Source organism: Janthinobacterium sp. SUN137, from assembly GCF_030587265.1.
Classification (GTDB): domain Bacteria; phylum Pseudomonadota; class Gammaproteobacteria; order Burkholderiales; family Burkholderiaceae_D; genus Janthinobacterium; species Janthinobacterium kumbetense.
In genome coordinates this window covers 1,109,274-1,163,958 of sequence record NZ_JAPWHZ010000003.1, presented here as the reverse complement: position 1 = coordinate 1,163,958, position 54,685 = coordinate 1,109,274, and the positions used below count along the sequence as shown (strand labels likewise).

Genomic DNA, 54,685 nt, shown 5'->3' with positions numbered 1-54,685 from the left:
GTCGCCGATCAGGGGGCTGGCGGCGATGGCCACGCCCTGGCCGCTGGCGGCCGCGTCCAGGCATAGATACGTGTGCGAAAAGCGCGCGCCGCTGTTGCCGCTATTGCCGCTGTAATGCACGCCGCAGCTGTGCAGCCAGCGCGTCCAGTCGATTTCGCCGGGCAGGTGCACTTCCGGTTCGTCGTGCAGCAGCGGGTAGCGCAACAGGTCGGCGGGCTGGCGCAAGCTGGCCGCGTTGGCGCGGAAATCGGGGCTGCAGACGGCGGAAAACCATTCTTCCATCAATAAATCCACTTTCAGGCCCGGATAGCGGCCCGGACCCAGGCGGATGGCCACGTCCACGCCATCGCGCGCCAGGTCGACCGGGTGCATCGAGGCCAGCACGCGCAGTTCGATCTGCGGATAGCGGTCGCGCAGGCGGCCCAGGCGCGGCATCAGCCAGCGCGAGACGAGCGAACTGGTGGCCGTCACCGTCACCACCTTGTCGTCGCCCTGGCGCCGCGCCTGCTCGGAGACGTCGGCCAGCTGGTTGAGGATCGGCCCCAGCGAAGCCGCATAGCGCTGCCCGGCGCTGGTGAGCACCACGCCGCGCGGCATGCGCTGGAACAGCACGATGCCCAGCCACGCTTCCAGCTGTTTTACGTGGTGGCCGATGGCGCCGGCCGAGACGTGCAATTCTTCGCCCGCGCGTTGGAAGCCTTCATGGCGGGCAGCCGCCTCGAAGGCGTGCAGGGCGGCGAGCGGGGGCAAGGGACGTGACATGGCACTCTTCAAGTGAATTGAGCCTCAGTAATATTCGGCCTATCCGTGAAGAATATTGGTTTGTTTCATTTTGCGCAAGCGAATATGATGCCGTCTATGCGTGAAGTGACCCGCAATAGGATTCACGCATGCATTTCACGCACGCATCACCTTCCAGCCTTGCTTGGCATTAATATTTACAACGCCTGGGAAAACCGTCGCGAGCGGCAGTGATTTGTGGCTGAGAAGCGCAACCGTACTTCAGTACGGTGAGCATCGCAGGCCGCAAAGCGCGACGCGCAGCAGGTTTGCCCTGGCGTACTCAAAGAGGTTTAGTCATGTCTGATCGCCGCGCTGTTGCGCTGGTGTTGCTGTCGGCCGCCGGTTTCGGCAGTTCCGCAGTGTTTGCCAAGGCGGCGTATGCGTCCGGGGTCAACCCGTCGACCATGCTGGCCTTGCGTTTCGTTATCGCCGCCATGCTGTTGCTGCCGCTCGTGTGGCTGGGCGGCTGGCGCTTGCCGCGCGGCCGCCTGCTGGCCGGCTACATGCTGATGGGCTTGATGTACACGGCCCAGTCGCAAGGCTATTTCAATGCCCTCATGTATGCCAGCAGCGGCCTGTGCGGCATGTTGCTGTATGTGTATCCCGTGCTGGTGACGATCCTGGCGCTGGCGCTGGGCTGGGAAAAGCTGGACCGCCGCATGCTGGTGCTGATGGCGCTGGCGATTGCCGGCATGGCCATCACCCTGGGCGGCAAGCTGCAGGGCCAGCCCATCGGCATCGCCCTGGCCTTGATGGCCGCCGGCGTGTACGCCGTGTACATTCTGTTTGGCAACAGCCTGTCGAAAAGCCGCGAGAATATCCACCCATTGGCCGCTTGCGTGGTGATCCTGGGAACGGCGGGCCTGTCGAACAGCGCGATTGCCTTGTGGCAAGGCGTGTCCTTGCCGGGCACGGCGACGGGCTGGCTGGCCGTCAGCGCCATCGCCCTGTTCTCGACGGCCATCGCGATTGCCGCCTTCTTTGCCGGCGTGGCGCAAATCGGCGCGGCCAAGGCATCCATCATTTCCACGTTCGAACCCGTCATCACGATGGCGTTCGGCGTGACCCTGCTGAAGGAATCCGTCAGCGGCACGCAATTGCTGGGCGGCGCCATGGTGCTGGCCGCCGTGGTATTGCTGGCGCAGCGCCCGGCGGCGAAACCGGCATCCATGCCGGCGGTACAGGCCAGCGCCTGAGTTCAACGCTGATATTTTCTCAACACTGATCAGTCGTATCGATCGGTCTCCTTTGCGCTGCGACGGGTTTCCTGTCGCGGCGCTTTTTTTTGCGCGTAATTTTTTTCACATAAATAAGCCTTGATTGCGAATGATTCTCATTTATAATTAACTTCAAGATTCCCCCACCACCAGCCAGCCCATGCCAGCCAGTGTTCGCCTTGAAAGGAGACACCGTGACGAGCATGCCCCCTATTTGCAACACCGAGCTGGTCGCCAGCGAATTTGCCCGCCTGCGCCGCGAGAAAAAAGCCCGCCACCGCGACATCGCCGAGGAACTGGCCATTTCCGAAGGCGAGTTGATCGCCGCGCATGCCGGCTTGTCGCTGGCCGATGGCGCCTTGCTGGGCGCCGAGCGCCTGCAGGCCGACTGGCCCGCCATCATCGCCGCGCTGGAACCGCTGGGCGAAGTCATGGCGCTGACGCGCAACGCTTCGTGCGTGCATGAAAAGACGGGTGTCTATCGAAAAGCCAGTCACAACAACCACGTGGGCCTGGTGCTCGGTGGCGACATCGATTTGCGCGTGTTTTACCGCCAGTGGGCGCATGGCTTTGCCGTGCGCGAGGTGAGCGAAAAAGGGGGCGGGAAGGAAGTGCAGCGCAGCCTGCAATTTTTCGATGCTGCCGGCCATGCCGTGCACAAGATTTTCATGAAGCCGCAAAGCGACCTGGCCGCCTACGACGCGCTGGTAGCGCATTTTGCCGACGCGGACCAGGCGGCAGGCATCGCCGTGACGGCGCCGGCTGCGCCGCCGGCCGAACTGCCCGACGCGCAGGTCGACGTGGCCGGCTTTCGCGCCGCCTGGGCCGATTTGCGCGACACGCATGAATTTTTCACCCTGCTGAAAAAATATTCGGTCTCGCGCCTGCAGGGCCTGCGCCTGGCCGAGGCGCGCTTCGTGCAGCAGCTCGACAAATCCTGCGTGCTCGACCTGCTCAACAGCGCCGCCCTCGAAAAAGTCGCCATCATGGCCTTCGTCGGCAATGCGGGCATGATCCAGATCCATTCGGGGCCCGTGCACAAGATCGCCGTGATGGGGCCGTGGATCAATGTCCTCGATGCGCGCTTCAACCTGCATTTGCGCGAAGACCATATCGCCAGCGCCTGGGTGGTCAAAAAGCCCACGGTCGACGGGCTGGTGACGTCGGTGGAACTGTTCGACGCCAAGGGCGACACCATCGTCATGTTCTTCGGCGAACGCAAGCCGGGCGTGCATGAACTGTGCGAATGGCGCAACGTCGTCGAGCGCGTGCTGCAGGAGGGCGAACTATGCGCCGCATGATCGCCGCCAGCGTGGCGCGCCGCATCGCGCTGAAAAAAATGGGGGCGGGAGCCCTGGCCCTGGCCGCGCCGATGCAGGTGCTGGCGGCCGTCAGCGACGCGGGCAAGCCGCTTGTCAAGGCGCGGCGTATCGTCAGCGTGGGCGGCGCCCTGACGGAAATCGTCTACGCGCTCGAGGCGCAGGGCGAACTGGTGGGCGTCGATACCACTTCGCTGTATCCGGCCGTGGCGCAGCAGCTGCCGCAGGTCGGTTATGCGCGCACCTTGTCGGCCGAGGGCGTGCTGTCGCTGGCGCCCACGCAGCTGATCGCCACCGAAGAGGCGGGGCCGCAAACGGTGCTGCGCCAGGTGCGCGACGCGGGCGTGCCGGTGGCGGTACTGAATGCGAATAACAGATTCGAAGGCTTGCTCGAACGGGTAAAACAGGTGGGCCAGATCACGGGACGCGCCGACCCCGCCGCGCGCCTGGCGCAAGCCTTGCAACAGCAGTGGGATGGCGTCCTGGGCAAGGTGCGCCAGCGCAGCCAATCACCGGTACAATCAGCGGTGCGCGTGCTGTTCATCCTCGCCCATGCGCCGAACCAGGTGATGGTGGGCGGGCGCGAGACGGGCGCCGACGCCATGCTGGCGTATGCGGGCGCCGTCAACGTGATGGGCGGGCAGGGCGGATTTGCCGGCTACAAGCCGCTCACGCCGGAAGCCGTGATCGCCGCGCGGCCCGACCTGGTGCTCGTCACGGACCAGGGCTTGAAGGCCTCGGGTGGCGTGGACGGCATCTTGAAACTGCCAGGGCTGGCGCAGACGCCGGCCGGGCGCAAGCACCGCATCGTCTCGCTGGAAGCCATGCTGCTGCTGGGCTTTGGCCCGCGCATGCCGCAGGCGCTGGCCGAACTCGATGCAGCGTTTGCCAAAGCCATGGCCGCATGAACGTGGCCTCCCTGGCCTCCGTCGCTCCCTGGCGCTGGCCGCGCTGGGGCGCTGGCGGGCTGCTGGCCGCCGCCCTGGCGTGCGGCTTGCTCATCGCCGTGCAGGCGGGCGCCGTGCCGGTGGCGCTGGCCGACTGGCTCGCGCCCTTGCAGGCTGGCGATGAGGCGCTGTCCGGCGGCGCGTATGTACTGTGGCATATCCGCCTGCCGCGGGCCCTGTTTGCCATACTGATCGGCGCCGCGCTGGCGCTGGCCGGCGGCTTGACGCAAGGGCTGTTCCGCAATCCGCTGGCCGATCCGGGCCTGCTGGGCGTGAGCAGCGGCGCCGCCTGCGCGGGCGCGGCCACCATCGTCTTTGCCGCCAGCCTGCACGTGGCGCCCGAGCTGCGCGTGTGGCTGCTGCCGGCCGCCGCGTTCTCGGGCGCCATGCTCATTTGCGTGCTGCTCGACCGGGTCGCCCGCTGGGCCACGCCCGGCTCCATCGTCGGCCTGCTGCTGACGGGCGTGGCGCTGAACGCCATCACGGTGGCCGTCATGGGCCTGTGCATCTACCTGGCCAGCGACGACCAGCTGCGCACTCTGACTTTCTGGACATTGGGCTCGCTGTCGGCCGGCAGCTGGCGCCAGGTGGCGGCCTTGCTGGTGGTGCTGGCCGGCGCGCTGTGGGCCACGCGCTTCCTGATGCGCTCATTGAATGCGCTGGCGCTGGGCGAGGCGCAGGCCCTGCACGTGGGCATCGACGTGGGCCGGCTGCGCACGCAGGTGATCGTGCTGGTGGCCGTGCTGACGGGCTTTGCCGTCGCCTGGTGCGGCGGGATCGGCTTCATCGGCCTGATCGCGCCGCACCTGGTGCGCACTTGGCTGGGCGCCGACCAGCGCAAGGTATTGCCGCTGGCGATGCTGATGGGCGGCTTGCTGCTGCTGTTGGCCGACACCCTGGCGCGCACGGTGGCCATTCCGGCGGAAGTCCCCGTCGGCATTTTCACGGCCTTGCTGGGTGGGCCATTTTTCCTGATGCTGTTGCGGCGCTTCCGCCACGGCACCGCCTGAAAGGATGCGCATGACGCCCCTGCTGGAACTCTCCTTCGCCACCACGCAACTGGGCCAGCAGTATTTCGGCCCCTTCAATCTGCAGGTAGCGCCGGGTGAGCGCATCGCCATCCTCGGCCCCAGCGGCGCGGGCAAGTCGACCCTGCTCAAACTGATGGCGCGCGAACTGCATCCGCAGGCGGGCCAGGTGGCGTTCGCGGGCCGGCCGCTGGCGCAGTGGCCGCTGGCCGAACTGGCTCGGCGACGCGCCGTCCTGCCGCAAGGCTCGAACGTGGCGTTCGGACTGCAGTGCGAGCTGGTGATCGGCCTGGGGCGGGTGGCGCGCCTGGTCGACCCGCAATTGGGGCAGATCGTGCAGGACGCGGCCGCCCTGGCGCACGCCGCGCATTTGCTGGGGCGCCGCCTGGACACCCTGTCCGGCGGCGAGCAGGCGCGGGTGCAGCTGGCGCGCATCTTTGCGCAGATGTGGGATGTACACGATGGCTTGATACTCGTCGACGAACCGCTGGCGGCGCTCGATCCCGGCCTGCAGTTTGATTTGCTCGACAGCCTGCAGCAGTTTTGCGCCGCGCGCGGCCACGCCGTCGTCGCCATCCTGCACGACATCAATCACGCCTTGCTGGGCTTCGAGCGCCTGCTGCTGGTGCGTTCGGGGCAGCTGGTCGCCGATATCGCCAGCGATGCCGGCGCCGTGCCCGCCCTGGCCGCGCTGTACGGCATCGCCCTGACGACGGCGACCAGCAGCGATGGCGACGTGTGCGTCATCCCTGCCAGAAGCGCCGTGCGCAGGGCCGCCTGAGCGACTTACTCACTTACTCACTGAATCAATTCGTCACCACACATCCGTCGTGCGCGGCCGCGCCATCTGGCCGCTGCCCAGCAGCCACACCATCAGCGCATCGGCCTGTTCGCGCGTGGCCGCCACCTCCTGCAGGATGCCGAACGCCTTCATGGCGCCAGCCGCCATCGCCTGCAGGCGCGCGCGCTGTTGCGCGTCCGCCTCGACCGACACCAGGCCCCGGCACAGGGCGGCCAGCGCTGCCTTGTTGTGCTTGAGCCACAGGCCGCGCCGCTTGCGGTCGATGTGCGCTTCATCGCCGCGTTCCTCTTCGAACAGCATGACGAACGGTTCGCCATGGCGCAGCAGGGCGTCCATGTCGTTTTCCCACAGCGGGGCATAGCCGGTGACGGCCGTTTCGGGGCGAAAGCGCACGACGGGAAAATCGCTGACGTCGTGGATGGAGAAATGTGCGGGATTCGGTTTCATGGCGTGCTTCCTTGCGAGGTGGTTGAAAATGCCTGCCAGCCGCCGCCCAGCGCCTTGTAGACCTGGACCAGCGACAGCGAAGCGGTGGCGCGGCTGTCGACCAGCGCCGCTTCGTTGTTCAACAGCGTGTTTTGCACATGCAGCACGTTGATCAGGTCCGTGCCGCCCTGGCGGTACTGCAGTTCCGCGCTGGCCAGCGCCCGGCGTCCCTGTTTGACAGCTTCGTCGAGGCTGGCCTGGCGGCGGGCGTTGGCCTGGTAGCCAGATAGCGCGTCTTCCACCTCGTGCCAGGCGGCCAGCACCGTCTGGCGGTAGGCGATGGCCGCTTCCTGCTGCTGCGCTTCGCGCAATTGCAGCTTGCCGCGCAGGCGGCCGCCATCGAACAGGGGTACGCTGAAGCCGGGGCCGAAGGCAAAGCGCTTGGAGTCCCAGCCGATGTCGGACAGCTGCATCGCCTGCAGGCCGACGCTGCCCGACAAGGTGATGCGCGGATAAAAGTCGCCTTGCGCGACGCCGATGCTGGCCGTGGCCGCGTGCAGCTGCGCTTCGGCGCGGCGGATGTCGGGACGCCGCTCGGCCAGGCTGCTCGGCACGCCCAGCTGCACCTGCAGGGCCACGGCCGGAATGTCCTTGCCCGCCGCCAGTTCCGCCTGCAAGGCTTGCGGCGGCAGCGCCAGCAAGAGGGCGAGGGCATTGCCCAGGCGCGCTTCGCGCTGCTGCAGCGGCGGCAGGCGCGCTTCGATGGTGGCCACGTGGGCCGCCGCCTCGGCCTCGTCGAGTTGCGTCGCCGCGCCTTCGCGCAGGCGGATGCGCGTCAGGTCCAGGGTATGGCGGGCGATATCGAGCAGTTGCTGCGTGATGGTCAGGGTCTGCTGCGCGCCGCGCAACTCGATGTAGTCCCGCGCCGTTTCGGCCAGCACGGCCAGCAGCACGCCGCGCTGCGTTTCCACGGCCACGTCGACGCGCGCGTCGGCCGCTTCCACTTCGCGCCGCACGCGGCCCCACAAGTCCAGCTCCCAGGCCGCATCGAGATTGCCTTGCCACAGGCTGTAGGCGGACTGGCCGTTGTGGCGGGACGGGTCGCTCAAGCCTTGTTCGCTGTTGCGCGCGCGGCCATAGCTGCCATTCGCGCCCAGGGACGGGCCTTGCGCGGCGCCGGCCACGCCGCGCGCGGCGCGGCTCTGTTCCAGGCGGCTGCCTGCCGCCAGCACGTCGAGGTTGGCGCCGGCGGCGCGCTGCAGCAGGGAAGACAGGGTGGCGTCGCCAAAGCTGTCCCACCAGCGCTGTTCGATGGCGCCATCCAGGCTGGCGGCGAAACGGGCATCTTCCGCCTGGCGCCATTGCTGTCCCAAGTCGTTGCGCGGGCGCTGGAAGTCGCTGCCGACGCTGCCGCAGCCGGCCAGGCCAAGGGCCGTGAAGAGTATCAGTGCTTTCATCGCGCGCTCACCTGTTGCAGCTGTGGACGGCGCATGGCCGTATCGATGCGCACTTCGGCCGACATGCCCACGCGCAGGCGGGCGTCGCCATCCTGGCCGGGATCGAGCGCGATCCTGACGGGAATGCGCTGCACTACCTTGGTGAAGTTGCCGGTGGCGTTTTCCGGCGCGATGGCGGCGAACGTGACGCCCGTGGCGGGCGCGATGCTGTGCACCGTGCCGCGCAGGAGCATGCCCGGATAGGCATCGACGGCGATGCTGGCGCGCTGGCCCTGCCGCACGTGGGTCAGCTGGGTTTCCTGCAGGTTGGCGACGACGAAGCTGCGGTTCAATGGCACCACGGCCATCAGGCTGGCGCCAGGAGCCACCAGGGCGCCGACGCGCACGGCGCGGCGTCCGACGATGCCGTCGATGGGGGCGCGCAGCTGCGTATGCGACAGATCAAGTTCGGCCCGTTGCAGGCTGGCGCGGGCGCGCAGCAGGGCCGCTTCGGCCGCGCCTTGCTGCGCCTGCAGAATGTCCGTCTGCTTGCGGGTGGAGACGAGGGCGGCGCGGTTTTGCGCCAGGCGCGCGCGGCTCACGTCGAAGCGCGATTGCGCCTGTTGCGCATTCTGCACGCTGCCCGCGCCCTGGCTGGCCAGGTGCTGCGAGCGGGCCAGCTCCTGCTGCGCCAGTTTGTCTTCCGCCTGGTTGGCGTCGACCAGGGTCGTGGCTTGCTCGATCACCGATTGCTGGCGCTGCAGGGTGGCGCGGGCATAGTCCAGCTGCGCCTCGGCGCCGGCTACTTCGGCGCGGGCCGAGGAGGCGGCGGCCTGGTAGTCGCGGTCGTCGATGCGCGCCAGCAGCTGACCCGCCTTGACAGTCTGGTTGTCTTCCACCAGCACTTCCCGCACGATGCCGCCCACCTTGGGGGAAAGCACGGTGTAGTCGGCGCTGACGAAGGCGTCGTCGGTGGCTTGTTCGTCGCCACGGGCGAACAGCAGGTGCCAGGCGCAAAAGGCGAGGGCGCAGGCCAGCAAGGCCAGGCCGAGAAGAAATGCGCGTGAGCGCAGTATGGGTGTTTGCATGGTGAAGCTCTTTCGTAACAATGGAAATCAGGCTGCGCGCGGCGGATAGACGCGCGTCGGCAGGATGGGAATGATCAGGATCATGGCCAGCGCAATGGCGGCGACAATGAGGTACAGGTCGGACGAGGTCAGGGTGACGACTTGCGCATGCATGCGCGCACCCAGGCCCGCCACGTCCACGCCGGTCGGCAGGTTGCCCAGGCGTTCGCTGAGCACCGTCGAATGAAAGTGGTTGCGGCGCGTGATCAGCGCATCGAGCACGCCGGTGGCGACGACGGCCGACATGCCCTTGATGGTGTTGAACCAGGCGGAGGCGAAAGGACCATCCTGCGGCGCCAGGCCCGTCGTGGCCAGCAGCAGCAAGGGAATCACGGCCATCGGTTGCGCAAAGATCTGCACCGCCTGCAGCAGGTAGAAATGCGTGCGGATCCAGTCCGGTGACATGCGCGCGCCGAGCACGCAGGACAGGGCCAGCAGGGCCAGGCCGATGGCCAGCACCCAGCGGCAGTCGACGGCGCGGATATTGCACAGGGCAGCCACGAGCGGCAGGGCGATCAATTGCGGCAGCGCCACCATCAGCATCACGGGCGCCGTTTGCAGCGGACGGTAGGCGTGCACCTGCGCCAGGTAGGACGAGGGAATCAGGATCACGGCCAGCAGCACGAACAGCACGCCGCCCAGGGTCAGCAGGGCGTGGCTGAGGTTGCGCCGTGACAGCAGCTGCAGCTTGAAAAACGGCAGCGGATGCGACCATTCGTTGATGAAGAACAAGACGAGCAGCAGCAGGCCGCCGCCCAGCAGCACGCAGATCAGCGGCGAGGCGAACCACGCGAGGCGCTCGCCCTGCAGCAATCCCACCACCAGCATGCTGATGGCGGGCAAGCCCAGCAGCAGGCCGCGCCAGTCGAACTGGCGCAAGCGCTCCAGGCGCAGCGGGTCTTGCGGCAAGCCCCAGGACACCATCAGCAGGGCGACGATGCTGCCCGGGACGATTTGCCAGAACGCCCATTGCCAGCCCAGGTATTCCGTCCAGAAGGCGGCCAGCGGCGTGCCCAGGCTGGGACCGAAGGTGGCGCTCAGCGCATAGCCGCCCAGTCCATACAGCTTGATGTTCGGCGGCAGGAAGCGCAGCGCCACTGTCATCAGCATGGGCGGCAGGGCGCCGCCGGCCGCGCCCTGCACCACGCGCAGGAACATCAATACGGACAGGTTCGGCGCGAACGGACAGAGCACGCCGGCGGCCATGCAGACGAGGATGGCGGCGGCCGTCAGCCGGCGCAGCGAAAAGGTGACGGAGCACCACGGCGCGAACGCCATGGCCGATACCGAGGCGGCCGCATACAGGGCGACGAGCCAACTGGCGTCGTCGCGCGCGATGCCCATGGCGCCGCGGATGTCGGCCAGCGCGACCTTGGTGATGTTTTCATTCAGGCCGGACACCAGTACGGCCAGCAGCACGCCGGCCAGGCCCGTGGCCAGGCGCAGGCCAAAAACGGGGGGCGCGGGCGGTGAAGGGGGAGGCGGCGGCGTCGGGACGGCGCCGGGTAGCAGTACAGCGGACACAGGGAACTCCGTGGATGAGAATCAGTCCACGCAGTATAGGTAGCCGTTAATCTTGTGAAAATTGATAATTAATGAAGTCTGAATTGCGTCTGACGCAATGATTCAGGTGCCCGGCGGCGCGCTGCCGCACAGCTCCTTGATCATGCGGCGCAGCCAGCGGTGCGCATGGTCGTGGTCGAGGCGCGGGTGCCAGGCCTGGAAGACGTCCACGCTGTCGACGGGGATGGGCAGCTGGAAGGTGCGCAGCCTCAAGCCCAGGCGCTCGACGATGGCCAGCAGGGGCGTGGGCATCAGCGGCAGCAGCAGGCGCGAATCGGCCACGGCGAAGATGGCGGACTGGAAGTTGGGGCTGATCAGCGACACCCGGCGCATGTAGCCCCGCTCGGCCAGGGCCGTGTCGAAGGGGCCGCGCGCCAGGCCGCGCCGCGAGACGCTGATATGTTCGTATTCGGTAAAGCTGTCCAGGTTGACGGGGCCGTCGAAGATCGGGTGGTCGCTGCGGGCGATGCCGACAAAGCCGGTGGTAAACAGCTGCTGCAGCTTGATGTCGGGTGCAAAGGCGCGCCGCGCGCTGATGTACAGGTCGACGCGGCCCGCGTGCAGGGCGTCGTTTTCCGTGGCGCCGTCGCCTTCTGGCACGAAGCGCAACACCGTGTGCGGCGCATGGCTGGCCAGCAGGTCGCGCAGCTTGCCGCCGTAGGCGCCGACAAACACGTCGTTGGCGCACAGGCTGAAGGTGCGTTCCAGGGTGCGCAAGTCCACTTCGCGGCCGGACGTGAAGATGGCGTGCGCCTGCTCCACCACGCCGCGCACCTGTTCGCGCAATTCCAGCGCGCGCGGGGTGGGCGCCAGGCCGCGCCCGGAGCGCACGAAGACAGGGTCACCGATGGCGTCGCGGATGCGCGCCAGGGTGCGGCTCATGGCCGGCGCGCTCAAATTCATGCGCCGCGCCGCGGCCACGGCGCTGCCTTCCTCGAGCAGGATGTCGAGGGCGACGAGCAGGTTCAGGTCGGGGAGTTTCATGCGGCGATTATAGCCCGGGGGCCAACGTCGGCGCTGCGCCGGCAGGACGCCGGCGCATCAGGGGATGCTACTGCGGGATTACTCGGCTGCCGGCTCGGCGCCGCAGCATTTCTTGAACTTCTTGCCGCTGCCGCAAGGGCAGTCGTCGTTGCGGCCCACTTTCGGCTCTTCGCGCTTCATGGTTTGCACGGGGGCCTTGCGGCGGGGTACCCAGAAACGGTGGATGGCCGGCAGGTTCGCTTCCAGTTCCTGCGCCAGCTTGTGCGCCTTGACCGGGTCTTCCACCAGTTTCAGCTCTTCTTCCTTGATTTCGTCGGCGCCCAGCAGGTAGATCGGCTGCATCAGCTCGGCCACTTCGGAATCCCAGATCTCGTTCCACGAGCCAGGACGCAGTTCCATGCCGTCCCAGAAGCCCCAGCACCAGGCTTCGGCATCGATCAGGGTCTGGCCTTCGTAGTCGTGTTCGACGAACAGGGCTTCGAACTCCTTCGGCGCCACTTCAAACGTCACCAGCACTTCGTTCATGAAGCGCATGATCAGGTTGACGATGCGCTCTTCTTCCTTGCTGTTCTTGAATTTCGGCGCATCTTCGGCATCTTCGCCCCACACGCGCGGCAACCATTCGGCCGGCATGATCGGTTCCGGGCCGATGGCGACGGCAGTCAGATAGCCGTGCAGCATATCCATGGTCATCGCGTCTTCGGAGCAGCGCTCCGACAACAGGAATTGGTCTAATTCGTCGAATTCTTTTTCTGATAATGGCTGTTCGAGTTGCATGGCTTGCTCTTTGTATTGAATATAAGCCGCCAGTATACGCCTTGCGGCGCTTCATCACCGAAGTGTTTGCACCGGCGGCCCGCGCGCGCCTTACAATGTCGCTTATGCACAATGAAAACCAGCCGCACGAGGACGACCGGCCCGTCCATCCTTTTTCCGCCCTGAGCCCCGATTGCGTGCTCGACGCCCTCGACAGCGTGGGCTTGCGCGGCGATGGCCGTCTGCTGGCGCTGAACAGCTATGAAAACCGCGTCTACCAGGTCGGCATCGAAGACAGTGCCCCCCTGGTGGCCAAGTTTTACCGCCCCGCGCGCTGGAGCGATACGGCCATCCTGGAGGAGCACGCGTTCGTGTCCGAGCTGGTCGAGCGCGAAATCCAGGTAGTGCCGGCGCTGGAAATCAACGGCAGCACCCTGCACCAGTACCAGGGTTTCCGCTTTGCCGTCTTCCCCCGCCACGGCGGCCGCGCACCCGAGCTGGGCGACCCGGCGACCCTGGAATGGATAGGGCGCTTCATCGGCCGCATCCACGCCGTCGGCGCGCTGTCCACCTACAAGGAGCGGCCGGCGCTCGACCACCAGACGTTCGGCGTCGAGCCGCGCGAATTCTTGCTGGAAGGTAATTTCTTGCCGCCCGAATTACTGGCCGCGTATTCCAGCGTGGCGCAGCAGGCGCTCGACGGCGTCAAGCGCTGCTATGACCGCGCGGGCGACGTGGCCGTGCTGCGCACGCATGGCGATTGCCATGGCGGCAACGTGCTGTGGACGGATGCCGGCCCCCATTTCGTCGATTTCGACGACAGCCGCATGGGCCCGGCCATCCAGGACCTGTGGATGATGCTGTCGGGCGAGCGGGGCGACCAGGTGCGCCAGATGAGCGACATCCTGGCCGGTTACGAGGATTTTTGCGATTTCGACCCGCGCCAGCTGTACCTGGTCGAAGCGCTGCGCACCCTGCGCCTGATCCATTATTCGGCCTGGCTGGCGCGCCGTTGGGACGATCCCGCCTTCCCCGTCGCCTTCCCGTGGTTTAACACGCAGCGCTACTGGCAGGACCGTATCCTGGAACTCAGGGAGCAGGTTGCCTTGATGGATGAAGCGCCATTGTGGCCTGTGTGACCCTAAACGCGGGAAAAGGGCGGTAAACGCCCCTCTTCTTGCCGCGCTGATTTGTGCATGCCTGTTCGATAATGGTGGTAATAAATTCCCATAAGCAACGGAATTCACCCGAATAAGCGAGAAATCATGCAAGCACAGCAAAATCAGCGCCAGGCCGCCTCCCTCACCGTCGCGTATTCCGCAGACGACGAGTTCGACCAGGACAGCATGGTCTCGCTGCATGATTTCAAGGACCTGGAACGCAAGACCGAGGCGCCCGTGCCTGCTGCGCCAGTCGCCGCTGAGTTCCCTGCGCCCCAGCCGCCAGCCGAACCGGTAGCGGAAAACGACGCCAGGGCGCCCGCCGCCGAACGCCAGAAAATGGAATTGAAAGCCATCCACGAGGCGATTGCCCGCGTGGAAGCGGAAGCGAAGGCCACCTGCGCCGCCGAAAGCCGCGCGCTGGCCGAGGCGCGCGTGCGCTCGCTGGCCGAGGACCGCGCCGCCATCGACGCGGCCGCCGCCGCCGCCGCGCAGCAAAATGCGCAGGCGGCCGAAGAGGCGATTGCCGCCAACCGCGAACGTCTCGACACCATGCGCGCCGCCGCGCAAGCCAGCGTGGCCCGCCTGGAAGCCGTCAAGCAGGAAACGGCCGAATTGCGCGCCCGCGTGGAATCCGACAATGAAATCCGCCTGGCCGCCGAACAGCGTGCGCGCGCGGAACAGGAAAGCCGCTTGCGCGCCAGCGAGCAAGTGGCCGTGCAGTCGGAACTGGCCGAACAGGCCGCCCGCGCCGCCGAGGAATTGCAAGTGCAGACGGAGCAGGCGCGCCTGCAGGCCGTCGAGCGCGTCGCCGCCGTGCAGGCGGCCAAGGAAGAAATGGTGGGCATCGCCTCGGCCGACGCCAGAGTCGCCGTGCTGGCCCGCGAGCGCGAACGCCATGCGCACGGCGCGCGCCAGACGGCGCAGATGCTGGCCGAAGCGGAAAGCGAAGCGCTGGACTTGACGGTGCAGCGCGAGCGCGCCGACCAGATCGCGCTGGAATCGGCCTTCAACCGCGCCGCCGCCGAAGTGCGCGCCCTGGAAGAAGCGCGCGCGCTGGCGCACCTGGAGCAGGAACGCGAAGCCATCGCGCTGGCGCAGGCGGAATCGGAACGCCACGCGGCGCAATCCCTGCGTTTGCGCCTGCAGACAGAAAAGGAATTGCGCGACGCGGCCATCCACCGCGAGCGCCTGGAAATGGTCGCCGTGGCCAGCGCGCAGGCGCGCCGCGATGCCGACGTGCGCATCCTGGCCGCCACCGAGGCGCGCATCGAGGTGGACCGCCAGCTGCGCGCCGTGGCGCTGGCCCGCGTCACCGCCGAACAGGATGCGGAAATCGCCGGCCACGCCAAGCTGGAGGCGGAAACGGCCGCACTGGAACAGACCAAGGCACGCGAAGCGGCCGAGCAGGCAGCTGCCGTCGCGGCGGCCCGCGAACTGGAAGAACAGCAGCGCGCCGCCAGCCTGGCGCATGAGCGGGCCGAACTGGCGCGCCAGGCGGCGGAACTGGCCGCCAGCCGGAACGACGCCGAGCAGGCCGAGGTCGATGCTGGAAAAGCAACTTTAGCCGCGCAGGAACAGGCAGCGCAACTGGCGCAGGAAAAAGCCTTGCAGGCCGAGCAGCTGCTGCAGGCGGAACAGGAACGCCTGGCCGCCGAACAAGCCGCCATCGCGGCCTTGAAAGAAAAACTGGAAGCGGAAGCGCTGGCGTGCAACGCGGCGCAGGAACGCATCGCCGCCGAAGGCGCGCAAGCGGAACTGCTGCGCGGCCAACATGCGGCCGAACAGTCCTTGCAGGAAGCGGCGCAGAAGGAAGCCGACGCGATCCGCATCCTGATGGACCAGGCGCTGGTCGAAGGCGAGCAGAAAGCCGCCGCCGCGCAAGCCGTGCAGGCACAGGCGCGCCTGGCCGTGGAACTGGGGCAGGTGCACAGCGAGCGCGCCCGCGTGGAAGAAGACAAGGCGCAAGCCGCCGAAGCGCTGCTGGCGTCCGAGCGCGATTTCGTCGCGGCCGAACGCGAGTCGCTGGCGCTGATCGCGCAAAAACTGGTGCAGCAGCGCCAGACCAGCAGCGCCGAAGAGCGCGCCTCGCAAGCGATTGCCGGCCGCCTGGAAGCGGAAAAGCAGGCGACGGCGGCAGCCGACGCGCGCGCCGCGATGGAGCAGCAGGCGCTCGACGCCATGCGCCAGCGCGAGCAGCTGGAACTGGCCGCGCAGCAGGCCGCCAGCGAGAAGCTTGCCGCACAGCAAGCCTTGCTGGCCAGCGCCCAGGCCCACGCCGCCCTGCAGCGTAAGGCAGCCGAGACGACGCGCGCGATGGCCGAGGCCAAGCAGCAATTGCTGGAGATGGAAACGGCGCGCGCGCAGCAGCAGGAGCGCGAACTGGCCGCCCTGCGCGCCAGCCTGGAGCAGCCGCAAAGCGCGTTTTCCAGCTCCTTGAGCGCCGCCCGCGCGAAAGCCGAACAAGTCAGCTCGGCCAGCTTGACGCGCGAAGTGATCGAGCGCCTGACGCAGCCGAATGACGCGGGAGCCGTCTGGCGCTCACGTTGAAGGCCTGAAAACCCGATAACACCCGGGGTCGGACCTTAAGGTCCGACCCCAGTCCCAGGTTTGGGTTACGTCTGCATCTCGCTCAAAACTTCCGTCCCACCCCCACCAGCAGCACATCCGCATCGCGGTGGTAATCCGTCACCACCCGGTTCCACGCCACTTGCGCCACCCAGCGGCGGTTGACGTGGTAGCGGGCCACGGCCGACAGCAAGCCTGTCAGGCGCGTGCCGTGGCCCTGGCTGTCGCGCCCGTCCCACGCCACGTACGGACCGCCGCCCATGCCGAATTCCACCTTTTCATTGAGCGAGCGGATCAGCCACAGCTGGGCGGCCGCGCCGCGCCGGTGCGCCAGGTCGGTGTTGCCTTCATCGAGGGCGGTGACGGTCCAGTCCACGTATTTTCCCGCCGCGCGCCGGTATTCCAGGGTGAAGGGGCGCGAGGACTCGGAGCGCAGGCTGTTGACGATGGTGTGGCCTGTCGATAGGGTCAAGGTGTCGTCGTACGCCCAGTTCTGCAAGTGCAGCTTGGCGCCGGGCACGCCGTCATAGCGGTAGCCGGCGCCGATCAGCAGGTGCGTGGTGTTGTCCTTGCCGTCGGGTTTGATGCGGTTGAGCTGCGCTTGCGCATACCAGCGGTTGTCGAATTGCCAGCGCGCCTGCAGGCTGACGATGGAGCCCCAGCCGTGGTCATTGTCGAAGTTATGCAGGCCGTCGTCGGTCCTGGCCGTGTCGAAGAAGAAGTAGCGGCCCACGCCGGCCCCCAGCATCAGGCCTTGCTCCACTTTTTTCGTGCGCAGCCAGGCCTGGCCCGCCATGCCGTCGCGGTGATGGTCTTGCGGATGGCCCTCGTTGATGTAGGACAGGCTGACGGCATTGTAGTTGCCCACCGGCTGCGTGTAGCTGACGGCGGCCACAAAGGTGCGTTCACTGGTCGAGCTGACTTTCAGGGCGCCGGCCATGCCGGACAAGTCCTGTGCCTGGGCGGACAGGGGGTGCGAGGCGGCCAGCAGCGCCAGGGCGATGAATGGTATGCGCATGACGTTTCCAGTGACGGATGAATACACGCTAACGATCGGCTGGCGGAGCGACATGCGATGGCACAAGAATCTTGCACATTGACTACATTTGTAAACTGTTCAGCCAGAAATTGTCACAAGTGTACAAGAAAGTGGGATGTGTGAGGCGCCGGCCTGGTAAGGCTGGCCGGCGCGGGACTGCGAAATTACGGTATTACTGGCTCAATACGACTTTATCGGCAAAATATTCCGTCTCGCCGAAGCATTGCGTGGGCACGCCCTTGTGCTGGCTGTAGGTGACGAGGATGCGCTTGCCGGCCGCGGCCGTCAATTGCTTCGCCACTTCTTCATCGCGCACGCTGAACTGGAATTTTTCCGGGATGGTGCCCGGCAGCGCCGTCAGCAGCAATTCACCTTCCCATGTCTTGCAGATCCAGCCCCGCTTGGAGAACTTTTGCAGGTAGCCCGCCCGTTCGCCTTCCGAGTACGAGAAGCTGAGGGCCATCCACGTGTAGGCTGCCAGCAGCAGGAAGCCGGCCACGAGGAAGATGGCGAAGGCGAAGGTGACTTTTTTGGTCGTTGGGGTCATGTTGGGAGGTGAATTGTTTAATTGGAGAAAGAATTAATCTTTCCGTCCGGCTTTCCAGTTGAGACCAAAGTTGTAGCGCTCGTCCATCGCCTGGTGCGCCGTGATTTTACCTTGGCCGCCGAAGTATTCCACCAATTTTGTCACCTGCAGGTTGCCGCCGTGGTTTTCCAGCATGGCGATGGCGCACATGGCGTGCTGGCTGTCGCTGTCGAGGCGCACTTCCACGGTCGGCTGGCCGGGAATTTCGATCGTCACGACGCCATCCGTGGCGGCCCAGTTCGGCACGCCTTCGTAGATGAACGCGTACACGAGCACGCGCTTGATCTGGTCGAAATGGGTGCCGTTGATGAAGATGTTTTCGCCGCTGCTGACGCTGCCCGTGCGGTCGTCGCCTTCCAGGTGGATGTACGGCGGACGGTCGTATGCGCCCCAGCTGTTGCCCAGCGCCTGCACGGCGCTCTTGGCGCCGCCGCTCATTTCGAACAGGCAGCCGATGTCGAGGTCGATGCCGCCCGCACGGCCAGCCGGCTTGTTGAACAGCTTGCCGAGGAAGCCCGTGTCCAGTTTCGAGGTGGGCGCCTGGCCTTGCGACGCGTTCTGGTTCCAGTTCAGGTTGACGCGGATGCGGCCATAGCCGCCGCTGTCGCGCTTGTCGAGCGAAATCTTGTCGCCGCGCTTTTCCAGGCGGATCTTCGACAGCGAGATTTTATTCGCCGCCGGCGGGGCTGCCGGCGTGGGCACGGGAACGGGAGCCGGTGCCGGGGACGATTGCGCCGCCTCGCTGCCGCCGAAGTGCTTCAGCAGCGCCGCCAGGCCGCCCGCGAAACCCTGGCCCACGGCGCCGAAGCGCCAGCTGCCGTCGCGGCGATACAGTTCGCCGATGATGACGGCTTTCTCGTCCTGGAAGTCATTGCCCGTGAAGGCAAACGTGGCTGCCTGGCCCAGCGCCATGCTGGAATTGCCCAGCGCGCGCATGCTGCCCTGTTCCGTCGCCGCCGTGAAGACCAGCTTGTCGATCGAGGCAGGCAGGCGGGAAAGGTCGACCTGGAAGGTGGAGCGGGGGCCGTTCAGCTCCACCGTGATGGCGTTGTCCGGCGCGCTTTTCTGATTGAAGAACACCATGTAGCGGTCGTCCGACAGCTTGCCGGCCGCATCGACGCCGAAGCAGCTGACGTCCACTTCCATCGAACCCGATACGATATCGAGCGTGACGGCAAAGGGACCATTCAAGCCCAGGTCAGCCAGTTTGCCTTTTTGTCCGCGTGTGAAATTGGTCATGGTCGTGCAATCCCTTCGTCGCTTGAGAGTTGAGTCAATGAGGTAGTCGGTACGTGCGCCGGCGCCGTGTCGGCCGCGTGGCGGATGCCGAACAGGCGCGCCTGCTCGATGATGCGTTGCGCCCAGCTGCTGTGCGTGGCCACTTCGCACATCGATTCCTGCATGCGGAACACGGCCGGGCTGTCCGGATCGATGATGCGCAGCGCCAGTTCGATGTCCGACTGCGCCACCTGGTAGTGGCGTTCGATTTGCGGCACCTGGTCCGGGTGGATGGCCGTCTTGGCGATCATGCCGTGCGCCATGTCCTGCGCCACTTCCGCATCGAGCCAGCTGCCTTGCGACAGGTGCTCGAAGACGGGCGCCGTCAGCTGGAAGCCGTGCGGCTTGAAGATGGTCACCAGGCGGCCGATGACCTGTCCCAGCGGGGTTGAATAGATGGTGCCGCTGGTAGGGCGGCGCAGGCCCAGCAGGGCCAGCAGGTCGTTGCCGCCGATGCGCAGGGCCAGGATGCGGCGGCGCACTTCCGGCGCCGACAGGAGGAGGCGGAACTGCTTCATTTCCTCGTCGTCGAACACTTCCGCCGTTTCCAGGGTCGGCATCAGCAAATGGTGCGTGTGGCGCACCAGCTCGAAGTAGGCGGCGAAGTTGTGGCGCGTGGACTTGGGCAGCACGAAGCCGCTCAATTTGTCGGCGCCGGGCATGGACAGCACGCGCGCCAGCACTTCGAGATTACGCACGCGCACGAAGCGCAAGGTATCCGATTCGGCGCCCATGTTTTGCAGCGCCAGCGACAAATTGAACAGTGCGTAACTGAGGTCGCGTTCCGCGATGGCGTCTTCGGTGCAAAGTATGACCGAACGCAAATGGCTGAATTTGTCGCCATTGGCGATCGCCAGCAAATCCTTGTGCGTGGTCGGCACATACATGGAGGCGCCCAGCGCCGCCTTATGTTCGCTTTGCGGGTGTAGGGAGTTGTTATCCATCGACTGCGCTCCTGATAAGGGCGACCGCCTGGTAAGGCAGCGCCGGTTCTACTGTGACGGGTATGGCTTTTTCCTGCGCCAGAAGCAGCAAATGTGCCACGTCCGGCGCATTCGTGTCGCGCACGATCAGGCGCTCGGGCACGCGGCGCAGCAGCACGCGGGTCGCTTCTCCGATGCCTGGCTTGATCAGGTTGATGTCGCTGATGCCGTATTCCTGCTGCGCCGCGGCCATGTAGGCTTGCGAGCGGGCCGCCATGGCTGGCGCATCGCTCGCTTCGGCCAGCGGGATGCCGCTGCAGGCGGCAATCGCCATGGCGTCGGCCACGAGGCCGTCGGCGAAAGCGCGCGACTGGTCGTGCTGTTCGAACTGCGCGTAATACACGCAGCCGTGGAAGTCGTCCGGGCCGATGGCTTCATTCAACACGGAGCGACTGACCAGGCCCGAGACGGTGGCGTTCAGGATGCTCGACGGGATCAGGTAGTCGCTGGCCGAGGCGGCGCAGGCGGCCGTGCCTGCCAGGTCGGACAGCACGAACAGGCCGCCGTCGATCGCCGTGCCATGCGCCGCGTTGAAATCGTTGACCGTCTGGCGCAGTTCGCGCGAAATCACGCCCTTGCCCGTCCAGCCATCGACGAAGACGAGGGAGGCGTCACCATGGCCTTGCGCCAGGATGTGCTGCAAGGCTTTCGCATCGATGCCGCGGTCGCGGATGATGGAGACGGAATAGTGGCTGCATGCGCGCTGGAACACCTGGCGCAGCAAATGGCCCAGGATGACGCCCACGGGCGTGCCGGCGCGCGCCAGCGACACCAGCGTGACGGGCCCCGTGCGGCGCGCCGCGATCAGGGCCGCCAGGCGCAGGCAGTCGCGCGCCATCTGCAGGCGGTTGGCCGCAAATGCGCTCTGGAACAGGGCCAGGTAGGCGGGCGAGGGCAGGGATTCCGGCGACAGCATTTCGCTGTAATGGCGCTGGCCCGACTGGATCAGCCGCTCTTTTTCGGCCAGGTCGAGGATGGGTTCGAGCGCCATGGGCGTGAGCAGGAACTCCACGTCTTCCTGCCGGTAGCTGCCGCTGAAATGCTGCCTGGTCATAGTGCCGCCACCGTAAGTGCCGCCAGCTGGGTGCCGTTGGGGATGATGGCGTAGTCGCAGGCGGCCATGAAGCGGGCGTCCGAACGGCTGTCGCCCATGCCGAAGCTGACGATGGGGCCGTGTTCGGCTTCCAGTTCCGCGCGCAGGTAAGCCACGGCGCGCGCCTTGTTCAAGGTCTTCGGCAGCACGGCCAGGTTATTGCCGTTGCGGTGGATGAAGTAGTCGCTGCCTTCCGTGGCGATCCACTGCGCCAGCACCTGCTCTTCGATGTCGGCCAGGCGTTCGCCGCGCGCTTCATGGTCCTTGACGACGATATAGAACGGCGTGTTGTAGTCTTCGATCAGACGCGCGCGCGAGGGCATGCCCGTTTTGGCCTGGAAATCGTCGATGATGCGCATGGCGTCCCGCAGGCCGGGCAAGGCCGTCTGCATGTCGTCCTGCATCAGGGACAGCCAGCCCGCGTCGAGCGCGCCGCCCGGCTGCAGCACGATGCCGCCGTAATCGAGCACGCTGTAGCTGGTAAACGGCAGGTCGACCCGGCGGAAGGCGTCGCCATTTCTCGCCGTGGCGGGAATCAGGGTCATGCCGCTTTGCGCAAAGTCAAAGAAGGCGCGCTGACGCGCCGTCGTAAACGAGCAGGCGTCGCCATTTTTCAGATAGGCGGCTGGCTGCAGGTCGGTCTCGCCGGGGCATTTTTTCGGGGTCTGGAACAGTGTGTCGTCCAGATCAACAAACAGGAATTTCTTCAATTTTGGTCTCTGACTGAAAGTGGAACAGGCGGCCATTGAGCTGGCCGGCGAGTTGCATGAGGGCCGGGCTGGCCGGGGTTTCATGGCAGATGAAAACGTGCTGGTACTGGCCGGGCGCCACGTTGTACAGGTAATTGGCGATGCCTTCGCCGTAATTGTCGTCGCAGCGGACGATGTGGCCGACGGAACCCCACGACAGGATGGGGGAGCGCGTGGTCGATTGCACCACCACGTTCTTGCCCAGGCTTTCCAATTCGCGCGCGAGCAGGAACGATGGATGCATGAATTCGCCCGTGCCCAGCACCAGCACGGAGTCGCCGGCGCCGATTTCCTGCGCCAGCTGCACCGCCAGGCCTTGCGGCGGATTCAAGGCGCGTCCCACGCCGATGCGGCCGAACGCGGGGCTGGCGCCCCGTTCCGCATTCGCCTCGAAGCGCTGCGCGCTGGCCGCCACGGGTGCCGGCGCATCGCCTGCCTGGAATGCGTACTGGCCGGACAAGGCTGCGCTTATGCTGGTGGGCAGGCCGAAACGCTCACTCAAGCCCGCGTTGGCTGCCTGGCCCATGAAATTGGTGATCACCCCCAGGTGCAGTTTTTCCAGCTGCGGATAGCGCGCGCGGCACACTTGCACCAGGTTGGCGAAGGTGTTGCCGGTCGACGCTTCATCGTCGATCAGCACCAGGCTGCGCGCCGTGGAAAACAGGGCGCTGGCCGCGTCCGACAGGTGCAGGAACTGGCGCGGCGCGTGGCTGTGCGATTCCTCGAATTCGAAGAAGGGCACGCTGCCCACGCGGTAGCGCGAGCTGTGCAAGAACAGGGCCTTGCCATTCGGATTGGCGCGCAGCCACGCCTCGAACACGCCCTGGCCCAGGCCGACGGCCGTTTCCGCCATGGCGATGAAGACCACGGGGCCGGGCAGGCTGGGAGGAATCTGCGCGGCCAGGTCGTCGTGGATGGCTTCCATGGCGCGCGGCGTGACGGGCCAGTGCTTGCCCAGCACCTTGGACAGGAATAAAAAGCCCCGCTTGGCGTTGGCGCGCGCGGCAAAGCCGATCAGCCAGTCCAGCGGAAAGCGCGCCTCGTCCACCTCCAGGGTCAGTTCGCCCGTGGGCATCTGTTTCTTGACGAGGTTCATGGCAGCTCCACGGCGTACGCGGCTTCGCCCACGCGCATGCCTTCCTGGATGGCGGGCACGGTGAGCTTGTCGTAGCCCTGGTCGAAACCGGCCAGCGCCAGATAGGGCAGGTTCGGGCCTGCCGCGCAGGCCATGCCGATGCCGCCCGACATGCGCGGGTTGATTTCCAGCAGCGCCAGGCCATTCGCGCCTTCGCGGAACTGGATGTTGAACACGCCATTCAGGCGGTAGTCGCGCGCCAGTTTGTCGCAGGCCGCCAGCAAGTCGGCGCGCAGCTCGATCAGCTGGCCGCTGCCGCCCCCGTGCAGCTTCTTGCGCGGCACGGCGCAAATGAGCTTGCCCTGGTCGGCGACGCAGTCGGCGCTGTATTCGTGGCCATCGAGGTATTCCATCAGCAGCAGGGTCTTGAACGTTTCCATCTGCGCCAGGCCGTTGCGCAGCTCTTGCGCATTGATCTGGTAGGCGGCGCCGGCCAGCAACAGCTGGGCGCTGGTGCGCTCTTCATCGAGAATGGCAAAGCCCAGGGCATACACGGATTCGGACGGCTTGATGCACAGCTTGCGGTGCAGCGGGCGCAGTTCGGCGCAGGCGGCGTCGTATTCGGCGATGTTTGTGACGGCGCGGTAGTCGGCCGGGCGCGCCATGGGCAGATCGAGGCCGTCGCAGAAGCGCGCCTTGTCATGCATCAGGGTCAAGGTCTCTTCGCTGGCCACGCTGAGCACGCGCGTGCCGATGGCGGCGAAGCGCGCGCTGGCGCTGCCGATCAGGCCTGCTTCCTTGCCGGGCCAGAAAATCGTGATGCCCCGGTCGCGGCAAAATTCCAGGCACCACGCGACATAATCGAGACCCGTGAGGCCGGACGGTTCGACCGCGTATTCGTGGGCCGCCAGGAAGGCGGCCGCGTGCGCGTTCGTATTGCTGCATACGAGGTGATAGCGGGGCGCACCGTTTGTCGCGGCCATATCGGCCTCGCGGATCAGGCGCATGGCCGTGCCGACGGAGGAAAATGTTTTGTTGAACCAGACTCTTTGCATGTACGGGGACCGGGTGGAAATAGGGGGAAGCCGCGCGCAGGTGCGCGCGCGGGGATTCTAAGCGGCCAGACTTAACCTGGCCTTATAGAGGAGGGGGAATCAGCCGGCTTTGCCGCTGGCCGTCCACTTCAGGAAGGCGTCGCGGTTGCGCGAGCAGATGAACACCTTGCCCGAGCCGGAAAAGCGCAGCACGATGCCTTCGCCGCTGGTCACGCTGTTGACGATATTGCCGAGGAAGCCGCCGATGCCGCCGCCGCTGGCGCCGCCGCCCGTGGTCACGGAAATCTCGTATTTCAGGCTATTGTCCCAGCACACGACGTGGGAATTGTCGATCACGACATCCTTGCCCGGCTCGACGTCGAGCTGGAACATGGAGCCGAAGCCCGACACCACCACTTGCCCCGTGCCGGCCGTCTCCATGACGAAGAAGCCGCCCGACTGGGCGAACAATGCGTTGCCGATGCTTTGCGTGCGCACCTTCATTTCCGTGCCCGAGGTGGCGGCGACAAAGGCGCCGTCGTTGAGCAGGTACTGGCGCGCGCCCACGTCGACCACTTCGATGGCGCCCGGCAGGGTGGGCGAGAGCAGGCAATCGCCGCTGCCGCGCACCGCTTCGATGTGCTGCTGGAAGAACGATTCGCCGTTGGCGAAGCGGCGCATGATGGCGCTGCCCAGGCCGCCCGTCATCTTGCCTTTCAAGTCCAGCGCCGTCTCCATCATCACCATCGCATCGGATTCGCAATAGATGGTTTCGCCCTGTTTCATGCTGACGTGGAGGAAAGGATCGACGTCGCCCGTGACACTAAATACTGGCATGATAAATCTCCAAAAAAAAAGCCGCCTGAACTGTGCAGGCGGCAGTAATGATATGACACTAGTCCAATTCATCGCAGAAAGCCAGGCAGGCTTTCTGCGTGTGAATTTTAGGCATTGACGCCGAACGAGCGGGCCAGTGGGCCCAGGCCGCCGTTGAAGCCCTGGCCGATGGCCTTGAACTTCCATTCGCCGTTGTAGCGGTAGATTTCGCCAAAGATCATCGCCGTTTCCGTCGAGCTGTCTTCGGACAGGTCGTAGCGGGCGATTTCTTTTTCGCCTTCCGCGTTCAGGCAGCGGATGAAGGCTTTCGAGACCATGCCGAAGTTCTGGCGGCGCGCGTCGGCGTCGTGAATGGTGACGGTGATGCTGATGCGGTCGATGTCGTTTGGCACGCGGGTCAGGTCGATTTCGATGCGCTCATCGTCGCCTTCGCCTTCGCCCGTCTGGTTGTCGCCCGTGTGGACGACGGAACCGTCGGTCGACTTCAGGTTGTTGTAGAAAATGAAGTCAGAGTCGCCACGGACTTTGCCGTCGCTTTTCAGGAGGAAAGCGCTACCGTCAAGGTCGAAGGTGGCGCCGTCCGTCGAACGAGGATCCCAGCCGAGGCCGACGATGATCTTCTTCAGGTTCGGTGCTTCCTTGCTCAGGTTGACGTTGCCGCCTTTTTGCAAACTGATTGCCATGTGGTGCTCCTTTTCAGTAATTAACTCAAAACGCCAATCAAAACCTACTGCGCGTCGTAATTTGCGGCCTGCGATGCTCACTGTACCTTCGTACAGTTGCGCTTCTCTGCCACAACTTCCTTCCGCTCGCTACGGTTTTGTCAGGCGTTGTTAGACATGCCTTCATGGGATGAGCGCAAGGCGCTCGTGCCATTACTCTCTCAATTGGGGGCGGAACCCCCGATTTCAAGCTTGTGCCGCGTGCCGTTTGCGATAACGCAAGGATGACCACAGCGAGACCAGGATGAAGGCCACGCCCGACAGGCCCGTGAACCACTCCGGAATATGGTACTTGACGGACGCCAGCATGATCAAGGCAAGGATGCCGATCGCATAGTGGGCGCCGTGCTCCAGGTAGACGAATTCGTCCAGCGTGCCCTTGTGCACCAGGTATACCGTCATCGAGCGCACGAACATGGCGCCGATGGCCAGGCCCAGCATGATGATGACGACGTCGTTGGTGATGGCGAACGCGCCGATCACGCCGTCAAAGCTGAACGAGGCGTCCAGCACTTCCAGGTACAGGAAGCCGCCGATGCTGCCGCGCGCCACGGTTTTTACCAGGTCGCCATTGCCGTTCCTGGCCGGCGCGGCGCTTTCTTCTGCGTCATCCTGCAAGTCCGGTTCGCCTTCTTCCAGCAAGCCGCTGATCCAGTTCACGCCGATGTAGACGGCGATGCCGACGATGCCCGACGCGAGCACGCTGTATTTTTGTTCCACGGGGCCCATCGCCACGCAGGCAGCCACGGCGCCCATGGTGATCAGCACGGCCAGGCTTTCGGTGCCCAGCGCGTTGACTTTTTCCTCGGCCCAGCCCAGCCAGTGCAATTCCTTCTCGTCGTCGAACAGGAAGTTCAGGAACACCAGCAGCAGGAAGGCGCCGCCGAAGGCCGCCACTTGCGCATGGTTGTCCGTCAGGTGCTTGGCGTACACATCGGGCGTCGTGGTGGCCATGGTCCATACGTCGACGAGGCCCAGGCCCGTGGCGACGGAAACGATGACCAATGGAAACAGCAGCCGCATGCCGAAGACGGCCACGAGGATACCTACCGTCAAGAACAGTTTTTGCCAGAATTCATTCCAGTGACGCAAGACCGAGGCATTCACCACCGCATTGTCGAACGACAGCGACACTTCCATGATGCCCAGCACGCCCGTGATCCACAGCGCCTGGATCAGGCCCGGCATGCCACTATGGCTGTAACCCCACCAGCCTGATACTGCCATCAGGATAAAAGTGACTAAAAAGGAAATTCTGAAATGCCGCATGAGTACCCCGTTGCAAATATGAAGACGTTTGATTATCCGCGCCGCTGTACGCGCCGCACTCGGTGTTGATATACGTCAATTGTTGTATATGCCATGATTTTATATTAGTTGCCGCCGGGGGCGGCGTTTTATAGGCCGACGGAAGACAGTTCTGCTGGCGCGGATGTTCTGCGATAATTGCGGCGCGCCTGTCTCCCCTGACGCACCCTATACATATATAAGAAGGAATACCCCGTGGATATCGCTTACCTCGTCACGCCCCTGATCACCTGGATCCTGGTCGGACCGATCAAATTCCTGATCAACAGTGTCCGCACGCGGCAATGGGCGTTCGGCCTGGTCGGCAATGGCGGCTTTCCCAGCAACCATAGCGCTGTCGTGTCCAGCATGGCGACCCTGATCGCCTTGCGCGAAGGCATCGGCCATCCCGCCTTCGGCGTGGCAGTGACCTTGGCTTTCATCGTCATCATCGACGCCAACAGCCTGCGCCAGCACGTGGGCAAGCAGGCGGCCGCCATCAACCGCCTGGCCAAGGAAGCGGCCAGCCCCGCGCATACCTGGTTGCGCGAGCGCATGGGCCATACCCTGGTGGAAATCGCCGGCGGCCTGTGCACGGGCGTGGCCATCGGTTTCCTGATTAACACCATTTTCGGCCGCTAAGTTCGCTTCCCCTGAAACGCAAAACCCCGCTTCAAGGCGGGGTTTTGCGTTTCAGCGCGTAAAAACTACGTTTCATCCATTGATTAAAGCATTACAGGAAACCGCCGATTGACATGCCCGGATGCGCTCATGGATACTTTGGCGCTTGTGGTTTTAATAAAAATATTATGCTTGCTATCGCTCGCAGCCCTATCCGGGCCGCGGGAACGGTAGTGGTGCTATCTATCCGGAGAATTACCCATGTTGCGCAAAACCCTGTTTGTTCTGGCAATCGCTTCTGCCCTGGCCGCCTGCGGCAAAGAGTCCAAAGATCCCGGCAAGGGCGGCAAGAATGCCAAGGAACAGGCGGGCGCTGCCGCCAATTTGCTCGTGTCCCCGGAAGACTTGCTGACCATCCAGAGCAATGCGCTGGCGTCGGGGCCGGTCATCACCGGTTCCGTGCAGCCCGAGCGCAACGCGGACTTGCGCGCCGAAGTGTCGGCCGTGGTGATCCAGGTCATGAAGGAAAATGGTGAAATCGTCAAGCGGGGCGACGTGTTGGTGCGCCTGGACGAAACGTCCATCCGCGACGGCCTCAATTCGGCCGAGGAAGCCAGCCGCGCCGCCGGCCAGGTGCTGGAGCAGTCCGAACGCATGTTCCAGCGCATGAAAACCCTGCGCGCTTCGGGCATGACGTCGACGCAGGCGCTGGAAGACGCGGAAATCCGCCGCAACAATGCGCAAAGCGATCTGTCCGCCGCGAAAAGCCGCGCCGTGCAAGCGCGCCAGCAGTTGCAGCGCACCCTCGTGCGTGCGCCGTTCGACGGCATCGTGAGCGAGCGCAAGGTATCGAATGGCGATACGGCACAAATCGGCAAGGAATTGATCAAGGTCATCGATCCAACCAGCATGCGCCTGGAAGGCCTGGTGTCGGCCGACAAGATCGGCGTCGTCAAGGTGGGCCAGCCCGTATTGTTCCGCATCAATGGTTATCCAGGCCAGGATTTCGCGGGCAAGGTGCGACGCGTCGATCCGGCGGCCAACGCCGTCACGCGCCAGGTGGCCGTGCTGGTCGATTTCAATGACAAGGAACAACCGCGCGTGGCCGGCCTGTATGCGGAAGGCCGCATCGAGACGGAAACCGTCAGCGCGCTGATGATCCCCGACTCGGCCCTGGTGAAGGCGGGCGACGTCACGTACACGTGGAAAGTCAAGGACAAGGCTTTGCATAAAGTTAACTTGCGTATCGGCGCGCGCGACGTGCGCACGGGCCAGTGGGAAGTGCAAAGCGGCCTGGCCAGCGGCGACACCGTGCTGCGCACGCCGGGCTCGACCTTCAAGGATGGGCAGAAAGTGGAATTGACGGCCGCCAAGGCCGTGCCAGCCGCCGCCGTGGCCAGCAGCAGCACCGCCGTTGCCGGTAAAGGAAACTAAGCCATGTTCCTTTCTGATTTCAGTATCAAGCGGCCCACCGCCACCATCGTCCTGATCCTGGCCATGATGTGCGTCGGCTTGCTGGCGCTCAAGAAATTGCGCGTCAACCAGAACCCGGACGTCGAGGTACCGTTCATCGTCGTCAGCATTCCTTACCCTGGCGCGTCGCCCGACACGGTCGAGCGCGAAGTGGTGAACCGCCTGGAAAAGTCCTTGCAAAGCATTTCCGGCGTGACCGAAGTCAACAGCGATTCGAATGAAGGTTCGGCCAGCATCTTCCTGAAGTTTTCCTTCAATACCAATTTGATCGAAGCGTCCGACAATATCCGCAATGCGATTGCCGCCGTGCGCTACAAGTTGCCGACGGAAATGCGCGAACCTATCTTGCAGCGCATCGATCCGGCTGCCGAGCCCATCATGCAACTGGCCCTGTCGTCGAATACGCAAAGCCATGCGGAAATTTCGCGCCTGGCCGAGGACGTGCTGTCGGACCGCTTCCGCACCGTCGATGGCGTGGCGCTGGTCAACGTGGGCGGTTCGCTCAAGCGCGAACTGTCCGTGCTGCTGCGGGCTGAAAAGTTGCGTGAATACAATGTTTCCGTCAGCGACGTCGTCACCGCCTTGCGCAACCAGAACACGAATGCGCCCGTGGGCAAGGTGCGCGGCACCCTGGACGAGAAAAGCATCCGCCTCGTGGGCCGCATCGAGTCGCCAAGCGACTTCGAGAAAGTGGTGATCAAGCGCCGCGGCGAGGAAATCGTGCGCCTGGCGCAAGTGGCCACCATCGAAGATGGCTTTGCCGAAGTCAACAGCCTGAGCATGCGCAGCGGCAAGCCCAACGTGGGCATTTCGATCACCCGCGTGCGCGACGCTTCCACCGTCAGCGTGGCCAACAAGATCCGCGACATGGTGGCGGAAATCAACAAGACCTTGCCGAAAGGCACGATCCTGCAAGTGACGCGCGACGGCGGCGAAAACGCCCAGCATAGCTTGAACAATGTGATCGAATCGCTGGTACTGGGCGCCGTGCTGACGATTTTCGTCGTCTACGCCTTCCTGAACTCGTGGCGTTCGACCCTGATCACGGCGCTGAGCTTGCCCACATCCGTGATTGCCGCTTTCATTGCCGTGTGGCTGTGCGGCTTTACCCTGAACTTCATGACCTTGCTGGGCTTGTCGCTGGCCATTGGCGTGCTGATCGATGATGCCATCGTGGTGCGTGAAAACATCGTGCGCCACATGCAGATGGGCAAGGACCGCCGCACGGCCGCGCTGGAAGGTACGGCCGAGATCGGCATGGCCGTGGCCGCCACGACCTTCTCCATCATCGCCGTCTTCATTCCCGTTGCGTTCATGCCCGGCATTTCCGGCGAATGGTTCCGTCCGTTTGCCTTGACGGTGACGTGCTCGGTGCTCGTCAGCCTGGGCATCTCGTTTACGCTCGACCCGATGTTGTCGGCTTACTGGGGTGACCCGGTCGAGGAACATTCGGCGCCGAAAAAAGGCATCGGCCGCGTACTGGAAAAATTCAACCACTGGTTCGACCACCAGGCCGACCGCTACGGCCGCGTGATCGCCTGGGCACTGCATCACCGCCGCTGGATGGCCGTGATCGCCTTCGGCAGCCTGGTGGGCGCCATCGCCCTGCACGCTACCCATGGCGGCACGAGTTTCCTGCCAGCATCCGATTCGGGCAACTTGATGATCAATGTGCGCACGCCATCGTCGAGCAGCATCGAGTATTCGCGTTTGAAACTGGAAGCGGCGGCCGTGCTGGCGCGTACCTTGCCTGAAACCAAGGATACCAACAGTTCCATCAATGCTGGCGGCGGACGAGTGTATGTCGACATCGGCAAGCGCAATACCCGCAAGCGTTCGGCCAAGGAAATCGCCGTCGAGCTGCGCGAAAAGATGTCGCGCCTGGTGGGTGCCGAATACGTGGTGCAGGATGACTTGAGCAACGGTTCGCAAAAACCGATCCAGGTGGAATTCACGGGCCCGGATTCGCGTAAATTGATGGAAATCACGAATGCCTACATGGACAAGCTGCGCGCCATTCCTGGCGCCGTCGACGTGGGCCTGTCCGAGCAAGACCCGAAGAACGAGCTGCAGATCGAGCTCAACCGTGGCTTGGCCAACTCGATGGGCATTTCCGTCAATGATGCAGCGCAATCGTTGCGCGTGGCCTTTGCCGGCGTGGAAGTGGGCGACTGGGTCGATCCGACGGGTGAAACGCGCGACGTGGCCGTGCGCCTGCATCCCGATGACCGCGTGGCGTCGGAAAACATCGAGCGCCTGCCGATCAGCGTGACGGGGACTTCGCAAATGGTCCCGCTCGACCAGATCGCCACCATCACCATGGGCAAGGGCCCGTCCGGCATCGAGCACAAGAATGGCAAGCGCACGATTACCGTGTCGGCCAATGCGCAAGGCCGCTCGAACGGCGAAGTGACGAGCGACGCCATGAAGCTGGCCAATTCCATCGACTTCCCGCCCGGCTATGGCCTGGCGCTCGGTGGCGCCGGCCAGGACCAGCAAGAGCTGTTCACGGAAATGCTGATCGCGCTGGTGATGGGTATCGGCCTGATGTATTTGATCCTGGTCATGCAGTTTGGTTCATTTACCGCGCCGGTGGCCGTGATGATGTCCTTGCCACTCAGTCTGATCGGTGTGGTGGTGGCGCTGGTGATCACGAATAACACCCTCAACCTGATGAGCTTTATCGGCATCATCATGCTGATGGGGCTGGTCGCCAAGAACGCCATCCTGCTGCTGGACGCGGCGCGCAAGCGCGAGGAAGAGGGCCATGGCCGCGAGGACGCGCTGATGTACGCGGGCCGCATGCGTCTGCGTCCCATCCTGATGACGACGTTTGCGCTGATCGCCGGCATGTTCCCCGTGGCGCTGGGCCTGGGCGAGGGCGGCGAGTTCTACCGTCCATTGGCGATCGCCATCATCGGCGGCACCATCACCTCGACGATTCTGACCCTGCTGGTCGTGCCGACCTTCTACGACAGCATCGAAATCGCCCGCGATGGCGCCGTGGCCAAGTTCCACCGCCGCGCCGCGCGCATGCCCGTGGCCGTGGCCATGATCTTGACCTTGATCGAGTGCGTGCTGACCCTGCTGCTGGTGCGCTTCGCTTACCGCATGCTGAAAAAGGCCGTGCTGTTCCTGATGGGACGCCGCACGCCGAAGGCGGCGTCGGTCAGCCTGCAAAAGTAAAACCGGGCCAAGGCCAGCTTGCGCTGCGCCGTGGTATTTCAAGAGTCTTCCGCGGAAGGCTCTTTTTTTGCCTGCCCGTTGGCCAGGGCGCTAGCTGTTGCGCGGTGGCGGCGTGGTTCCTGTTCCCGTGCCTGTGCCGTTGCCAGGCGGCGTGGCGGAGGGCGGGGTGGTCGTGCCATCGGGGGTGGTGGTGGTGCCCGGTGCCATGCCAGGCGTGGCTGGCGTGGTGGCGTCCGGATTGGTCGTGCCCGTGGTGCCGGACGTGCCGCTGGTGGCGGGCGGCGTTGCCGGAGCGGTGGCGGCGGGCGTGGTGGTGGTGCTGGTATCGTTGCGCTTGTTGCAACCGCCCAGCAGCGCACAGACGATGGCGCTGCCGAGGACGAGCTTGCTGGTGGTCAGGAGTGGAGCCGTCATGATTGTTCCTTTTCAGTGAAAGACTGTCGTGGAAACGCATGCCTCGCCAGATTGCGTATCTGGAACAAGGCTGGCATCGCTTGCAAGGTTTAGAGTAGGCGGGCCGGTACTGGTTCACCGGACTTGCACAGGCGCGGTGCTGGTGGAGACGGGGAGCGCGCTGCGTTTGACGCAGCGCAAATCCGCAAGGGATACAGGGTGGGCCAGGACGGGACGTCCTGGCCGCGCAAGACGATTTATTTGGCGGCAGGAGCCTTGCTCACTTCCACTTCCCAATCCACGCCCGACTCGACGTGGTGCTTGGCTGCAAAGTCGCCCTGGCTGATGGCGACGGCCACGTCCAGCAGGCTGTTCAGGTAGACGAGGGGCTTGCCTTTGGCGACGCCGCCAAACGTGTGCTCGAACGGCGCCGTGACCTTGGCCACTTGCTTGCCCTTGTGCAAGATGCGTACTTGCAGCGGGTCGTGCAGTTTTACCTGCAACTCGTCGAGCAGGGATTTCGGAATGTTTGTCCAGACATTGCCGTACTTGACGTCGAGCACGGGCACGATGCCGCGAATCGTGTTGCCGTCGCGTACAGGCTTTTGATACGCGATCTTCACCACGGATTCGCTCGGCAATTGAGGACCCACCTGTTCATAGCTGATGGCGCCCGACGCCAGGCGCGCACCCACGTACGCGTACACGTCGCGGCCATGGAAGGTGTACGACTCGGCGGAGCCCGCCAAGCGGTTGACCTTTTCATCGATTTCGCGCAGTTCGGCCACGCCGTCGCGCTCGGCGATCAGGGTGAACAGGCCATTGTCCGGCCCCACGAAGTAGCGCCCGCCCTTGGTTTTCAGCACTACCGACTTGCGCGCCGTGCCCACGCCCGGATCGATGACGGAAACGAATACCGTGCCTTGCGGCCAGTAATTGGCCGTCTGGTACAAGCGGTAGGCGCCCAGCCAGATATCGTAGTCGGGAATCTGGTGCGTCAGGTCCGAAATGGTCAGCTGCGGATCGACGCCGTAGGCGACGCCATGCATGGCCGACACGGCGCCATCTGCCGTGCCGAAGTCCGTCATCAGCACCAGCGGCGCGCCGGCCTGGGCGGACGACAGCAGGAGGGCGCTCAGGCAGGTGCCGGCGACGAGGTGGGAGAGGCGTTTGATGATCATGATTTCCTTTGTATCCAGTGTCAGAATGTGTAGCTTAATTTAGCGTAAAAGTACGCGCCATTTACGCCGATGGGGTTGATGAAATTGTAGGGCAGGGCGCCGCCATACGTGGCGTTGTTCGTTTCCCGCACGCGCTGCGGATAGCGGTCGAGGATGTTGTTGCCGCCCACGCTCAAGGTCAGTTGTTTGCTCAGTTTCAATTGGCCTTCCAGGTCCAGCGACCAGACGGCGCCGAAGCGCTGGGCGGGGATGCCGTCGATCAAGGGGGCATCGCTGTCGTACGAAAAATCTTTCAGCTCGCCAAAGCGCGTGGCGCGCGCCTGCACGCCCCAGCCGGCCGCCTGCCAGTCGGCGCCGAGGATTAATTTGCTGGACGGTGACGCATGTTTGATGCGGAACAAACTCGTCTCCGTCAGCAGGGTCAGACTGGGATCGATGTTGGCCAGCGCAGCGGAACTCTGGTGTACCTTGTCGAGGCTGGTCTTGTTCAGGTTCAGCGCCGCATTCAGGTTCAGCTTGCCTGAGGTGAACGCCAGGTCGTGGTTTAGCACCACGTCCAGGCCCTTGGTTCGGGTGTCGAGCAGGTTGGCCAGGTAGGCGACGGACTGGATGTCGCTGCGGTCATTCGCGGCCAGGTAGGCCGTGACGGCGTCGCTTTGCAAGTCGCTCGAACGCGTGATGCGGTCGCGGATGCGGATCACGTAGGCGTCTACCGTTACGCTGGTGGCGGCGGCCGGTTTCCAGGCCAGGCCCAGCGAGACGTTGGTCGATTTTTCAGGTTTCAGCTGTTGCGCGCCGAAGCTGCGTGCCAGCGGGTCGCTGGCCGGCAGCAGGGCCGCCGTTTGCAGAGCCGTGCCATCGGCATTGAAGTTCAGGGTGGCGAAGCGGAAACCCGTCTGCACGAGGGCCGGCGCGCGGAAGCTGTTCGACAGCGAACCGCGCAGGAGGAAATTGTCCGTCACTTTATAGCGCGTCGACAGCTTGCCCGTGCTGGCGCTGCCGAAGTCGCTGTAATCGGAATAGCGGGCGGCGGCGCCTACCAGCAGGCGCGGCGTGAGGTCGCTTTCCACGTCCGCATACACGGAGCGGATTTGCCGGCTGCCGTCGTAGGCGTCCGATGGGCGCAAGCCTGGTCCTGCCTGCGCTCCCGGCGGCGCATCGGTAAAGCTGCCGGCCGCATACGAGGCAGGGTCGCCAGCCGAGCTGGTGTAGGTTTCGCGCATCCATTCGGCGCCCACCGCCAGGTTCAAGGGGGCGGGCAAGCCGATGTCGATGCTGCGCGTGGCATCGAGATTCAAGGCCTTCTGGCGGAAGTCGAAGCCGGCCAGGTTGAAACGCGTGGGGCTGGCCGCGCCCAGCGAGGCGTTGACGGAGTGGCTCACGCCGTAGTCAAAGCGGTCGCTGCCGTGGCGCGCGCTGGCGTCCCAGTTCCACTCGCCCCAGCTGCCGCGCACGCCGGCCACGATGCTGAGGTCGCGCTTGTCGCCATTGGTGACGGGACGGTAGCCGTTCGGATACAGGGCCAGTACATTCGACGGGTCGCCCGGATAGCGGAAGTAGGCGCTGCCGTCCGATGTGCGCTCGTTGAGGGTGGTAAACGAATACAGGTCCAGGCCGTTATCCAGGGTGAGCTGGGTGTTGTAGAACAGATAGTTGTTGCGCTGGCGCGAGTCGCCCGACTTGAACACCACCTTGCCGTCGAGGGCCTGGTCGGCGGGCGTGAAGTTGTAGGAAGTCCAGCCCGCGTCGCTGGGGCCGGCACGTTCCGTGGGCGAGCGGCGCCGCGTTTCCGCGCCGAAGCGGAAGTAGCCTGCCTCGCCCAGCGGCACGCCATAGTCGGCGTTGACGATGACGGTCTGGCCATCCGTCAGGGTTTGATCGGTCGGGTCGAAATGCGTGTGGTTGGCGCCATAGCTGATGGACGCGGCGCCGCCCGTACGGGCCTTCTTCAGCACGATGTTGATCACGCCCGCCACGGCATCGCTGCCGTACTGGGCGCCGGCGCCGTCGCGCAGGATTTCGATATGGTCGATGGCGTTCGGCGGAATGGCGTTGATGTCCACCGGCACGGTGCCGGCAAAGCTGCTTTCCGTGTCGAGCACGGCGCTCGTGTGGCGGCGCTTGCCGTTGATCAGCACCAGCACCTGGTCGGGCGCCAGTCCCCGCAACTGGATGCCGCGCACGGAGTCCGACGCGCCGCTCGACTCGATGCGGGGGAAGTTGATCGAGGGCGACAGGTTTTGCAGGGCCGCGCCCACGTCGCCCGTCGCCAGCGCATTGCTCACTTCGCGCGCGCCGAAACGGTCGATGGGCACGCTGCTGTCGAACACCGTGCGGTTGCGCGCGCGCGAGCCGACGACCGTGACCTGGTCGATGCCGGCGCCGGCCGTGTCAGCGGCAGCGCCTGTGTCGGCGGTGGCTTGCGCGTCCTGGGCCCAGGCGGACGGTGCGGCCAGCATGGCGCAGGCCAGCACGATGGCGCGCAGCGGCGTGGCGGGAAGGGAGGCGGGGGCGGATGAATGGCGCGGATGCAAGGCGGTGTCCTTTGGGCTCGATTAGTGTCGGTGTGGAAACAGTTGCCATGAGCTTAAGGGAGGCGCCCGCCGGCGCTAACGATTCTTTCTGGATATGCTTATGCTGTTGTTTTTATGCCGTTATGACCCTCCGCTCAGGATTTCGGCGCGGCCGGCATGTCGGGCTGGGCCGTGACGGATGTGCCTGCCGCCTCCAGCGGTCGAGGATGCCGAACTCTTTTCACGCAGGCGCTCGTCGGCTACCACGCAGGGGAGGCTTTCCGCACCGATGCGCGCCAGCACGGCTTGTGCTGTCCGCCGGGCCCGCATGTAGGGCGAGTACAGCACGACGGTTGCCTGTTGTTTAGGGGGAGAGGGGCGAACCAGTCGCCCAGGGCTTGCGCCTGGCGCGCGCCCAGTTGGGCGAGGGGGGGATCGACATCGCGCTCGGCGATGGCGATCGACAGCTGTTTTTCCGCTTCAGCGGCATCGCGCGCCACGTCACCGGCACTTTGGCCGTGACGCACGATCCAGATGTGCTGCGGCCCTTTCTGTTTCATCGTCTTGCGCCTTCCTCCATGTTTATTGTCAATCAATAAGAGGGAAGCGGTAAGGCGCGGCGCGCCGCTGGTGTGGCTGGACGCGCTTAAGAACGCCTAACAAAACCGTAGCGAGCGGAAGCGAGGCTCGGCGCCCCCGTTGGCTTGAGAAGCGGAACTGTGCGAATGTACGGGGGCGCCGAGCCAGTGAGCATCGGAAACCGCGACCCGCGACGCGCAGTAGGTTTGGTTATGCGTTCTAGGCGGCGTGTTCCGCTTCGTCCAAGTCGGGCGCGTCGTCGCTGTTGTAGACGGCCAGGTCGGTTTGTCCCATGACCCGGCTGGTGACGGTGCCCGCCGTGATCGAACCGCTCACGTTCAGGGCCGTGCGGCCCATGTCGATCAGCGGTTCGACGGAGATCAGCAAGCCGGCCAGCGCGACGGGCAAGTCCATCGCCGACAGCACGATCAGGGCGGCAAACGTGGCGCCGCCGCCCACGCCGGCCACGCCGACGGAACCGATGGTGATGATGGCCAGCAATGGCAGCAGGAAGCTGATCGTAAACGGATCGACGCCGACGGTGGGGGCGATCATGACGGCCAGCATGGCGGGATAGATGCCGGCGCAGCCGTTCTGGCCGATGGTGGAGCCGAACGAGGCGGCGAAGTTGGCGATGCCTTCCGGTGTGCCCAGGCGCTGGGTTTGCGTCTGCACGCTCATCGGGATCGAACCGGCGCTGGTGCGCGAGGTGAACGCGAAGGCCAGCACGGGGAAGACTTTTTTCACGAAGCGCAGCGGGTTCAGGCCCACGCCGGCGATGATGGCCAGGTGCACGAGGAACATCAAGATCAGCGCGCTGTACGAGGCGACGACGAAGTTGATCAATTTCAAGATGTCCGTGTAGCTCGACGAGGCCACCACTTCAAACATCAGCGCGAACACGCCGTACGGCGTCAGGCGCAGCACCAGGGTGACCATGCGCATGACGATGGCGTGCGCCACTTTCATGAAGTTTTCGAAGGATGCGAAAATTTCCGGCTTCTTGGCGGCAATGCCCGTGGCCGAGATGCCGATGAAGATGGAAAACACGACCACGGCGATGGTCGACGTCTTGCGCGCGCCCGTCATGTCGAGGAAGGGGTTGGTCGGCACGAAGCTGACCAGCAGTTTCGGCAGCGACAGGGCCTTCGCCGTTTCCAGCGAGCCTTGCAGCTGCACGCCGCGCGCCACTTCGGCGGCGCTCGACGTCAGGCCGACAGCCGTCAGGCCGAACAGCTTGGCCATCAAAATGCCCAACGCGGCGGCGACCGTGGTGGTGATGAGCAGGGTGCCGATGGTCAGCGCGCTGATCTTGCCCAGGGAACTCGCGTCCTTGAGTTTCAATATGGCTGAGATGATGGACACCATGATCAGCGGCATGATGATCATTTGCAGCAATTTCACATAGCCGCTGCCGACGATGTCGATGTATTCATTGGTGCCGGCGATGATGGGCGAGCCGGCGCCGTACAGCCACTGCACGGCCGCACCGAGCAGCACGCCCAGGCCCAGGCCCGTGAAGACGCGCACGGTAAACGTCGCATGTTTGCGTTGCTGGTGGAACATGAAGGCGAAGACGATCAGCGCAACGAGCAGGTTCAGAATGATGTTAATTGCCATAAGTGGGCCTTATCTTGGTTTTATTCGAGACTGCGGAGAGCACGTGGAACTTTGCTACCAGTAACTTTCGCTCTTGCCCCGGGCGAAAGGGCAAGCACTGTACAGTACTATGGTGGCGTTTTGCGCAATACCGCTGCGAATATTACGCTATATGAATATGCTCTACAGGCATAAGTCTTCCGGCGGATTGTGAAAAACACGATTTCATGCCAGCATGGTTTGCCTATTTATTAATATCGTGCCAATTATTTCAAGGAAAAAGATGAATGCTTTAACGGAAGTGCAGGTACTCGATGCGGAAGAACGCTTGCGCCTGGCCATGATGGCCTCCGACGTGACTGTACTGAAAGATTTGCTGGCCGATGACTTGTTGTTTACCAATCACCTGGGGCATCTGTTGAGCAAGCATGCGGACCTGGCCGCGCACGAGCAGCGCTTGCTGACCATCACCGACTTGCGCGCCTCCGAGCGTCACGTGCGCGTCAACGGCCACGTGGCCGTGGTTTCCGTGCGCATGCAACTGACGGGCAGCTATCACGACGTGGAAACGTATGGCGACTTCCGTTTTACGCGCGTCTGGGCGCAGGATGCGGCCGGCGCGCTGCAAGTGATCGCCGCCCATTCCGGCGTCGTGGCTTGAGGAGCAAGATTTAGTGGATCATCGTTCCAAAGGACAGCTGTTTGAAGCTGTCATCGCCGCCGGCCCGGCCACCCTGGCCATCACGGCCGGCTATCCCGTGCTGCTGTACAACCTGGTGCGCACCTGGTCCGACGCCCCCGGCGCCAATGCGCTGGCCGCGTTGCTGCTGACGGGCGGCCTGTGGGCCTTGCTGGAATTCTGGCGCATCGCCCTGGCGACGGTGGCGCGCAAGGCGTATGCGTTCAACTGGCGCTTCTGGCTGGCCATCGCCAGTTTTCTCGCCTGCTTCGTGCGTTTCGTGCCGGACATGCCGGCCGGACTGATGTTGTTGCTGATGGTGCTGCCGGCGCTGGCGTGGACGCATTTCATCTTGTTGCAGATCAAGCGCCCGCGCAAGGCTTGATTGCCGGAAGTGTCGTAGCGGGAGCGATATAGCATGAGTGAAATCCAAAAACTGGGCGAGCAATTCCACGCGATAGCGTCGAAATCCGATTTTTTCATGGCGACGTATGTGGATGCCGTCAAACTGCGCGTGGCGCGAACGCAGATCAGCAAAGGGCCGTTATGTAACGTCAGGCCATTCGAAGCCCAAAGGGCCGGCTTCAAGCCGGGAAAGGAGCTGAAGTCGCTGCCCGTGACGCTGAAAGATACCCATGTCTACCATTTCGATGGGGAAGGCAGGGTCATCCTGGTGGAAAGCTATGGCGGATCTGCTGCCGTCATCAACAGGAGCTTCTATTTTCATGAGCGCGGCGAACTGAAAAGCGTGCATTTCAATGCGGGAGGGAGCTTGAGGAATGTCATGCTCAGTTTTCTTGACGGGGCACGCATCGCGCAGGACATCAATTTCGGGAAATTTGGCGAAGGGAGTTACGATTACCGGTATGAGGATGATCGCCTCCATTCCATCATGGTCCGGCAGAGAGAGCATGGCCAGGAAAACCATACCGGATATCAGATCCTGTTCGGCTATGTGGACGGACAGCTGGAGAATATTCTTCACGTGTTTGCGAATGGATATCAGGAGCAGCGCTATCCATGACGATGGTGGTTTTCAAGGCAAGGCCATGAAAAAACACATGTGGCATCTGTATTATTCTGGGACAGATGTGGTGGACGTCAATGAAGCGTGGGCGAGCGGGCATGCCGGTGCGGGCATCTGTACAGACTGCGGAAATTACATGTCCGGGAATGAAGGCGATTTCGCCGTGGTGGTGGATCAGCGTATTCCTGCACAAGCGGATATGTTTTCCATGGGGCGCTTGTCGCCGTCCATCATGTCCGCCAGGATGCACCAGTTGATTATGGCTGATCCTCGCCATCCTGCGCGTCCAGCCACTGTATCCGTCCATTCCCCGCCTCCAGCAGGTGGGCGAGCAGGGCGGTGGCCGCCGTTTCAGGCAGGCTGAAGTCGAACAGTACGTCTGCGCCATGTTCCACGTTCAGCAGGGTGGCACCGGCGCCGTCGAGTTCGCGGCGCAGCATGCCTTCCATCGCGTACGGCACCGTGCAGCGCAGGCTGCGCTGGCGCACGATGGCCGTCTTTTCCGCCTGCAACAACGCTTGCGCGACGCTGTCCGTGTAGGCGCGCACGAGGCCGCCCGCGCCCAGCTTGATCCCGCCAAAGTAGCGCACGACGGTCGCCAGCACGCCTTCCAGGTCCTGGTGGCGCAGCACGTCGAGCATGGGCCGCCCCGCGGTGCCGCTCGGCTCGCCATCGTCGACGGCCGCCGATTGCCCGCCCGCCAGCAGCGCCCAGCACACATGGCAGGCGCCCGGATGCTGCGCTTTTAAATCGTTGACCACCTGCTGCGCGCTGGCGCGGTCCGTCATCGGCTGCACGCAACCGATGAAACGGCTTTTCTTGATGATCAGTTCGCTGTGGACGGGGGCGGCAATGGTAAACGGCATGGCGGGTGCGAAGGCGGGCAAAGCAGCATGATAGAGGAAATGCGCGCCCGCGACGAGCCAGTGCCGCCTACGTGGCCGATGGCGATACCAGTTCGCGCAGCGCGGCATCGCGCACTTGCACGATGTCGAACAGCCCCAGCGCGTGCAGGGCGGGGAGGGCGTCGAGGATGTCGCGTTCAGCGATGCTGCGCTCGGCGCTGCTGCTGGCGTCGTCCAGCCATAGCCTGGCATTCGCCAGGAAGGCCCCTACCGTGCCCTTGCGCACGGTGACGCCATTGAACTGGCCCTGGTTTTGTTGATCGGGTAATACGTCTTCTGCTCGCATGCTGCACTCCTGAATATCGAAAGACTCCACTGTATGATGGCGGAATTGTCTTGCCTGCGTTGTTTATGACTATCGATACGTCAAATCCGCCAATCTTGCCGCCGACGCTGCTGGCGCCGCTGCGCGCCATGCGCATGTCCCAGCCGCAGGAACGGGTGACGGCGGCGCACCGCCATGCCAGCGGTCAGCTGTTCGGCGCCGAGCGGGGCCTGCTCTCAGTGGCTGCCGACCGCGGGCAGTGGGTGGTGCCCGCCAGCCATTGCGTGTGGATGCCGCCCCATCACGTCCATGCGCTGCGTTCGCATGGTCCGTTTGCGGGCTGGAGCGTGTATGTGGACGAGGCCAGTTGCGGCGGTCTGCCCGCCGCGCCGTGCGTGATGCGCGTCTCGGGCTTGCTGCGCGAAGCGGTGGATCGCGCCAGCAGCTGGGGCGATGGCGTACTCGATGCGCGGCAGGCCCGGGTGGCGGGCGTGATCCTCGACGAGATCGCCGCGGCGCCGCACGAGCCGTTCGGTTTGCCGCTACCCACGGACCCGCGCCTGGTGCGCGTGGCGCGCGCCGTGCTCGATGACCTGGCCGACGAGCGGGGCGTGGAAGTGCTGGCCGCCTGGGCCGGCGTCTCGCCGCGCACCCTGGCGCGCCGATTCACGATCGAGACGGGCTTTACGCCCTCCGCCTGGCGCCAGCGCGCCCGCATCCTGCGCGCCCTGGAACTGCTGGCCGCCGGCCAGCCCGTCACGACGATTGCGCTGGACCTGGGCTATGACACCGTCAGCGCCTTCATCGCCATGTTCAGGCGCGTGATGGGCGTGACGCCGGGCAGGTATGGGGCCATGGCCGGGTGAAGGGCGGCGCGCCAGCGTGTTGAAGACTGCAAGCATGCAATCGGCGTAAAATCGCTGAATTCATTCTCTGGATTCCACAATATATGCACAACGACGACCGCTTCGATGGCATCAACGATTTCGTCATGACCGTCAAGCTGGGCAGTTTTGCCGCCGCCGCCGCCGCACAAGGTGTGACGGCGTCGGGCGTGGGCAAGAGCGTGTCGCGGCTGGAAGCGCGCCTGGGCACCAAGCTGCTGCACCGTACCACGCGCCGCTTGACCCTCACGCCGGAAGGGCGCACGTATTACGACATGTGCGTGCAGATGCTGGAAGACCTGGAGGCGACGGAGCATGGCCTGATCGTCGGCCAGCAAGTGCCCACGGGACGCCTGCGCGTCGATGTGCCGGCCGCGTTCGGCCGCCGCCACATCCTGCCCACCCTACTGGCACTGGCCGAACAGCACACTGGCATCGAACTGGCCGTGACGTTTACGGACCGCACCGTCAACCTGGTCGAGGAGGGCATCGACCTGGCCGTGCGCATCGGTGCATTGAACAACGATGCGGACCTGGTGGCGCGCCAGCTGGGCACGCAGCGGCTGCTGATCTGCGCCGCCCCGTCCTACCTGGCGCGCCACGGCACGCCGCAGGTGCGTGATGACCTGGCCCGGCACGACTGTATCGTGGGCTGGCGCCGGCAAGGGCCTGCAGTCTGGCTGCTGCGCGAAGCCGAAGGCACCTCCACCGAGCAGGCGATCCGCGTGCGCCATGCCTTGCGCGACGGCGAGGCGATGCTGGCGGCGACCCTGGCGGGCGCCGGCCTGTGCCAGCTGCCCACCTGGCTGATCGATGCGGACCTGGCGTCGGGCCGGCTGGTGCCCGTGCTGGAGCAGCATGCGGGCGGCGAAATGCCGATTCACGCCGTGTGGCCGGCGACGCGCTATGTGAAGCCGCGCCTGCGCGCAGCCATCGATGCGCTGGTGGCGCTGGCGGCCGCACCGAATCCCGTGTTTCACCCCGCCGATTGAGCGGCCTCAGTCCGCGTGAAACAGGGGCAGCACATGCTCGGCCATCTCCGCGATGACTTCTTCGGCCGGGCGTTGCGACGGCTTCATGTTGAGCGCCACGTGGCGCACGCCCAGTTCGCGCTGCGCCTGCCAGTGTTCGATCAGGGCATGGCGGCCGATGCGCACCACATTGTAGTAGCGCCGGGGCGGCGCGTCCTGGTCCTTGTCCAGGTCGAAGAAGGTGGCGTAGCCATACGCGGGCGGCGGCTGCTCGCCCGCATGGTGGCGCAGGCTGGCCAGGATGTCCTGGATCGCTTGATCATCGTCGACGGACCAGATCCACGCATCGACATTGCGCGCCAGCCAGTCGATGGGCTGGCGCGAGCGGCCGATCGCCAGCATGGGCAGGTGCCGGCGCACGGGCTTGGGCAGCAGGTCCAGGGTGCCGTCCAGGGTGCCGTAATGCTGCGTCGTGGCGGCGGGGAAGTCTTGTTCGCTCAGCTGGCGCAGCAGCGCGAAGGCTTCGCGGTAGCGTTCGTCGCGATTGTCGAAATCGGCGCCGAAGGCCGGATATTCGGCCGGGCGGTCGCCCGTCGACAGGCCAAGCAGGAAGCGTCCGCCGCTCAATTGATCCACCGAGGCCGCCTGCTTGGCGACGATGACGGGATCGCGCAAGGGCAGCACGATGCCGGCCGTGCCGATGCTGATGCGTTTGGTGACCGAGGCCAGGAAGCCTGCATACACGAAGGGATCGAATACCTGCCCCGCGTCGCCGAAGGCCGGGTCGAGGAAGGGTACGTCGCGCAGCCAGATGCTGGCAAAGCCCGCATCGTCGACCAGCCTGGCCATGCGTTCATGGTCCTGCAGCGTGGGCACGGGCGTGCCGGGATACGCTTCCAGCGGCGCGATCAGGCCGAAGCTCAGCTTGCCCGGACTGAACACGCGCCGGAATGGGGCGTGCTGCGCCAGGTCCATGTTCGTTCCGGCCGCCGTCATGCGCCCTCCCGTGCGGGCAGTTCCAGATCGTCGCCGGGATGGCCGCCGCCGCCATTGCGCGCGGGCCAGAAGATGTCGAGCTGCGAGCGGCTGATCTGCCAGCGGCCGTCGATGCGGCGGTATTCGTCCGCATACGCACCCAGCAAAATCCACGGGTCGCGCTGCTCCGGCTGGCGCGTGTGCAGGTCGATCAGGTAGCAGCGCCCCTGCGCCGTGTCGGCGTCGAGCAGTTCCACCCAGTGGTTCGTCACGGCGTGCAGGAAAGGGTAGCTGCCGTGGCGCTCCTTGTCGTAGTCGTCGAAGGCCCGCTGCAGGCCGGCGCGGATGGCGTCGCGGCCCCGCCATGCGCCCAGTCCCGCGTTGCAGACGGCGTCCGGCGCGAACAGTTCGGCCGCCTGTGCGATGCGGTTGCCGTCCAATAAATGGCTGTAGCGGATGCGCAGGTTTTTGATGGCTTCCAGGTCCAGCAGTGTTTGCACGTTCATCGTGTGTCCTTTTATTTATTGCGCCGCAAAGGCGGGGTAGTCCGTATAGCCGTTCGCGCCGTGCGGGCCGTAGAAGGTGGCGCGCTCGGCCTGCGCCAGCGGCCAGCCATGGCGCAGGCGCTCGACCAGGTCGGGGTTGGCGATGAACGGGCGGCCAAAGGCGGCCAGGTCGATGCGGCCCTCCTGCAATGCCGCTTCCGCGCTGTCGCCGTCGAAGCCGCCCGCCGAGATCAGCGTGCCTCGGTAGGCGCGGCGGAAGTCGGCCGCGAAGCCAGCGGGAATCGGCGTCTGCCCCAGGGTCAGCTGGTCGCTCGTGTGCACGTAGGCGAGGCCGCGCGCGTTGAGCGCTTCGGCCAGGGCCAGCCAGGTGGCCGCCTCGTCGTCGAACGGCTGCATGTCGTACAGGCGGCCGAATGGCGAGATGCGCACGCCGACGCGCTGCGCGCCCACTTCCGCACTCAGGGCGTCGATGGTGTCGAGGATCAAACGCAGGCGCTTGGAAATCGTGCCGCCATACGCGTCGTCGCGCGTGTTGAGGGCGCCGTTGATGAATTGTTCGAACAGGTAGCCGTTCGCGCCATGCAGTTCGATGCCATCGAAACCGGCGGCCATGGCGCGCCGCGCGGCCAGCACGAAATCGTTGACGATGCGGGGGATGTCGGCGGCGTCCAGGGCGCGCGGCGCGCTGGCGGGGACTTGTCCAGCCACGCCAGGCGACGCCCAGGCAAACGCGGGCGAGTTGTCCGCGCGGCGCGCAACGGACGACACGGGCGCCGCGCCACCGGCTTGCAGCGACGTATGCGACAGGCGGCCCACATGCCACAGCTGGGCGAAGATGCGCCCGCCCCGTGCGTGCACGGCGTCGCACACCTGGCGCCAGCCGGCTTCCTGGGCATCCGTGTACAGGCCGGGCACGAACAGAAAGCCCGTGCCTTCGCGGCTGACGGGGATGCCTTCGCTGATGATCAGGCCAGCCGACGCGCGCTGGGCGTAGTACAGCGCCGTTTGTTCATCGGGCACGCCATCCCTGGCGCGCGAGCGCGTCATGGGCGCCATGACGATGCGGTTGGGCAGGGTCAGTCCTGCGAGGTCATACGGAGTGAAGAGTTTTTTCATGGCCAGTCCTTTCGGTCAAATACGATGCGGTGATACGGGCGCAGGCATTGCCTGTGCCGCCATGCCGTCCATTGTATTTATGAACTGGAAAAAGATAATCTTGGTTTGATTCCATGGACTCGATCCTGTTAGGATTGAATCAGGGAGCGATGGGAGGGGAGGGCTGGAAAACAAAAAAGCCAACCGCGAACGGTTGGCTTCTCTGAAGTATTTGGTAGGCCGTGCGGGATTCGAACCTGCGACCAACGGATTAAAAGTCCGCTGCTCTACCAGCTGAGCTAACGACCCAAAAACTTTGACTACTTACTGCGGTAACGCTGTGCCGTATCAACATGCTTGCCATGCTGACGACTGAATCTTGGTAGGCCGTGCGGGATTCGAACCTGCGACCAACGGATTAAAAGTCCGCTGCTCTACCAGCTGAGCTAACGACCCAAGGGCGGCTATTATGACGGCCAACGGCGGTTTTGGGAAGGGCGGGGGTGGAAAAAACCTTGCGCAGCGCTCGAGGGCGGACTAATATGAGTAGATAGCCTACCTACTTATATATTTCCATGTCCACTACCGAAGACCTTCCTATCCCCGAACGCGCGCTGGCGCTGTCCGATGAATTGCGCACGGCGTTCAAGCGCCTGCTGCGCTCCATGCAGCGCGAAGGGGGCGAGCTGGAAGGCGGCGTGTCGATGATGCAGTACATGCTGCTGGCGCTGATCCACGAGCAGCCCGGCATCGGCGTGGCCGCGCTGGCGCGCCTGCAGAACGTGCGCGGGCCGACCGTCAGCGCGCAGGTCAAGTCGCTGGAAGAGGCGGGTCTCGTCGAGCGCAGCGCGCCCGATCCGCAGGACCGGCGCCGTTCCGGTCTGCACGTGTCCGCGCATGGCCTGGCCATCCTCGACACCTTGCGCGCGCGCCGCCGCGATGCGCTGGCGCGGCGCATCGCCCGCCTGACGCCGCAGCAGGTCGATGCGCTGGCCGCCGCCATGCAGCCGCTGCTCGAGATAGGCCAGGCATGAGCGGCCTTGGCATACCCGCACGCGCAGAGGCGCCATTGACGGAGCGCGAAGTGCGCGCCACCTACCTGGGCCTGATGGCCGTGCTGGGCCTGGGCGCGCTGGACCAGAGCATCGTCGCCACGGCCTTGCCGCGCATCGTCGATGACCTGGGCGGCATGGCGCACCTGTCGTGGGTGGTGACGGCGTATGTGCTGGCCTCGACGGCCACCATGCCCCTGTACGGCAAGCTGGCCGACCAGTACGGCCGCCGCCCCATGATCTTCACGGCCTTGTTGACTTTCCTGCTCGGTTCCGTGCTGTGCGGGCTGGCGCAGAACATGACGGAACTGATCATCTTCCGCGCCATCCAGGGCCTGGGCGCGGGCGGCTTCATGCCGCTGGCGCAGATCATCATCGGCGACATCGTGCCGCCCGCCGAGCGGGGCAAGCGGCAAGGCATGGTGCCCATCGTGTTTGCCGTCACCAGCGTGCTGGGGCCCGTGCTGGGCGGCGTGATCACGGACGCCTTGTCGTGGCACTGGATTTTCTTTGTCAACCTGCCCGTCGGCGCGGCTGCCTTCGTCATCATCGCGCGCGCCATGCGCAAACCCGCGCCCGCGCATGCGCACAAGATCGACTATCTTGGCTCCGCCTTGCTGACGGGCGCCGTCACGGCGGCGCTGCTGGTGCTGGCATTGGGCGGCACCGAGTGGCCATGGGATGCGCTGGCGATCAAGGTGTGCGGCGGCGTCGCCGTGCTACTGGGGATCTGGCTGGCCTTCCACGTGGGACGGGTGGATGAACCCGTGCTGCCGCCCGACCTGTTCGAGAACCGCACCTTCAATATCGCCAGCCTGGTGATGGCCATGACGTTCATGGGCCTGATGGGCGCCAGCGTCTTCTTTCCCCTGTTCTTCCAGCTGGTGATGGGTACCAGTCCCGCCGAATCGGGCGTGATGACGGTGGCGATGATGGTGGGGCTGGTGGCGTCGTCGATGTTCAACGGCCGGGTGCTGTCGCGTTCGGGCAAGTACAAGATGGTGCAGGTGGCGGGTCTGGCCGTGGCGGTCGTGGCGTTTGCCGTGCTGGCCTGGGCCATGGAAACGTCGCGCGGTTACTGGATCATCGAGCCGGCCATCTTCTTCCTCGGCACGGGGCTGGGACTGGTGATGCCGAACATGACGATCGCCGTGCAAAATGCCTTGCCGCTGGCGCGCCGCGGCGTGGGCACGGCCATGCTGGCCTTTTTCCGCTCGCTGGGCGGCTTGCTGGGCGTGACGGCGTCCGGCGCCATCCTCGCCCGCCAGCTGCACCAGCATGGCGTGGAAGCCGTCTCGGCGCTGGGTGCGCAGGCGGCAGTGCAGACGGTGGAGGTGTACCGGCATGCGATCGCCAGCGTGTTTGGCGCCGGCGCCGTGCTGCTGCTGGTGGGACTGGTCTTCCTGCTGTTCCTGCCGGAACTGCCCCTGGAGGGGCATCCGGCGACGGTGAAGGATGATCAGTAGCGTTCCAGCCAGTGCGCGTAGGGCGCCGGCAGGGTCCACGAGGCGCGTTCCACGCCGAGTTCCTTGGCGGCAAAATATGCCCAGTGCGGGTTGGCCAGGTGCGCCTTGCCGACCATCACCACGTCCAGCTGCTCTTCCTTGACGACACGCTCGGCGATGGCCGGCGTGCCGAAGCCCCAGGCGGACGAGACGGGCACGCCCGCTTCGCGGCGCACGCGCTCGGCGATCGGGCCCATGAAGGCCGGACCCCACGGAATCGCCACGTCGGGAATGGTGAAGCCCATGCTGACGCTGAGCATATCCATGCCGGCATCCTTGAACTGGCGCACGAGGGCCATCGATTCGAGCAGGGTTTGCTCGTCGCGGCCGTCGAATTCCAGCACGCCGAAGCGGATGGTCAGCGGCAGGTGCTCGGGCCACACTTCACGCACGGCTTTCAAGGTTTCCAGCAGGAAGCGGCTGCGGTTTTCCAGGCTGCCGCCATAGATATCGTCGCGCCGGTTCGAGTGGGCGGAAAAGAAGCTTTGCGCCAGGTAGCCGTGGGCGAAGTGCAGCTCCAGCCATTCGAAGCCCACTTCGCGGGCGCGCACGGCCGCGTCGACGAAGTTCTGTTTCACGCGGGCAATATCGTCGAGGTCCATGGCGCGCGGCACTTTCGGCAGGCCGCCGCCAAAGGCGATGGCGGACGGGGCGATGGTTTGCCAGCCGCGCGAGTCTCCTTCGGCAATATGGTCGTCGCCTTCCCAGGGACGGTTGGCGCTGGCCTTGCGGCCCGCGTGGGCGATCTGGATGCCGGGAACGGAGCCGGCCGCCTTGATGGCTTTCACGACGGGCACGAAGGCTTGCGCCAGGTCATCGTTCCAGATGCCCGTGCAGCCGGGCGTGATGCGGCCTTCGGGCGCCACGGCCGTCGCTTCGACGATCACCAGGCCCGCGCCGCCACGCGCCATGCCCGCGTAATGCGACAGATGCCAGTCGTTGGCCTGGCCATCGACGGCCATGTACTGGCACATGGGCGGCACGGCGATACGGTTGCGCAGGGTGATGCCTTTGAGGGTGTAGGGCTGGAAGAGGGCGGACATGGTGGCCTTTGTGTTTGTTGGTAGAAATGTCAGGGAATTCTGATTCGGTAGTTCGTAAATATTCGAATAATGGAATTAGTATAGCGCATGCTGTATGATTCTGCTCATGCGCCCACACAAACATCCTCCCGCCAGCGAATTCGTCCTCGAGCGCGTGCTGTACGCCTTGAGCGATAGCATCCGCCTCGACATCGTGCGCCACCTGGCCAGAGTCGACGCGGCCGCTTGCGGCGACCTCGACGGCGGACGGCCGAAATCGACCGTTTCCCACCATTTCAAGGTCTTGCGCGAAGCGGGCCTCGTCTACACGGAAAACGCGGGCACGACGCACATGAACACCTTGCGCCGCGCCGATATCGAGAGCCGCTTCCCCGGCTTGCTGGACGCGATCCTGGCGCAGCAGCCCTTGGTGTCCGAGCCGCCGCAGGCGGAAAAGCCGACAGTTTAGCCGCCTGCCGTACCCCGCCATTTTCCAGGCTCGGCTATCATATCGGCCTTTCGGTAAATCCTCAGCCGTGCGCCTGTTGCGCGATGGGCTGGCGACACTGCCTGGCATGGCAAGGGATGGGAATGACGGCAGCAGCAGTGGTATCACAGGCGGACCTGGCACATCGTCCGCAGTTTGGCTGGATCAATGGTTTGAAGGCAGGCGCGGCGCAGTTGATCGTGTTGCATCACCTGGCGTTTTACGGCCCCATGTCCGACTACGTGCAACCCCTGTTGCCCGAGCTGCTAGGCTGGCTGGGCGGCAGCGCGCGCATCGCCGTGCAAGTGTTTCTCGTCATCGGCGGCTTTCTCGTCGCCAAATCCCTGTCGCCCGCCGGCCGCCCCGGCATTGCCGCGCCGCTGCAGGCGATCTGGCGCCGCTACGCCAAGCTGGCGCCGCCTTTCCTGGCCGCCACCTTGCTCGCGGCCATCGTCACGCCCGTGGCCGGCATCTGGATGCTGCACGATTCCATGTCGGCCGCTGTCACCCTGGGCCAGCTGAGCGCCCATGCCTTGCTGCTGCACGGCGTGCTCGGCTATGAGTCGCTGTCGGCCGGCGCCTGGTACGTGGCCATCGATTTCCAGCTGTACTTGCTGACGGTAGCGTTGCTGTGGCTGGGCGGCCGCCTGGCGGGCCAGCGGCGCGGGCATTGGCTGATGCCGCTGGCCGTCACTGCGGGCATCACTTTTTCCTTGCTGTATTTCAATCTCGACGCGGGCTGGGACAATTGGGCGCCGTATTTCTTCGGCAGCTACGGTCTCGGCATGCTGGCCTGGTGGGCCAGCGATCCGGCCCGCAAACCCGGCGCCATGACCGCGCTCATGGCCATGGCCGCCGTGCCCGTCCTGCTGGCCCTGGCCGTCGACTACCGCAGCCGCATCGCCCTGGCGCTGATCGTCGCCTGCGCCCTGTTCCTGTTCGGCCGCGCCCGCACGCCGTCCCAGGGCGGCGCCTGGAATGTCATCAACGCCCTCGGACGCATCTCGTATGCCGTGTTTCTCGTCCACTTTCCCGTCAGCCTGCTGGTCAATGCGCTGTTTATCAGCTATGTCCCGCTTGAGCCGGAGTGGCAGGCGCTGGGCATGCTGACGGCCTGGGGCGCCAGCCTGGCGGCCGGCGCCGCGTTTTACCGCTGGGTGGAGGTGCCGCTGGGGCGGGCGATGGGCAGCGTGGTGGCGCATCTGGCCGGGAGGCCGGCGCTGGTGTCGCGTTAAGGGTGGTGATGTAGCCGTCCCGATGGCGCCCTTGTTCGCGAAACAGGGCTGGCTGTTTCTATTATTTGTTACTACAATAAATAATGAGAATCACTTTTGATGCTGTCAAGCGTGAAAGGGCGCTCAGGGAGTGTGGTCTCGACCTTGCGCGTGCGCGTGTAGTGTTTGACGGCCTCACCATTACGCTGCCGGACCAGCGCCAGGACTACGGCGAACCCCGCTTCATCACTGCAGGTTGGCTTGACGAGCGCCTGGTTGTACTGGTCTGGACGCCGCGTGGCCGGGCGCGCAGAATCATCAGCATGAGGAAGGCAAATGAACGCGAAATCGACAAATACAAGCAAAGCCTGGGCTGATCCGGACGATGCGCCTGAATTGACGGACGGTTTTTTCGAGCAGGGTGTCTGGCAAGTGGGCGATAAGCCCGTTTCCCGTCCCGAGGCGCAGCAGGAGGCGGTACGCCGCCGCGGCAGACCCGCTGGCACCGGTGGCAAGGTCAGCACGACCATACGCTTCGATGCCGACATCCTCGAAGCCTTCAAGGCCACCGGCGATGGGTGGCAAACACGCATGAATGATGCGTTGAAGGAGTGGCTGCGATCCAGGTAAGCCTAGAAAATAAAAAAGCCAACCGCGAACGGTTGGCTTCTTCATAGTATTTGGTAGGCCGTGCGGGATTCGAACCTGCGACCAACGGATTAAAAGTCCGCTGCTCTACCAGCTGAGCTAACGACCCAAAAACTTTTTACAACAACTTCGGTAACACTGTGCCGTAAAAAAATGCTTGCTATAACAACTCGCAAGCAGATCAGTACTGCGTATTCGTGGTAGGCCGTGCGGGATTCGAACCTGCGACCAACGGATTAAAAGTCCGCTGCTCTACCAGCTGAGCTAACGACCCGAAGAAGAAAGATTATAGGGGGTGCCCGGGATTCTGTCAAACCTAACGGGCAACTTTTTCCCCGCTTTTACTTTTTGCCGCCCCGTTCCTTGGCCGCCTGGGCCGCGCTGGAGTCCGGGTAGCGCGAGATCAGGGCGTTCAGCGTCTTGGTCGCGTTCGGCTTGTCTTTCAGCTCCGTGTAGCAGCTGGCGATGTTGAGCATGGCGTCGGGCGCTTTCGGGCTGTCCGGGTAGTGTTTCAGCACGGCCTGCTGGGCCGTGATGGCGCTCTTGCAGTCGCGCTGGGCGTAATAGGCGTTGCCCAGCCAGTATTGCGCGTTGGCCGCATAGGCCGATTCCGGATAGCGTTTCACGAAGCCGTCCAGGGCCGTCACGGCGCCCTTGTAATCGCCCGACTTGAACAGGCCGAACGCGGATTCGTACGCGCTTTGCTCGGACACGCCCACGGCCGCTTCCTGGCCGTCGATGGTGACCTGGCGCGGTTCGAGCTTGCGCAGGCGCGCGTCGATATCGGTGTAGAAATCCTTCTGGCGCTTTTGCGTGTTTGCCAGGTCGTTGCCCAGCACTTCGATCTGGCCGCGCAGGCGGGCGATCTCCTGCATGGTCTGGTCGTGCTGGTTGAGCAGGCTCAAGGTGCTGGTCTTGTCCGCCTTGGCGTCGATGCGGCTGTTCAGGTCGCGCGCCATGGCGTCGACCTTGGCGCGCAGCTCGAGGATGGCCTTGCGTGCTTCGTCGTCATCGAACAGGGCGGCGTTGGCGTGCAGGGGCAGGTAGGCAAACGCGGCCATCAAGGCGGCGGCGACGCCGGCTTTCGAGAATGTCATCATGAGTCGGGCTTTCAAAAGTTACGCAAACATGCAAACGGGGCGCCGGGCGGTGAATCACCGCGCTGCGCCCCATTATTATGCCTATGACTGGCCAGTTAGGTAAGCGTCAATGCTGCCGCGCTCACCCCTGAACATCAATAAACGATGTCAGCGCGGCGGTTTTCTGCCCATGCTGCTTCGTTGCTGCCTTGAGCTTTAGGCTTTTCTTTGCCCAGCGACACGGCTTCCATTTGGCCTTCTGGCACGCCCAGGGCTGCCATCGACTTGCGCACGGCTTCAGCACGTTTCTGGCCCAGGGCCAGGTTGTACTCAGCGCCACCGCGTTCATCGGTGTTACCTTGGATCAGGATCTTGCGGCTAGGCGTTTTCACCAGGTAGCCAGCGTGGTTTTGCACGACTGGGGTGTCCGCTTCGCGCACGACGTATTTGTCGAAGTCGAAGTAGATGCTGCGGTTAGCCAGCACGCCTTTTGGATCGTCCAGTGGATCGACCGATGCGGTCGTTACTGGCTGAACTTGACGGGTGTCAACTGGAGCGACGACTTTTTCAGGAGCGCGCTCAACCACTGGGGTCTCTGCGACTTTGACTGGGGTGCTGCAGGCGGACAGCAGGGCTGCGGTAGCGGCGATGAAAGCCAAACTTTTAAAGTTACTCATTTTTATTCTCCGGGTCATGGTTAAAGGTGAAACTGTACAGCATTTACTTCATAAAAGGACCCCAGGTGGGCTCCTTGATATTGCCAGCTTGCGTAGTCAAACGCTGTTTGACGCGGCCATCCACCGATACCACTGCCAGCGACTTGCGTCGTCCGGATTCGGTCGCGTACATGATATATTTCCCGTTGGGCGAAAAGCTCGGTGATTCGTCGTTGGCGGTGTCCGACAGGCGCAGTTCCTGGCCACTAGCCAGGTCGAGCGCGTAGAGCTGGAAATTGCCGTCGCGACGGGAAATATAAGCGAGTGTCTTCCCGTCGGACGAAATCCGCGGGCTGATGTTGTAGGAGCCGCCAAACGTCACGCGCTTGGCTTCGCCACCGCTGGTCGACATGCGGTAGATTTGTGGTCCGCCGCTACGATCGCTGGTGAAATAAATGCTTTGGCCATCGGCCGAGAATTGGGGTTCCGTATCGATGCCGCTGCTGGTGCTGACGCGGCGCAAGCCGCTGCCGTCGGCATTGACGGTGTAGACCTGGGTATGGCCGTCGCGCGACAGGGCCACGGCCAGGCGCGAGCCGTCCGGGCTCCAGCTCGGCGCCGAGTTGCTGCCTTTTTCATTCGACACGATGGTGCGCTGGCGCGTCACCAGGTTTTGCACGTAGACGATGGGCTTTTTCTTTTCGAACGACACATACGCGACCTTGGTGCCGTCCGGCGACCACGACGGCGAAATGATCGGCTCGTTCGAACGCAGGGCGACCTGGATGCCTTCGCCATCGGCGTCGGCCACTTCCAGGCGGTATTCGCGGCCCGATTGCGTGACGTAGGCGATGCGCGTGGCGAACGCGCCTTTGACGCCCGTCAACTTTTCATAGATGTCGTCGGCGATCTTGTGCGCCAGCAAGCGGTTGAATTGCGGCGCGGCCGCATTGTTCATGCTGGAGATCTGGGCGCCCTTGATGGTATCGAACAGCTTGTAGCGCACGTCCAGGCGGCCATCGGCCATGCTTTGCACGGTGCCGGCCGCCAGGGCGTCGGCGCCGCGCGATTTCCACTGCTCGTAGCTGACGGGCGCCGTTTCCGATACGGGCGCATCGGCGTCGATCAGCTTGAACACGCCGCTGCGCGCCAGGTCGGCCTTGATAATGCCCGACAGCGACTGCGGCGCCGCCGATTCATTGACGAAGCTGGCGACAGCCACCGGGATCTGGTTGCTGCCGATCCCCGTAATCTCCACGCGCAGCTGCGCCTGGGCGCCGGAGGCTCCCAGCATCAGGCCGGCGCAGAGCACGACATAGCTCATTTTTTTCATGGTCATCATTTAGGCAAATCCTTCATCTCGAATATGAG

At 64.5% G+C, this 54,685-nt stretch carries 54 protein-coding genes and 4 tRNA genes (2 of these 58 only partly in view); 21 read left to right on the top strand and 37 right to left on the bottom strand.

Going from position 1 to position 54,685, the window contains the following annotated elements; all coding sequences use genetic code 11:
* Nucleotides 1-762, bottom strand: the 5' portion of a protein-coding gene (gene gcvA, locus O3298_RS20315) for a transcriptional regulator GcvA (RefSeq protein ID WP_099665012.1). 183 nt of this gene lie to the left of the window's left edge; 762 of the gene's 945 nt are visible here — the first part of the coding sequence; its start codon is at nt 760-762; its stop codon lies beyond the left edge, outside the window.
* Between the two features lie 317 nt (nt 763-1,079).
* On the opposite strand from gcvA, the gene O3298_RS20310 reads away from it, so the two are divergent.
* From O3298_RS20310 to O3298_RS20290, 5 genes are all read left to right on the top strand, one after another.
* On the top strand, nt 1,080-1,979 hold the full coding sequence (locus O3298_RS20310; protein ID WP_099665011.1) for a DMT family transporter: 900 nt from the start codon (nt 1,080-1,082) through the stop codon (nt 1,977-1,979).
* Between the two features lie 224 nt (nt 1,980-2,203).
* Nucleotides 2,204-3,301 carry a hemin-degrading factor gene (locus tag O3298_RS20305; RefSeq protein ID WP_305060402.1) on the top strand — a complete coding sequence of 366 codons (1,098 nt, stop codon included), beginning with the start codon at nt 2,204-2,206 and terminating at the stop codon, nt 3,299-3,301.
* Nucleotides 3,289-4,227 carry a hemin ABC transporter substrate-binding protein gene (locus O3298_RS20300; protein ID WP_305060376.1) on the top strand — a complete coding sequence of 313 codons (939 nt, stop codon included), beginning with the start codon at nt 3,289-3,291 and terminating at the stop codon, nt 4,225-4,227. The genes O3298_RS20305 and O3298_RS20300 overlap by 13 nt, the downstream gene beginning before the upstream one ends.
* Nucleotides 4,224-5,276 carry an iron ABC transporter permease gene (locus O3298_RS20295; RefSeq protein WP_305060375.1) on the top strand — a complete coding sequence of 351 codons (1,053 nt, stop codon included), beginning with the start codon at nt 4,224-4,226 and terminating at the stop codon, nt 5,274-5,276. Before O3298_RS20300 ends, O3298_RS20295 begins: the two co-directional genes overlap by 4 nt.
* Before the next feature lie 10 nt (nt 5,277-5,286).
* Complete coding sequence (locus O3298_RS20290) at nt 5,287-6,075, top strand: ATP-binding cassette domain-containing protein (protein ID WP_305060374.1); 789 nt, start codon at nt 5,287-5,289, stop codon at nt 6,073-6,075.
* 33 nt (nt 6,076-6,108) lie between these two features.
* On the opposite strand, the gene O3298_RS20285 is transcribed toward O3298_RS20290, so the two are convergent.
* The 6 genes from O3298_RS20285 to O3298_RS20260 all read right to left on the bottom strand — a co-directional run bounded on the left by O3298_RS20285 (nt 6,109) and on the right by O3298_RS20260 (nt 12,409).
* Nucleotides 6,109-6,543, bottom strand: coding sequence for a hypothetical protein (locus tag O3298_RS20285; protein WP_305060373.1), 435 nt, complete (start codon nt 6,541-6,543; stop codon nt 6,109-6,111).
* Nucleotides 6,540-7,979 carry an efflux transporter outer membrane subunit gene (locus O3298_RS20280; RefSeq protein WP_305060372.1) on the bottom strand — a complete coding sequence of 480 codons (1,440 nt, stop codon included), beginning with the start codon at nt 7,977-7,979 and terminating at the stop codon, nt 6,540-6,542. Before O3298_RS20280 ends, O3298_RS20285 begins: the two co-directional genes overlap by 4 nt.
* A complete protein-coding gene (locus O3298_RS20275) occupies nt 7,976-9,046 on the bottom strand; it encodes an HlyD family secretion protein (RefSeq protein WP_305060371.1) in 1,071 nt (356 codons plus the stop codon). Before O3298_RS20275 ends, O3298_RS20280 begins: the two co-directional genes overlap by 4 nt.
* 27 nt (nt 9,047-9,073) lie before the next feature.
* On the bottom strand, nt 9,074-10,609 hold the full coding sequence (locus O3298_RS20270; protein ID WP_289918885.1) for an MFS transporter: 1,536 nt from the start codon (nt 10,607-10,609) through the stop codon (nt 9,074-9,076).
* A 102-nt stretch (nt 10,610-10,711) separates the two neighbouring features.
* Nucleotides 10,712-11,632 (bottom strand): LysR family transcriptional regulator, encoded by a 921-nt coding sequence (locus O3298_RS20265; RefSeq protein WP_305060370.1) that lies wholly within the window; start codon nt 11,630-11,632, stop codon nt 10,712-10,714.
* Between the two features lie 78 nt (nt 11,633-11,710).
* Entirely contained in the window at nt 11,711-12,409 is a 699-nt protein-coding gene (locus O3298_RS20260) for a UPF0149 family protein (RefSeq protein ID WP_034785080.1), read from the bottom strand.
* 104 nt (nt 12,410-12,513) lie between these two features.
* On the opposite strand from O3298_RS20260, the gene O3298_RS20255 reads away from it, so the two are divergent.
* Together O3298_RS20255 and O3298_RS20250 are read left to right on the top strand one after the other, a co-directional pair.
* On the top strand, nt 12,514-13,527 hold the full coding sequence (locus tag O3298_RS20255) for a serine/threonine protein kinase (protein WP_305058067.1): 1,014 nt from the start codon (nt 12,514-12,516) through the stop codon (nt 13,525-13,527).
* Nucleotides 13,528-13,653: 126 nt separating this feature from the next.
* Complete coding sequence (locus tag O3298_RS20250; protein WP_305060369.1) at nt 13,654-16,098, top strand: hypothetical protein; 2,445 nt, start codon at nt 13,654-13,656, stop codon at nt 16,096-16,098.
* An 82-nt stretch (nt 16,099-16,180) separates the two neighbouring features.
* Here O3298_RS20250 and O3298_RS20245 read toward each other — a convergent pair whose 3' ends face one another.
* From O3298_RS20245 to O3298_RS20195, 11 genes are all read right to left on the bottom strand, one after another.
* Complete coding sequence (locus O3298_RS20245; protein WP_305060368.1) at nt 16,181-17,134, bottom strand: hypothetical protein; 954 nt, start codon at nt 17,132-17,134, stop codon at nt 16,181-16,183.
* A gap of 193 nt (nt 17,135-17,327) precedes the next feature.
* On the bottom strand, nt 17,328-17,702 hold the full coding sequence (locus tag O3298_RS20240) for a hypothetical protein (protein ID WP_046682297.1): 375 nt from the start codon (nt 17,700-17,702) through the stop codon (nt 17,328-17,330).
* A gap of 33 nt (nt 17,703-17,735) precedes the next feature.
* The gene (locus tag O3298_RS20235; RefSeq protein ID WP_305060367.1) at nt 17,736-18,980 is read right to left on the bottom strand and encodes a TerD family protein; all 1,245 of its coding nucleotides are present in this window, start codon (nt 18,978-18,980) and stop codon (nt 17,736-17,738) included.
* Nucleotides 18,977-19,963, bottom strand: coding sequence for an HpcH/HpaI aldolase/citrate lyase family protein (locus tag O3298_RS20230; RefSeq protein WP_251350925.1), 987 nt, complete (start codon nt 19,961-19,963; stop codon nt 18,977-18,979). Before O3298_RS20230 ends, O3298_RS20235 begins: the two co-directional genes overlap by 4 nt.
* Complete coding sequence (locus O3298_RS20225) at nt 19,956-21,056, bottom strand: cysteine protease StiP family protein (RefSeq protein ID WP_305060366.1); 1,101 nt, start codon at nt 21,054-21,056, stop codon at nt 19,956-19,958. The genes O3298_RS20230 and O3298_RS20225 overlap by 8 nt, the downstream gene beginning before the upstream one ends.
* Entirely contained in the window at nt 21,053-21,805 is a 753-nt protein-coding gene (locus tag O3298_RS20220; RefSeq protein WP_305060365.1) for an HAD family hydrolase, read from the bottom strand. The genes O3298_RS20225 and O3298_RS20220 overlap by 4 nt, the downstream gene beginning before the upstream one ends.
* Nucleotides 21,783-22,940: a phosphoribosyltransferase domain-containing protein gene (locus tag O3298_RS20215; protein ID WP_305060364.1), complete on the bottom strand. Its 1,158-nt coding sequence runs from the start codon at nt 22,938-22,940 to the stop codon at nt 21,783-21,785. Before O3298_RS20215 ends, O3298_RS20220 begins: the two co-directional genes overlap by 23 nt.
* A complete protein-coding gene (locus O3298_RS20210) occupies nt 22,937-23,974 on the bottom strand; it encodes an ATP-grasp domain-containing protein (protein ID WP_305060363.1) in 1,038 nt (345 codons plus the stop codon). Before O3298_RS20210 ends, O3298_RS20215 begins: the two co-directional genes overlap by 4 nt.
* Nucleotides 23,975-24,073: 99 nt before the next feature.
* A complete protein-coding gene (locus O3298_RS20205) occupies nt 24,074-24,790 on the bottom strand; it encodes a TIGR00266 family protein (protein WP_035826041.1) in 717 nt (238 codons plus the stop codon).
* Nucleotides 24,791-24,897: 107 nt separating this feature from the next.
* Entirely contained in the window at nt 24,898-25,473 is a 576-nt protein-coding gene (locus tag O3298_RS20200) for a TerD family protein (protein WP_099664994.1), read from the bottom strand.
* Nucleotides 25,474-25,698: 225 nt separating this feature from the next.
* Nucleotides 25,699-26,781 carry a DUF475 domain-containing protein gene (locus tag O3298_RS20195; protein WP_289912190.1) on the bottom strand — a complete coding sequence of 361 codons (1,083 nt, stop codon included), beginning with the start codon at nt 26,779-26,781 and terminating at the stop codon, nt 25,699-25,701.
* A 234-nt stretch (nt 26,782-27,015) separates the two neighbouring features.
* On the opposite strand from O3298_RS20195, the gene O3298_RS20190 reads away from it, so the two are divergent.
* The 3 genes from O3298_RS20190 (at nt 27,016) to O3298_RS20180 (ending at nt 32,079) form a co-directional block, all read left to right on the top strand.
* On the top strand, nt 27,016-27,441 hold the full coding sequence (locus O3298_RS20190; RefSeq protein ID WP_289918902.1) for a divergent PAP2 family protein: 426 nt from the start codon (nt 27,016-27,018) through the stop codon (nt 27,439-27,441).
* Nucleotides 27,442-27,681: 240 nt separating this feature from the next.
* A complete protein-coding gene (locus O3298_RS20185) occupies nt 27,682-28,854 on the top strand; it encodes an efflux RND transporter periplasmic adaptor subunit (RefSeq protein WP_077401247.1) in 1,173 nt (390 codons plus the stop codon).
* A gap of 3 nt (nt 28,855-28,857) precedes the next feature.
* Entirely contained in the window at nt 28,858-32,079 is a 3,222-nt protein-coding gene (locus O3298_RS20180) for an efflux RND transporter permease subunit (protein WP_305060362.1), read from the top strand.
* Between the two features lie 90 nt (nt 32,080-32,169).
* On the opposite strand, the gene O3298_RS20175 is transcribed toward O3298_RS20180, so the two are convergent.
* The 5 genes from O3298_RS20175 to O3298_RS20155 form a co-directional block, all read right to left on the bottom strand.
* The gene (locus tag O3298_RS20175; protein ID WP_305060361.1) at nt 32,170-32,493 is read right to left on the bottom strand and encodes a hypothetical protein; all 324 of its coding nucleotides are present in this window, start codon (nt 32,491-32,493) and stop codon (nt 32,170-32,172) included.
* A gap of 236 nt (nt 32,494-32,729) precedes the next feature.
* Nucleotides 32,730-33,653, bottom strand: coding sequence for an S-adenosyl-l-methionine hydroxide adenosyltransferase family protein (locus tag O3298_RS20170; RefSeq protein ID WP_099664989.1), 924 nt, complete (start codon nt 33,651-33,653; stop codon nt 32,730-32,732).
* 20 nt (nt 33,654-33,673) lie between these two features.
* The gene (locus O3298_RS20165) at nt 33,674-36,187 is read right to left on the bottom strand and encodes a TonB-dependent siderophore receptor (RefSeq protein ID WP_305060360.1); all 2,514 of its coding nucleotides are present in this window, start codon (nt 36,185-36,187) and stop codon (nt 33,674-33,676) included.
* Between the two features lie 239 nt (nt 36,188-36,426).
* Nucleotides 36,427-36,726 (bottom strand): histidine phosphatase family protein, encoded by a 300-nt coding sequence (locus O3298_RS20160; RefSeq protein WP_305060359.1) that lies wholly within the window; start codon nt 36,724-36,726, stop codon nt 36,427-36,429.
* A 238-nt stretch (nt 36,727-36,964) separates the two neighbouring features.
* Nucleotides 36,965-38,365 carry an L-cystine transporter gene (locus O3298_RS20155; protein WP_251350914.1) on the bottom strand — a complete coding sequence of 467 codons (1,401 nt, stop codon included), beginning with the start codon at nt 38,363-38,365 and terminating at the stop codon, nt 36,965-36,967.
* A 262-nt stretch (nt 38,366-38,627) separates the two neighbouring features.
* On the opposite strand from O3298_RS20155, the gene O3298_RS20150 reads away from it, so the two are divergent.
* From O3298_RS20150 to O3298_RS20140, 3 genes are read left to right on the top strand one after another with little or no spacing between them, the layout of a single operon-like run.
* On the top strand, nt 38,628-39,005 hold the full coding sequence (locus tag O3298_RS20150; protein ID WP_305060358.1) for a nuclear transport factor 2 family protein: 378 nt from the start codon (nt 38,628-38,630) through the stop codon (nt 39,003-39,005).
* 13 nt (nt 39,006-39,018) lie between these two features.
* Nucleotides 39,019-39,408: a hypothetical protein gene (locus O3298_RS20145; protein ID WP_077401262.1), complete on the top strand. Its 390-nt coding sequence runs from the start codon at nt 39,019-39,021 to the stop codon at nt 39,406-39,408.
* A gap of 33 nt (nt 39,409-39,441) precedes the next feature.
* Nucleotides 39,442-40,047, top strand: a complete 606-nt coding sequence (locus O3298_RS20140) for a hypothetical protein (protein WP_305060357.1) — start codon at nt 39,442-39,444, stop codon at nt 40,045-40,047.
* Between the two features lie 260 nt (nt 40,048-40,307).
* Here the strand turns inward: O3298_RS20140 and O3298_RS20135 are convergent, their stop codons facing one another.
* Together O3298_RS20135 and O3298_RS20130 are read right to left on the bottom strand one after the other, a co-directional pair.
* Entirely contained in the window at nt 40,308-40,916 is a 609-nt protein-coding gene (locus tag O3298_RS20135) for a YigZ family protein (protein WP_289918915.1), read from the bottom strand.
* 67 nt (nt 40,917-40,983) lie between these two features.
* Entirely contained in the window at nt 40,984-41,241 is a 258-nt protein-coding gene (locus O3298_RS20130; protein WP_305060356.1) for a hypothetical protein, read from the bottom strand.
* A gap of 65 nt (nt 41,242-41,306) precedes the next feature.
* Between O3298_RS20130 and O3298_RS20125 the strand changes: the two genes are divergently transcribed.
* A complete protein-coding gene (locus O3298_RS20125) occupies nt 41,307-42,086 on the top strand; it encodes a helix-turn-helix domain-containing protein (protein WP_305060355.1) in 780 nt (259 codons plus the stop codon).
* Between the two features lie 83 nt (nt 42,087-42,169).
* On the top strand, nt 42,170-43,096 hold the full coding sequence (locus O3298_RS20120) for a LysR family transcriptional regulator (protein WP_305060354.1): 927 nt from the start codon (nt 42,170-42,172) through the stop codon (nt 43,094-43,096).
* A gap of 6 nt (nt 43,097-43,102) precedes the next feature.
* Here O3298_RS20120 and O3298_RS20115 read toward each other — a convergent pair whose 3' ends face one another.
* The 5 genes from O3298_RS20115 to O3298_RS20095 form a co-directional block, all read right to left on the bottom strand.
* Complete coding sequence (locus tag O3298_RS20115; protein ID WP_305060353.1) at nt 43,103-44,071, bottom strand: LLM class oxidoreductase; 969 nt, start codon at nt 44,069-44,071, stop codon at nt 43,103-43,105.
* The gene (locus O3298_RS20110) at nt 44,068-44,556 is read right to left on the bottom strand and encodes a nuclear transport factor 2 family protein (RefSeq protein WP_289918923.1); all 489 of its coding nucleotides are present in this window, start codon (nt 44,554-44,556) and stop codon (nt 44,068-44,070) included. The genes O3298_RS20115 and O3298_RS20110 overlap by 4 nt, the downstream gene beginning before the upstream one ends.
* Before the next feature lie 15 nt (nt 44,557-44,571).
* Nucleotides 44,572-45,672 carry an alkene reductase gene (locus O3298_RS20105; protein WP_305060352.1) on the bottom strand — a complete coding sequence of 367 codons (1,101 nt, stop codon included), beginning with the start codon at nt 45,670-45,672 and terminating at the stop codon, nt 44,572-44,574.
* 212 nt (nt 45,673-45,884) lie between these two features.
* Nucleotides 45,885-45,960 (bottom strand) — tRNA-Lys (locus tag O3298_RS20100).
* Nucleotides 45,961-46,031: 71 nt separating this feature from the next.
* Nucleotides 46,032-46,107 (bottom strand) — tRNA-Lys (locus O3298_RS20095).
* 119 nt (nt 46,108-46,226) lie between these two features.
* Here O3298_RS20095 and O3298_RS20090 point away from each other — a divergent pair.
* Entirely contained in the window at nt 46,227-46,685 is a 459-nt protein-coding gene (locus O3298_RS20090; RefSeq protein ID WP_305060351.1) for a MarR family winged helix-turn-helix transcriptional regulator, read from the top strand.
* Complete coding sequence (locus tag O3298_RS20085; RefSeq protein WP_305060350.1) at nt 46,682-48,169, top strand: MDR family MFS transporter; 1,488 nt, start codon at nt 46,682-46,684, stop codon at nt 48,167-48,169. The genes O3298_RS20090 and O3298_RS20085 overlap by 4 nt, the downstream gene beginning before the upstream one ends.
* Here O3298_RS20085 and O3298_RS20080 read toward each other — a convergent pair.
* The gene (locus O3298_RS20080; RefSeq protein WP_305060349.1) at nt 48,163-49,251 is read right to left on the bottom strand and encodes an NADH:flavin oxidoreductase/NADH oxidase; all 1,089 of its coding nucleotides are present in this window, start codon (nt 49,249-49,251) and stop codon (nt 48,163-48,165) included. The two genes, O3298_RS20085 and O3298_RS20080, sit on opposite strands and share 7 nt — an antisense overlap.
* Nucleotides 49,252-49,357: 106 nt before the next feature.
* Here O3298_RS20080 and O3298_RS20075 point away from each other — a divergent pair, with 106 nt between their 5' ends.
* The 4 genes from O3298_RS20075 (at nt 49,358) to O3298_RS20060 (ending at nt 51,561) form a co-directional block, all read left to right on the top strand.
* A complete protein-coding gene (locus tag O3298_RS20075) occupies nt 49,358-49,699 on the top strand; it encodes a helix-turn-helix transcriptional regulator (RefSeq protein WP_305060348.1) in 342 nt (113 codons plus the stop codon).
* Nucleotides 49,700-49,821: 122 nt separating this feature from the next.
* The gene (locus O3298_RS20070) at nt 49,822-50,952 is read left to right on the top strand and encodes an acyltransferase (protein ID WP_305060347.1); all 1,131 of its coding nucleotides are present in this window, start codon (nt 49,822-49,824) and stop codon (nt 50,950-50,952) included.
* Between the two features lie 83 nt (nt 50,953-51,035).
* Nucleotides 51,036-51,308, top strand: coding sequence for a BrnT family toxin (locus tag O3298_RS20065; RefSeq protein WP_305060346.1), 273 nt, complete (start codon nt 51,036-51,038; stop codon nt 51,306-51,308).
* Nucleotides 51,268-51,561 carry a BrnA antitoxin family protein gene (locus tag O3298_RS20060; protein WP_305060345.1) on the top strand — a complete coding sequence of 98 codons (294 nt, stop codon included), beginning with the start codon at nt 51,268-51,270 and terminating at the stop codon, nt 51,559-51,561. Before O3298_RS20065 ends, O3298_RS20060 begins: the two co-directional genes overlap by 41 nt.
* Nucleotides 51,562-51,612: 51 nt before the next feature.
* Here O3298_RS20060 and O3298_RS20055 read toward each other — a convergent pair.
* The 6 genes from O3298_RS20055 to tolA all read right to left on the bottom strand — a co-directional run.
* A tRNA-Lys gene (locus tag O3298_RS20055) sits at nt 51,613-51,688 on the bottom strand.
* Between the two features lie 89 nt (nt 51,689-51,777).
* Nucleotides 51,778-51,853 (bottom strand) — tRNA-Lys (locus tag O3298_RS20050).
* A gap of 67 nt (nt 51,854-51,920) precedes the next feature.
* Nucleotides 51,921-52,679: a tol-pal system protein YbgF gene (gene ybgF, locus O3298_RS20045; RefSeq protein ID WP_099664974.1), complete on the bottom strand. Its 759-nt coding sequence runs from the start codon at nt 52,677-52,679 to the stop codon at nt 51,921-51,923.
* A gap of 134 nt (nt 52,680-52,813) precedes the next feature.
* Nucleotides 52,814-53,335: a peptidoglycan-associated lipoprotein Pal gene (pal, locus tag O3298_RS20040; RefSeq protein WP_034786578.1), complete on the bottom strand. Its 522-nt coding sequence runs from the start codon at nt 53,333-53,335 to the stop codon at nt 52,814-52,816.
* 43 nt (nt 53,336-53,378) lie between these two features.
* Nucleotides 53,379-54,647 carry a Tol-Pal system beta propeller repeat protein TolB gene (gene tolB, locus O3298_RS20035; protein ID WP_369811619.1) on the bottom strand — a complete coding sequence of 423 codons (1,269 nt, stop codon included), beginning with the start codon at nt 54,645-54,647 and terminating at the stop codon, nt 53,379-53,381.
* 5 nt (nt 54,648-54,652) lie between these two features.
* A protein-coding gene (tolA, locus tag O3298_RS20030; RefSeq protein ID WP_289899311.1) for a cell envelope integrity protein TolA crosses the window boundary here: on the bottom strand, nt 54,653-54,685 show its 3' portion. The gene runs 987 nt beyond the window's last position; the window shows 33 of its 1,020 coding nt (coding positions 988-1,020); its start codon lies beyond the right edge, outside the window — the gene reads right to left on this strand; the stop codon is at nt 54,653-54,655.

Excerpts from the sequence above, each read along its gene's own strand:
- O3298_RS20310 (WP_099665011.1), top strand. The coding sequence starts at position 1,080 with ATGTCTGATCGCCGCGCTGTTGCGCTGGTGTTGCTGTCGGCCGCCGGT.
- O3298_RS20305 (WP_305060402.1), top strand. The coding sequence starts at position 2,204 with ATGCCCCCTATTTGCAACACCGAGCTGGTCGCCAGCGAATTTGCCCGC.
- O3298_RS20300 (WP_305060376.1), top strand. The coding sequence starts at position 3,289 with ATGCGCCGCATGATCGCCGCCAGCGTGGCGCGCCGCATCGCGCTGAAA.
- O3298_RS20295 (WP_305060375.1), top strand. The coding sequence starts at position 4,224 with ATGAACGTGGCCTCCCTGGCCTCCGTCGCTCCCTGGCGCTGGCCGCGC.
- O3298_RS20290 (WP_305060374.1), top strand. The coding sequence starts at position 5,287 with ATGACGCCCCTGCTGGAACTCTCCTTCGCCACCACGCAACTGGGCCAG.
- O3298_RS20285 (WP_305060373.1), bottom strand. The coding sequence starts at position 6,543 with ATGAAACCGAATCCCGCACATTTCTCCATCCACGACGTCAGCGATTTT.
- O3298_RS20280 (WP_305060372.1), bottom strand. The coding sequence starts at position 7,979 with ATGAAAGCACTGATACTCTTCACGGCCCTTGGCCTGGCCGGCTGCGGC.
- O3298_RS20275 (WP_305060371.1), bottom strand. The coding sequence starts at position 9,046 with ATGCAAACACCCATACTGCGCTCACGCGCATTTCTTCTCGGCCTGGCC.
- O3298_RS20265 (WP_305060370.1), bottom strand. The coding sequence starts at position 11,632 with ATGAAACTCCCCGACCTGAACCTGCTCGTCGCCCTCGACATCCTGCTC.
- O3298_RS20260 (WP_034785080.1), bottom strand. The coding sequence starts at position 12,409 with ATGCAACTCGAACAGCCATTATCAGAAAAAGAATTCGACGAATTAGAC.
- O3298_RS20255 (WP_305058067.1), top strand. The coding sequence starts at position 12,514 with ATGCACAATGAAAACCAGCCGCACGAGGACGACCGGCCCGTCCATCCT.
- O3298_RS20250 (WP_305060369.1), top strand. The coding sequence starts at position 13,654 with ATGCAAGCACAGCAAAATCAGCGCCAGGCCGCCTCCCTCACCGTCGCG.
- O3298_RS20245 (WP_305060368.1), bottom strand. The coding sequence starts at position 17,134 with ATGCGCATACCATTCATCGCCCTGGCGCTGCTGGCCGCCTCGCACCCC.
- O3298_RS20240 (WP_046682297.1), bottom strand. The coding sequence starts at position 17,702 with ATGACCCCAACGACCAAAAAAGTCACCTTCGCCTTCGCCATCTTCCTC.
- O3298_RS20235 (WP_305060367.1), bottom strand. The coding sequence starts at position 18,980 with ATGACCAATTTCACACGCGGACAAAAAGGCAAACTGGCTGACCTGGGC.
- O3298_RS20230 (WP_251350925.1), bottom strand. The coding sequence starts at position 19,963 with ATGGATAACAACTCCCTACACCCGCAAAGCGAACATAAGGCGGCGCTG.
- O3298_RS20225 (WP_305060366.1), bottom strand. The coding sequence starts at position 21,056 with ATGACCAGGCAGCATTTCAGCGGCAGCTACCGGCAGGAAGACGTGGAG.
- O3298_RS20215 (WP_305060364.1), bottom strand. The coding sequence starts at position 22,940 with ATGAACCTCGTCAAGAAACAGATGCCCACGGGCGAACTGACCCTGGAG.
- O3298_RS20210 (WP_305060363.1), bottom strand. The coding sequence starts at position 23,974 with ATGCAAAGAGTCTGGTTCAACAAAACATTTTCCTCCGTCGGCACGGCC.
- O3298_RS20205 (WP_035826041.1), bottom strand. The coding sequence starts at position 24,790 with ATGCCAGTATTTAGTGTCACGGGCGACGTCGATCCTTTCCTCCACGTC.
- O3298_RS20200 (WP_099664994.1), bottom strand. The coding sequence starts at position 25,473 with ATGGCAATCAGTTTGCAAAAAGGCGGCAACGTCAACCTGAGCAAGGAA.
- O3298_RS20195 (WP_289912190.1), bottom strand. The coding sequence starts at position 26,781 with ATGCGGCATTTCAGAATTTCCTTTTTAGTCACTTTTATCCTGATGGCA.
- O3298_RS20185 (WP_077401247.1), top strand. The coding sequence starts at position 27,682 with ATGTTGCGCAAAACCCTGTTTGTTCTGGCAATCGCTTCTGCCCTGGCC.
- O3298_RS20180 (WP_305060362.1), top strand. The coding sequence starts at position 28,858 with ATGTTCCTTTCTGATTTCAGTATCAAGCGGCCCACCGCCACCATCGTC.
- O3298_RS20175 (WP_305060361.1), bottom strand. The coding sequence starts at position 32,493 with ATGACGGCTCCACTCCTGACCACCAGCAAGCTCGTCCTCGGCAGCGCC.
- O3298_RS20170 (WP_099664989.1), bottom strand. The coding sequence starts at position 33,653 with ATGATCATCAAACGCCTCTCCCACCTCGTCGCCGGCACCTGCCTGAGC.
- O3298_RS20160 (WP_305060359.1), bottom strand. The coding sequence starts at position 36,726 with ATGAAACAGAAAGGGCCGCAGCACATCTGGATCGTGCGTCACGGCCAA.
- O3298_RS20155 (WP_251350914.1), bottom strand. The coding sequence starts at position 38,365 with ATGGCAATTAACATCATTCTGAACCTGCTCGTTGCGCTGATCGTCTTC.
- O3298_RS20150 (WP_305060358.1), top strand. The coding sequence starts at position 38,628 with ATGAATGCTTTAACGGAAGTGCAGGTACTCGATGCGGAAGAACGCTTG.
- O3298_RS20140 (WP_305060357.1), top strand. The coding sequence starts at position 39,442 with ATGAGTGAAATCCAAAAACTGGGCGAGCAATTCCACGCGATAGCGTCG.
- O3298_RS20135 (WP_289918915.1), bottom strand. The coding sequence starts at position 40,916 with ATGCCGTTTACCATTGCCGCCCCCGTCCACAGCGAACTGATCATCAAG.
- O3298_RS20130 (WP_305060356.1), bottom strand. The coding sequence starts at position 41,241 with ATGCGAGCAGAAGACGTATTACCCGATCAACAAAACCAGGGCCAGTTC.
- O3298_RS20125 (WP_305060355.1), top strand. The coding sequence starts at position 41,307 with ATGACTATCGATACGTCAAATCCGCCAATCTTGCCGCCGACGCTGCTG.
- O3298_RS20120 (WP_305060354.1), top strand. The coding sequence starts at position 42,170 with ATGCACAACGACGACCGCTTCGATGGCATCAACGATTTCGTCATGACC.
- O3298_RS20115 (WP_305060353.1), bottom strand. The coding sequence starts at position 44,071 with ATGACGGCGGCCGGAACGAACATGGACCTGGCGCAGCACGCCCCATTC.
- O3298_RS20110 (WP_289918923.1), bottom strand. The coding sequence starts at position 44,556 with ATGAACGTGCAAACACTGCTGGACCTGGAAGCCATCAAAAACCTGCGC.
- O3298_RS20105 (WP_305060352.1), bottom strand. The coding sequence starts at position 45,672 with ATGAAAAAACTCTTCACTCCGTATGACCTCGCAGGACTGACCCTGCCC.
- O3298_RS20090 (WP_305060351.1), top strand. The coding sequence starts at position 46,227 with ATGTCCACTACCGAAGACCTTCCTATCCCCGAACGCGCGCTGGCGCTG.
- O3298_RS20085 (WP_305060350.1), top strand. The coding sequence starts at position 46,682 with ATGAGCGGCCTTGGCATACCCGCACGCGCAGAGGCGCCATTGACGGAG.
- O3298_RS20080 (WP_305060349.1), bottom strand. The coding sequence starts at position 49,251 with ATGTCCGCCCTCTTCCAGCCCTACACCCTCAAAGGCATCACCCTGCGC.
- O3298_RS20075 (WP_305060348.1), top strand. The coding sequence starts at position 49,358 with ATGCGCCCACACAAACATCCTCCCGCCAGCGAATTCGTCCTCGAGCGC.
- O3298_RS20070 (WP_305060347.1), top strand. The coding sequence starts at position 49,822 with ATGACGGCAGCAGCAGTGGTATCACAGGCGGACCTGGCACATCGTCCG.
- O3298_RS20065 (WP_305060346.1), top strand. The coding sequence starts at position 51,036 with ATGAGAATCACTTTTGATGCTGTCAAGCGTGAAAGGGCGCTCAGGGAG.
- O3298_RS20060 (WP_305060345.1), top strand. The coding sequence starts at position 51,268 with ATGAACGCGAAATCGACAAATACAAGCAAAGCCTGGGCTGATCCGGAC.
- ybgF (WP_099664974.1), bottom strand. The coding sequence starts at position 52,679 with ATGATGACATTCTCGAAAGCCGGCGTCGCCGCCGCCTTGATGGCCGCG.
- pal (WP_034786578.1), bottom strand. The coding sequence starts at position 53,335 with ATGAGTAACTTTAAAAGTTTGGCTTTCATCGCCGCTACCGCAGCCCTG.
- tolB (WP_369811619.1), bottom strand. The coding sequence starts at position 54,647 with ATGAAAAAAATGAGCTATGTCGTGCTCTGCGCCGGCCTGATGCTGGGA.